Origin of the sequence: Kineococcus endophyticus (genome assembly GCF_040796495.1) — a bacterium.
Lineage (GTDB): Bacteria > Actinomycetota > Actinomycetes > Actinomycetales > Kineococcaceae > Kineococcus > Kineococcus endophyticus.
Genome location: NZ_JBFNQN010000020.1, coordinates 1 through 55901 on the forward strand (window position 1 = coordinate 1; position 55901 = coordinate 55901).

The window sequence follows — 55901 nt, forward strand, 5'->3', positions numbered from 1 at the left end:
GGCAGGTGGCGGACCGGATCCACATCCAGCGGTTGGGTCGGCGGGCGGCGGTGATCACCCCGTCGTCGCACTCGATGGGTGAGGGGGTGGCGATCATGACCGGCGCCGTCACCGTCCCCGCCGAGGAGCAGGCCGCGCGACCGGCCTGACCCGCGCACGGGGTGCGGCGTCCTCCGGGCGCCGCACCCCGGCGGTACCGTCCCGGCGTGCAGCGAGCCGAGGCCCCCGACACCCACGACGCCCGGGACCGGGCAGCGGCCCGGGTGTCGGCCTACCTCTACGGCGACGTCCTCGTCCTCGCCGCGCTCATCGCCCTCGTCCCGGCGGACCTCACACGGGCCAAGGGCATCACCTACGTGCTCGGGACGGCCGTCTCGACGTTCGTCGCCCACGTCCTGGCCGACGGGATCGGGCTGAGCATCCGCTCGGGTCGCGTCTCCCGCACCGTGCTGCTGCACGAGGTGCGCGACGCCGTCCCCGTGGCCTCCGCGGCCGTCGGCCCCGCGCTCCTCATGCTCCCCGCCCTCACCGGGGCGTGGCGGCCCGCGCTCGCCCTCCACCTGGCGGTCGCCGTCACCGTGCTGCGGCTGGCCGCGCTGGGGTTCGTCGTCGGGCGCGTCCGCGGGGAGCGACCCTCCTTCCGCACCTTCGTCGCCGGACTCGTCCTGGCGGCGGTCGGCGCCGGAGCAGCCCTGCTGAAGGTCCGGCTCACGCACTGAGGACGGCCGCGACCGCCCGGTCCCGGCCGGCGCGCTTGGCGGCGTAGAGGGCTTCGTCCGCACGGGCGTACGGGTCGGCGTGGGGGTCCCCGGACGTCGTCAGCGGTGCCGTGCCCGCGCTGAGGGACAGCGGGACGACCGTCCCGTCGGGCAGGTGCAGCGGCGACCGGCGCACGGCGTCGACGAACCGGTCCGCCAGTTCCGCCGCCGCGGCGGGCGTGGTGTCCACGAGCAGCACGGCGAGTTCGTCCCCGCCCATGCGGGCCACCACGTCCCCGGGGCGGCAGCACCGGCGCAGGACACCGGCCACGTGCACGAGGGCGGCGTCGCCGCCGAGGTGGCCGTGCGTGTCGTTGATCGCCTTGAAGCGGTCGAGGTCGAGCAGCACCAGCGACGCCCGGACCCCGGGCTCGGCCCGCAGCCGGGCCGTCGTGTCGTCCAGGACCCGGCGCGTGGCCAGCCCCGTCAGCGCGTCGACCCCGGCCTGCTCGGCGAGCTCCTCCACGAGGCGCTGCCGCGTGGACGCTGCGCGACCCAGGACGCCGGCGAGGACGGCCACCAGTCCGGACACCAGCGCGCAGTCGACGACGGCCTGCTCCAGCGGCAGCAGCGAGAAGACGACGACGGCCTCCCCGGCGACGGTCGCGGCCGTGACCAGGGCGATCCCGCCCCAGCGCAGGTGCGTCGCCGCCCAGACGACGGGGACGGTGAAGAACACCTGACCGGTGACACCGGCGTCCCCGCTGGGCAGGTCGAGCTTCACGATGAGCACGATCCCGAGCAGCGGGACGAACACCACCCAGGGCGCGACGACCCGCGGCGGCAGTCGCAGCAGGAGGGCGGCGACGCCCAGGACGAGGGCCGTGGACCCGACGGCCGCCACGTTCGTCCCGTCCGGTGACGTCAGCCACTGCACGACGAAGCTGGTGAGCATTGCCGAGACGATGGAGGCGCACGCCCACCGCTGGGCCGCGCGGGCGTCGCGCGGGCTCAGCGAACGGACCAGGGCGCCGGGCGCGGCGACCAGGCGGTGCAGGGACCTCACAGCTGTCCATCGGCTGCTCCGGGGTCCTCCCCCACGCTGTGGGACCGGGTACCCGCCGGGTGGAGCAACGCCGAGCCGGGCTGCAACGCTTCAGACGCGGCGAACCAGCACGTCGACGTCGCCGAGCGCCCGTCGCCACCGCGGCAGGTCACGCCGTCGCGGCCGGACGAGGTGGGGCGTGCGGGCGGCGAGCAGCAGCGGCAGGTCCCGCAGGCTGTCGCTGTAGGCGTGGTCGACGGGCAGCCCGACCCCGGCCCGCCGGAGCGCCTCGACCTTGGCCTCCCCACGGATCGCGCTCGCCCGTGGAGTCCCCCACCGCCGGTGCTCGTACGCGGTGGCGACCAGCTCGACGTCCCCCAGCCCGAGGGCGTGGAGCACGAGCCGGGCCAGGGGCTCGGCGCAGGCGGTGGCGACGACGACCCGGTCGCCGGCCTCGCGGTGGGCGGCGAGCCGGTCCAGCGCCTCGGGGACCGCGCCGAACCGCGCGTGCCGCAGCGCGTGCTCGCGCCACCGTCGCTGCAGCGCGGCGTCCGTGGTCCCGACGGTGGCGGTCGCGACGACGAGCAGTTCGGCACGGCGGTCCAGCAGCACCAGGGGCGCGAGGACGAGGGCACCCAGGAGCCGCACCGGTGAGCTCCGCCACCTCGAGAGCAGGAACGCGCCGAAGGCGTCACCGGGGACGAGGGTGCCGTCGAGGTCGAAGACGACAGTGCGCCGCCGCCCCGGGGGACGACGGCGCACGGACGGGCCCTGCGTCAGGCGCGCTTCTCCGTCAGCCAGCCGTACGGGGCGGCGATCGCCTCGGCGGCCTCCGGGCCCCAGGTGCCCGGCTCGTACGGGTGCAGCTCGGGCCGGTGGTCCAGCATCGGAGCGGCGACGCGCCACGCGTCGCGCAGCCCGGCCGACGTCGTGAAGAGGGCGCGGTCACCGATGAGCACGTCGCGCAGCAGCGCGGCGTACGGGGGCAGCGGTTCGGCGTTGGGCAGCTCGGCCAGGTCCAGGTAGAGCTTGCCCGGGACGAGGTCGTCGGAGACGCCGGGACGGCGGGCCGTGACCCCTGCGAAGAGGGAACCGTTGCCGGACAACGTGAAGGTGAGCGTCTCGGGCGCCGCGTCGTCGTCCTTCTGCGGCGAGTTCAGCGGCCGCTTGAAGACGAGGGTGACGTGCTGGTGGCTCTCGGCGAGCTTCTTGCCCGTCCGCAGGACGAACGGGACGCCCTGCCAGCGCTCGGTGTCGACCCACACGCGGGCCGCGACGAACGTGTCCGTCGTCGAGCCCTCACGGACGTCCTTGATCTCCCGGTAGCCCGTGCCCTGACCGAGGATGACCTCGGCCGGGTCCATCGGGCGGAACTTGGCCAGGACGGCCTCGCGGGCCTCGGCCAGCGCGTCCGACGTCCAGTCCGCCGGCGGGTCGAGGGCGACCTCCGCGGCGACCTGCAGCAGGTGCGTGACGAGCATGTCCAGCGTCGCGCCGGTCTCGTCGTAGAACGTCGCGCGGTCGTCGACGCCGAGCACCTCGGGGACGTCGATCTGCACCTGCGCGACGTGCTCGTTCGACCACAACTGCTCGATCATGCGGTTCGCGAACCGGATGACGTGGAGCTGCTGCGTCGCCTCCTTGCCGAGGAAGTGGTCGATGCGGAAGACCTGCTGCTCGTCGAAGACCGACAGGACCAGCTGGTCGAGCTCCTCGAAGGACTGCGGCGAGGTGCCGTAGGGCTTCTCGTAGACGACGCGGGTGCCCTCGGCGAGGCCGTGCGCGGCGATGGCCTTGGTGTACGACTCGAACGTCGAGGGCGGCAGGGCGAGGTAGTGGACGACCTGGGCGTCCTCACCGACCTCGTCCTTGGCCGCCGCGATCGCGTCGAGCAGCTCGCCCGGGTCGTCCGCGGTGAACCCGCCGCCGGCGAAGCGCAGCCCGGGCAGGAGCGACTCGATCACCTCGTCGGTGACGCCGTTCTTGCCGCGGGCGAACTCGACGAGACCGTCGCGGACGTGCTCGCGGTACTGCTCGTCGGGCGTGGCGCGGCGGCCGCTGCCGACGAGGACCCAGCGCTCGGGCAGCAGGTCGGCGGCGGCCAGGGCTGCGAAGCCCGGCATGACGAGCCGCTTCGCCAGGTCACCGCTGGCGCCGTAGACGACGAAGACGGTGGGGCCGGCGCTCGTGGTGGCGCCCAGCGCGTTGTTCATGCGTCTCCAACTCGAGACTCGTGGGGGGAGGTGCAGGGGTACCCCGTGTGGGACCCGCGCCTACGCTACCCGCGTGACGAAGACCACACCGTGGGCGCACCGCCTGGGGCTGGGGCTGGCCGCCGTCGGCCGCCCGGCCTACATCACCCTCGGACGAGGCGAGGACCTCGCCGCGGCCCGCTCCGTGGCGGAGATGCAGGCCCGCTGCCACGACCTGCTCGACGCCGCGTGGGACGCCGGTGTGCGCTACGTCGACGTCGCCCGTTCCTACGGCTACGCCGAGCGGTTCCTCGGCGCCTGGCTCGCCGCCCACCCCGGCCGCCGCGAGCAGCTGACCGTCGGGTCGAAGTGGGGTTACGAGTACGTGGGCGGGTGGACGCTGGACGCCGACGTCCACGAGCGCAAGGACCACTCGCTGGCCGTCTTCGAGCGGCAGTGGCCCGAGACGCTGGAGGCGCTCGGGGGCCCGCCGGACGTGTACCTCGTCCACTCGGTGACCCCCGACTCCGGCGCCCTCGACGACGAACCCCTCCTGCGGGCGCTCACCGACCTCGCGCGTACCGGTGTGCGCGTGGGCATCTCGACCAGCGGTCCGGCCCAGGGCGCCGTCCTCGAACGCGCCCTCGCGCTGTCGACGCCGTTCACGGCGGTGCAGTCGACGTGGAACCTCCTCGAGCGCTCCGTGGGTCCCGCCCTCGCCCAGGCCCACGACGACGGCTGGCTCGTCGTGGTGAAGGAGGGCGTCGCGAACGGACGGCTCACCGCCCACGGCGCGGACCCGGCGGTCACCGCCCTCGCCCGCGTCGACGGTCAGACGGTCGACGCCTTCGCCCTCGGCGCCGCCCTGGCCCAGCCCTTCGTCGACGTCGTCCTCAGCGGGGCCGTGAGCCGGGAGCAGCTGGCGCAGAACCTCGCGGCGCGACCGCCGGCCGCCGTGCCCGACGGCGCGGTCGAGGGGCCCGAGGCGTACTGGGCGACGCGCAGCGCGCTGCCGTGGGGGTGAGCGCGGACGTGGAGGAGACACCGGTGGACGACCCGACCCACGACACCTGTGTCGTGTTCATGCTCGGCTACCCGGGGATGGGCAAGCGGACCGTCGGCCGCCACCTGGCCGAGCTGCTGGACGGGGTCCTCGTCGACAACGCCCTCGTGAACCGCCCCGTCCTGGAACTCTTCCGCTGGGACGGGGTCTTCCCGCTGCCGCCGACGGTCTGGGACCACGTGGTGCCCATCCGGGACGCCGTCCTGCGCGCGATCGAGGAGGTCGCGCCGGCGTCGAACAGCTACGTGTTCACGAACGTCATCGAGGACGGCCCGGACGCCCTCGAGCAGTACGACGCCGTCCGCTCGCTGGCCCGGCGCCGCGGGTCCCTGTTCCTCGCCGTCGTGCTGACGTGCGACCTCGACGAGCAGGTCAGCCGGATCGACAACCCCGACCGGGTCGCGGCGCGCAAGGGTTCCGACCCCGAGGGGTACCGCGGGTACACGCTCACGACACGGCTGTTCCAGCCCCCGGCGGAGGAGGTCGTCACCATCGACACGACGACGACCCCGCCGGGGGAGAACGCGCAGCACCTGCTGGGCGTCCTGCGCGAGCGGGGGCTCCGGACCCCCTGACGCTCAGACCTCCACGGCGCCCGGCCGGCCGTCCTCGACCACGAACTCGCGGAACGTGGAGGTGGGCGCGTCGGGGGTCGACACGGTGGGGGTCATCCGCAGTTCCGTCCGCCACTGCCCCGGCGTCACGGTGCAGCGGACGTAGCCGCGGCGGTCGCCGTCGAAGAACCGCACCTGGGGGTTGTACGCGATCATCGGGCCGTAGTAGGGCCCGTACACCTCACGGTCACCGTTCGAGGAGATCGACGTGCCCACGAACTCGGTGGCGATGACGGGGGAGTCCCCGGGACGTTCGACCTGTCGGTGCACGTCGCTGACGAACGTCGAGTGCCAGTCGCCCGTGACGAAGACCGGGTTCGACACCCGGGAACTCTCCAGGGACCGGAACAGGCGTTCACGGGCGACGGGGTAGCCGTCCCAGGAGTCGTGCCACACCACGTCCCCGGTCGGCCCGTCGTGGTCGAGACCGGAGACCATCACGTTGCCGCCCAGCACGTTCCAGCGCGCCCGGGAGGCGTGGAGACGGCGGTCCAGCCAGCGTTCCTGCTCCCGACCGAGCATCGTGGCGGCCGGGTCCCGCACCTCCGGGCCCTCGCCCCACGTCCCGGCGGGGACGGTCCGGTACTGGCGGCCGTCGAGCACGCTCAACGACGCCAGGGTCCCGAACTCCAGGCCCCGGTACAGCCGCAACCCGCCGTCGGGGCGGGGGATGGACGCGCGCCGCAGGGGTTGGTGCTCGTAGTACGCCTGGTACGCGGCGGCGCGGACCGCGGCGAGGTCGGGCCGCCCCTCGGCCGCCGTCCCGGCGTAGTCGTTCGCGACCTCGTGGTCGTCCCACGTCACGACGAACGGGTGCCGGGCGTGGGCGGCCTGCAGCTGCGGGTCGCTCTTGTAGAGCGAGTAGCGGTAGCGCCACTGCTCCAGGGTCCGGGGCGCGGCTCGGGCGGGTTCGGGGACGGGTGCGTCGCGGTACCCGCCGCGGTCGTCGACGTCGCCCTCGTACACGTAGTCGCCCAGGTGCAGCACGAACCCCAGGTCCTGTCCGGCGATGTCCACGTAGGACGGGTAGTACCCGGACGCGAAGTCCTGGCAGGACACGAACGCGAAGCGCAGTTCCGCCGGGCACGAACGCGCTGCCGGCAGGGTCCTGGTCCGGCCGACGGCCGACACGGCCCGGCGGTACCGGAACTGGTAGTGGTACTCGCGGTCCGGCTCCAACCCGTCGACCTCGACGTGCACCGAGTGCGCGAGTTCCGGTGCGGCGAGAGCGCGGCCGCGGGCCACCTCGCAGCGCATGCCCTCGTCGGTGCAGACCCGCCACTCGACGCGGACCGCGTGCCGGCCCATGCCTCCGTCGGCCTCGAAGGGTTCCGGCGCCAGCCGGGTCCACAGGACGACACCGTCCGCCGTCGGGTCGCCGGAGGCGATGCCGAGGGTGAACGGGTCGTCGTCGCGGTGCCGACCGCTGCTCGCCTCCGCGGGGCTCACCCCCACGCCCGTGGCGGCGGCGAGCCCGGCGACGGCACCCGTCGCGGCGAGGAACGTGCGGCGGTCGGTGGGGGTGGCCATGCCCGGAGTGTGGTCCCGCTCGGCGCCGGCCAGGTGACCCGCGGGACAACTCCGGGCGAACGGTCAGGCCGTCAGGTGCTGCTGGTAGAACTCCCGCGGGTCCTTGGCCAGGGACGCCTTGACCATCTCGCTCCAGTCGTCGACGACGACCTCGAACGCGCCGGCGGCGACGCCGTCCAGCATGCGCGTGGCGACGTCGGCGGGCGCGGTCATGGGGCCCTCGTACCCCTTCATCATGTCGGTGTCGGCCGCGCCGAGGTGGACGGAGACGACGTGGGTGCCCTGGCCCGCCAGTTCGATGCGCAGGGCGTTGCTCATGTTCCAGTTCGCGGCCTTGGAGACGGCGTACGAGCCGGCACCGGGGAACGCGAACCACGACAGCGCGGAGGCGACGTTGACGACCGTCCCCCCGCCGTTGGCCGCGAGGACGGGCGCGAACGCGCGGACCATCGACAGCGTCCCCCAGAAGTTCACGTCCATCTCGGCGCGGACGGCGTCCAGGTCGCCGAGGAGCGTCCCGCCGGTGGAGATCCCGGCGTTGTTGACGAGCAGGTCGACGTCGGAGGCCAGCTCGGCGGCAGCGGCCACCGAGGCGGGGTCGGTGATGTCGAGCGCGACGGGCGTGACGCCCGGCAGGTCGATGCTCTCGGGGCGGCGGGCCGCGGCGTAGACGGTGGCGCCGCGGGCGAGCAGTTCGGCGGCGGTGGCCCGGCCGATGCCGCGGTTGGCGCCGGTGACGAGAGCGGTGGTGGTGGTCCAGGTGGTCATGGCGGGTACGCTAAGACCTGACGCCGACGTCAGGGTCAAGTCCTGCGTCGGACGAGTTCGAGAGGGGTGAGCGCGGTGCGCATCGGCGAGGTCGCGCAGCGGTCGGGGGTCAGCGTCCGGGCGCTGCGGTACTACGAGGAGCAGGGGCTGCTGCACGCCGAGCGCAGCCCCGGCGGGCAGCGCCACTACCCGGCTTCGGCCGTGGACCGGGTCCGGTTCATCCAGAACCTCTACGCCGCCGGGCTCGGCAGCAAGGCCGTCCTGCGGATCCTGCCGTGCATGGACCACGGCGTGCTGACCGACGAGATGCAGGACCGGCTGCTGGCGGAGCGGGCCCGCGTGCAGGCGCAGCTCGACGAGCTCACGGCCACGCGCGACAAGCTGGACGACGTGATCCGTGCCGGGCAGGCCTACCGCGCCGACCCTTCGGCGCCGACGCGCTGTGCGGTGGCCTCGTGAGCGGAGCGGGCCAGGACGAGGAGTTCGCCACGTTGCGCCGCGAGGCGACCCGCAAGGGCTGGACGCTGGAGGCGCCGACGAACCGTCACCCCGGCTACCTGTTGACGAGCGGCAAGCCCGGGGAGAAGGACGCGCGGATCGCGTTCGGGGCCGCCGGACCCGTCCTCACCCTCGACGAGGTCAGGACGTGGCTGGCGGACCTGCCCAGGTCGCGCTGAGGCTGGTGCGCGCCAGGCGCTCCAGCTCCTCGTCGGTGAGGTCCAGCGCGTCCCGCACGGCGCGGTAGTTGTCCGCGACGTAGCCGCCGAAGTAGCTCGGGTCGTCGGAGTTGACCGTGACGAGGACGCCCGCGTCGAGCAGTGTCCGCAGCGGGTGCGCCGTCAGGTCGGGGGTGACGTGCAGCCGCTGGTTCGACAGCGGGCAGACCGTGAGCGGAACCCGCTCGCGGGCCAGGAGGGCGACGAGGTCGGGGTCCTCGGCGGACCGCACCCCGTGGTCGATGCGTTCGACGCCGACGTCGAGCGCCTCGCGCACGTAGTCCGGGCCACCCTCCTCCCCGGCGTGGGCCGTGGCGTGGAAACCCCGGTCCCGGACCGTCGCGAAGTACCGCGCGAACTTCGACGGCGGGTTCCCGAGTTCGGTGGAGCCCAGCCCGAACCCCACGATCCGGTCAGCCCACGGCATGAGGGCGTCGACCATCGCGAGGGCGTCGTCCTCGGTGCGGTGCCGTTGCGCCGACGTGATGAGCGCGGCGTCGATGCCCGTCTCGGCCCGCGCCCGGTCGAACCCGTCGAAGATCCCCTCCAGCTGGTCCGCGAGCGGCACCCCGAGGGCGAGGAACGTCTGCACGCCGAAGAACACCTCGGCCCGGACCACCCCGTCGGCCGCCGCGCGCAGGAGGTAGCGGTGCGCGAGGTCCGCGAAGTCCTGCCGTTCCCGCAGCACGCGGCAGCCGACGAAGAACACGTCGAGGAACGACTGGAGGTCGGTGAACGCGTAGGCGGCGCGAACCTCCTCGACGCTCCGCCACGGCAGGGCGACGTCGTGGCGGCGTGCCAGCTCGAGCAGGTGGTCGGCCTCGAGGGTCCCCTCCAGGTGGACGTGGAGCTCGGCCTTGGGGAGGTCCTCGACCCTCGTCCGTCCTGTCATGCCACCAGTTCCGCGCTCTCGGTCAGGAAGCGCCGGTTCGACCAGATGTTCAGCTCCACGACCGCGTTCCACACCCGGTCCGACCGGCGCAGGACGGACAGGCCCACCCTGTTGACGGCCGCGGCGAGTGGGACCAGCCGGTCCTGCGGGGCGGGGTCGCCCAGCCCGAGCGCCCGGCCGAGGTCGGGACCCTGCAGGTGGCGCGCCACGGTGCGGGCCGCGATCCGGCCCGGGCCCAGGGGGACCCGGACGAGGTCGCGCAACCCGCCGGCGAGGGCCTCGATCCCGGCCTCGGTGAGGATCCGCGAGTCCTGCGACGGCGGGCCGGTGAGGGCGTCGACGCGACGCAGCAGGTCGGCGGCGGAACGGCGGTCGACGGCGCCCGCGACGAGCTGGGGTTCGACCCCCAGCAACCCGCCCAGGAACCGCCAGTAGGTGAGGAACTGCGCGTACTCGGCGTCGGTGACCTCGAACCCCAGCCGGTGGGCCGACCGCGGGGCGACCACCGTGAAGTCGAGCCAGGTCCGCACCGAGTCCATCTGGGAGATCGGCACGACGACGCCCCGGCCCTCCGCCCGCTGCACGGCGCGCCGGGCCACCGCGTGCCCCAGGCGGACCCACGACGTCATGACCCAGCCCTCGGCCCCGCGGACGAGCCCGTCCGGGAGGGAGGCCGCCGACAGCCAGCGCGCCGTCTCGGTGAGGCGGTGCTGGGTCCCGTGCACGAGGCGGCCGGTGCCGGTGAGGACGGCCGCGGGCCCCGGGGGACGGTAGGAGCTGATGAGCGCGCCGGCGCCGACGTCGAACACGTGCACCGCCAGCGGCGCGGTGAACGTCGCGCGGGCCCCGGCGGCGAGCAGGTCCGGGTCGCCCGCGTCGGCCAGCCGTTCCTGCTCGGCGACGAACGCCCGGACGGCCGGGTGCTGCGCGCTCGAGGAGCCCGCTCGCAACGCCCGCGCGAACTCGCCGCGGACGGCGGGGTCGTCGTGCACGGCGTCGGCCACCGCGTCGGCCAGGTCGTCGCCGCGCCGCTGGGCGGCCGTGAGCTGCTCCGGGGTGGGCAGTTCCGGGAACGTCACCGTCGTCCTCGCAGGTCGTCCATCTCCCGCCGGTCGCGCTTCGTCGGGCGTCCGGCGCCGCGGTCGCGGACGCCGAACGCACCGAAGAACTCGTCCCGGGGCGGCGGGGGTGGGGAGTGGTCGATGTAGGCCGCCTGGGCCAGGGGAGCACCCACGCGCTTGTCCAGCAACTGGACGACCTCGAAGACCTTGTCGTACCCCTCCGCCCGCACCGTGACCACGTCCCCGACGTGGACGCTCGTCGCGGGTTTCGCGCGCTCGTCGTTGACGCGGACGTGACCCGCCTTCACCGCCGCGGACGCGAGCGACCGGCTCTTGTAGAGCCGGACCGCCCACGTCCACGCGTCGATCCTCGTCACGCGTCCCCCCGCACTGCTACCTAGTTCCCCGACAGCACCCCGTCGACCAGTTCCTGCGCCTCGTGCTGGACGTGGCGCAGGTGGTCGGCGCCCTTGAAGGACTCCGCGTAGATCTTGTACACGTCCTCGGTGCCGGACGGGCGCGCGGCGAACCACGCCGACTCCGTCACGACCTTCAACCCGCCGATCTTCGCGCCGTTGCCCGGCGCCTCGGTGAGCTTGCTCACGATGGGTTCCCCGGCCAGTTCCGTCGCCGACACCTGGTCGGGCGACAGCTTCGACAGCGTGGCCTTCTGCTCCCGGGTCGCCGCGGCGTCGGAGCGGACGTACTGCGGACGGCCGAACCTCTCCACCAGGTCAGCGTAGTGCTGGCTCGGCGTGCGGCCGGTGACGGCGGTGATCTCCGAGGCCAGCAGCGCCAGCAGGATCCCGTCCTTGTCCGTGCTCCACACGGACCCGTCCTTGCGCAGGAACGAGGCGCCCGCGGACTCCTCGCCGCCGAACCCGACCGAGGCGTCGAGCAGGCCGGGGACGAACCACTTGAACCCGACCGGCACCTCCAGGAGCGTGCGCCCCAGCGACTCCGCGACGCGGTCGATCATCGAGCTGGAGACCAGCGTCTTGCCGATGGCGGCACCCTGCGGCCAGTCCTTGCGGGAGGAGAACAGGTACTGGATCGCCACGGCGAGGTAGTGGTTGGGGTTCATCAGGCCGGCGTCCGGGGTCACGATGCCGTGCCGGTCGGCGTCGGCGTCGTTGCCCGTCGCGATCTGGAACTCCGAGCGGCGGTCGATGACCGAGTGCATCGCCGACGGGGAGGAGCAGTCCATGCGGATCTTGCCGTCCCAGTCCAGCGTCATGAACCGCCACGTCGGGTCCACGAGCGGGTTGACGACCGTCAGGTCGAGGCGGTGCCGGTCGGCGACGGCCTGCCAGAACTCGACGCTCGCCCCGCCGAGGGGGTCGGCGCCGATGCGGATGCCCGCGTCGCGGATAGCGTCGATGTCCAGGACGTTCGGCAGGTCGTCGACGTAGGTGCCGAGGAAGTCGTAACCCTGCGCCGCGGCGCGGGCCTTGGCGAAGGGGACGCGGCGGACGCCGTCGAGCCCGGCCTCGAGGTAGGCGTTGGCCTTGGCCGCGATCCAGCCGGTCGCGTCGGTGTCGGCCGGGCCGCCGTTCGGCGGGTTGTACTTGAACCCGCCGTCGCGCGGGGGGTTGTGCGAGGGGGTGACGACGATGCCGTCGGCCAGGCCGGAACCCGTCGTGCGGATCGTCCGGCCGTCGCGGTTCGCGGCGAGGATCGCGTGCGAGACCGCCGGCGTGGGGGTCCAGGAGTCGCGGTCGTCCACCAGGACGGTGACGTCGTTGGCGCCCAGGACCTCCAGCGCGGACACCCACGCGGGTTCGGACAGGGCGTGGGTGTCGCGGCCGAGGAAGAGCGGGCCGTCGTAGCCCTGCTCGCGGCGGTAGTCGACGATCGCCTGCGTCGTGGCGAGGATGTGGTCCTCGTTGAACGCCGCGTCGAGGCTGGACCCGCGGTGGCCGGAGGTGCCGAACGCGACGCGCTGGCCGACGTCGGACGGGTCGGGCTTGGTCGCGTAGTAGGCCGTGACGACGTGCGCGACGTCGATGAGGTCCGAGGGCTGGGCGTGCTGTCCTGCGCGGGGGTTCGTCATGGCTTCCTCGTCACTCCTGGGCTCCGGCTGGTCAGGCTCGCATCGTGCGTGCCGATGATCCTGCACCGCCCGTGGCGACCCCGCCACCACCCCCTGCCGAGGTCGTGAGGGGGTCCAGCCGGGCCAGCCGCTCGGCGTCCACGGAACCCGGGGCGGCGGAGTACACGACGACCCGGACGTCGCTGCCGGGGACCTCGAGCACGTCGCCGTCGAGCGTCATCGGCCCGACCTCGGCGTGGTCGACGCGCTTGCGCATCCCGCGGTAGCGGGCCGGCCGCGCGGACGTCCACCGCTCGACGAACTCGGGGCTGCGCTGCCTCAGCGCCTGCACCAGGTCGATGAGCTCGGCGTCGTCGGGGTGCTCCAGCAGCGCCACCCGCAGGTCCCCGACGACGGCGTCGCGGAACACCTCGTCCTCGGCCGGGTCCACCCACACCCGCGGGTTGGGCTCGACCATCTCGTACCAGACGACGTTGCGTTCGCGGCCGCGCTTGAGCAGGGGATCGCCGAGCAGCGCCGTCCATGCGGCGTTCCAGCGCAGCACCCACCAGTCCGCGGAGTACACCGCCGCCGGCAGCGGCCCCAGCCGGGCGACGAGGCGCTCGGCCGCAGCGGGGACCTCGCGCCGGACGGCACCCGTCGGGGCGGCCAGACCGGCGGCCCGGTGCAGGAGCGCGGTGTCGTCGTCGGTCAGGCGCAGGGCCCGGGACAGCGCGGCGACCACGGGCGCCGACGGCCGCGCCGCGCGGCCCTGCTCGAGCTGGACGAGGTAGTCGACGGAGACCCCGGCCAGCAGCGCGAGCTCCTCGCGCCGCAACCCCGGCGTGCGCCGGGTCCTGCGGGCGAAGCCCGTCCCCTCGACGGCGCAGCCGCGCCGGAACTGGCGCAGCAGGCCGCCCAGGGCAGGGGCTGTCGTACCCGTCGTCACGGGCTCATCCTGCCCCGGGTGGTGCTGCCGGTCCCCCCGACCGACGTCGCCTTCCGCGGGGACGAGGGCCGCCGCAGGGTGGTACCCATGACCACGACACGCCCCGTCGCCCTCGTCACCGGCGGGAACAAGGGCATCGGCCGCGAGACCTGCCGACGCCTTGCCGCCCTCGGCCACACCGTCCTCCTCGGCGCTCGCGACCCCGGGCGCGGACGGGCCGCCGCCGACGAGCTCGGCGTCACCTGGATCCCGCTCGACGTCACCGACCAGGCGAGCGTCGACGCCGCGGCCGAGCAGGTCCGCCGCGAGCACGGCGGCCTCGACGTCCTCGTCAACAACGCGGGCGTCAACAGCGCCGTGACCCCCGTCGAGGAGCTGACGGCCGACGCCCTCGCCGCGCTGCTGGACGTGAACCTCCTCGGGGTCCTGCGCGTCACCAACGCGTTCGTCCCGCTGCTGCGCGACTCCGCCCACCCGCGCGTCGTCAACGTCTCCTCCACCGTGGGGTCCTTCGCCCGCACGCTGGAGATGGACCTCTTCGACTGGCGGATCACGCCGCCGGCGTACGCGGTGTCGAAGAGCGCGCTGACCATGCTGACGCTGAAGTTCGCCCACGCCCTGCCCGGCGTCCTCGTCAACGCGGCCGACCCCGGCTACACGCGCACCGACCTCAACGGCGGTGACGGCGCGCAGAGCGTCACCGAGGGAACCGACGCGGTCGTGCACCTCGCGACGCTGCCCGACGACGGGCCGACGGGGACGTTCGTCGACCGGCGGGGCGTCGTGCCCTGGTGAGGCGGGTCAGGCCAGGGCGTCGACCACGGGGGTGAGGAACTCCTCGTAGGCGCGGGCGTCGCGGCGCAGGGCGGTGCTGACGAGCACGTCATCCCCGGCCAGCACCCACCCGACGGGTTCGGCGAGGGGGAGGAGCCGCACGCCGAGCTGGAACGGGCGGACGGGGCGCCCCAGCCGTCGCTCGTACCCGTTCACCCAGCGGGTCAGGTCGACTGGATCGCCCTTTCGCCTGCTGTCGGCCTGCTCTCGCGTCCGGTCGTCGATCCAGCCCCAGAACTTCCGGTGGTGCCGTTCCGCCAGGACCCGCACGGTCGGCAGGTGCTCGAGACCGTTCCAGTCCGGTGGGGAGGGCGGAACCTGCGGCGGTTCGGTGAGCGCGCGGTGCCACCAGATGCCCCACTCGCGGACCGCGGCCGACGAAGGGGCGGCCGTCGTGGTGTCCGGCGCAGGGTCCAGGGCGCCCACCTCGGGCTCGCCGACGGCGGGCTCACTGACGACGAACGGCGTCAGCCCCTCTGCGTCACGCACGTAGAGGGCCAGCAGCAGCCCGCGGTCGAAGTCCTCGCGGACCTCCCAGCTCGCCGTCCCCCGCAGGTGCACCCCGGCATGGTCGCGGGGCCGCACCCGCCGCGACAAGGTCTTGCGTCGCGTCCCCGCGAGCGTCAGGCTGGCCTGACGACACCAGGGGAGGCGACGTGACCACCATCGACGAGCTCGAGCGCGAGCACACCCTGCTCACCGCGGCCCACCGCTACGACGACCTGCGGCTGCGGCACACGCTCCTGGGCTCCGGCCCGCCTGGTGAGGGTGACGTGCACCTGCCGAAGGACGAGGCGCTGGAGCTGCTCGCCCTCGGGGAGGTGCTGTCCCGCAAGGCGTCCTACGGCCGCCAGCTCGCGGTCCGCGCCGCCCGGGCCGCGGGGGCGTCCTGGGCGCAGATCGCCGCGGCGAGCGGCGTGACCAAGCAGAGCGCGTGGGAAGCGCACCAGGCGTGGATCCAGGCGCAGGCCGACGCCCACCGCGCCCACGACTGGGAGGGCTTCTCGGCGGACGAGGAACGGGACGCCCGCCGGCTCGCCGGGTCGCCCGACTGAGCCACCGCCGCGGTCCAGGCGCATGATCGCCCTGGGAACGCGCCGACCGAGGTGCGCCGGACGCAGGGAGACGACGTGAGCAGCACGCGGTGGACGGCGGGCGACGTGCCCGACCAGCACGGCCGGGTGGCGGTCGTCACCGGCGCGAACACCGGCCTCGGCTTCGAGACCGCGAAGGTGCTGGCGCAGCGGGGCGCGACGGTCGTGCTGGCCGTCCGGGACGTCGAGAAGGGTGCGGCGGCGGCGTCGCGGATGGGCGGGGACGTCTCGGTCCAGCGGCTGGACCTGTCCTCGCTCACCTCGGTCCGCGAGGCGGCCGAAGCCCTGCGCGGCAGGCACCCCCGCATCGACCTGCTGATCGACAACGCCGGGGTCATGTACACGCCACGGCAGACGACGCAGGACGGGTTCGAGCTGCAGTTCGGCACGAACCACCTGGGGCACTTCGCGTTCACCGGGCTGCTGCTCGACGCGCTGCTGCCCGTCGAGGGATCGCGCGTCGTGGTGGTCAGCAGCGTCGCGCACCGCATCCGCGCCGCCATCCACTTCGACGACCTGCAGTGGGAGCGGTCGTACTCCAAGGTGGCCGCCTACGGGCAGTCCAAGCTCGCCAACCTGCTCTTCACCTACGAGCTGCAGCGCCGGCTCGCCGCGCACCCGACGAGCACGGTGGCCGTCGCGGCCCACCCGGGGGTCTCGAACACCGAACTCGTCCGGCACACCCCGGCCCCCGTGCGCGCGCTCATGGACCGGGTCGGGAACGTCCTCACGCAGCCCGCGGCCATGGGGGCGCTGCCCACGCTGCGGGCCGCGACCGACCCCGCCGTCCTGGGTGGTCAGTACTTCGGACCCTCCGGTGCGGGGGAGGCGCGCGGCTACCCGCGTCAGGTGGCGTCCAGCGACCAGTCGCACGACCTCGCCGTCCAGCGCCGGCTGTGGGCGGTGTCCGAGGAGCTCACGGGGGTCGTCTTCCCCGTGTGAACCCCGCGCGAGTGAGCCCCGTGCGGTTCAGCGGGTGGCGTGCGCCCGGAAGTGCCCGAGGACGGCCGCGACGAGGGAGATCAGGGCCGCGACCCCGAGGCCGGCGCCGATGTGCCAGCGCAGTAGCGCCGCGCCCGCGGCCGCCCCGGCGAGGATCAGCACGACGGCGCCCAGGCGGCGACGCCACCCGTCGCCCGTGCCGCCGGCCATCCGGGAGTCGGCGGCCAGGCCCGTGAGCGTCGACGTGACGACGACCGTGGTGACGTCCTTGACCGCGAGGCGGCGCGCGGCGGCGGCCTGACCGCCCATCGCGATGCCGAGCACGGTCGTCACGGCCAGGGCCGCGGGCGGGGGCGTCGTGCCGGGTTCCACCGGCAGGCCCACCATGAGGGACGTGGCGACGCCGAGCCCCGCCAGCACGACCCCGACGACGACGAAGACCCACGTCGACGCCGTCGTCCAGCCCGTGGCGGCCTTGCGCAGCACCCGGCCCACGACGGCCGCGCCGGCGAGGAAGCCGAGGAGCGCGAGCACGGGCCCCACGATCGGCAGGTCCTCCGACCCGGTGAGGGCCATGCCGAGGATGACGACGTTCCCCGTCATGTTCGCGGTGAACACGCGGTCCAGGCCGAGGTAGCCGACCGCGTCGACGATGCCGGTCGAGAAGGTCAGCACGAGCATCAGCGCGAGGTGCCAGGACGCCCGGCGCGCGCCGCGGGCGACGGCGGCGGGGGACGGTGCGGCGGTCTTCTCGGGGGGCATCGCGTTCTCCTGCTCGGCGGATTCCGAACCCCGGTGCCTCTTGAAACACCGGGGAAACACAGGAAGAGTACGGTGCTCGGATTGTATACGTTCGGCTGCTGAGTCCGACCTGCGAGAGGTTCGCGATGACTGCTCGACCAGCACTGCTCCGTCTCCTGTCCCGTGCCCTGCCCCCGTTCGTGGTCGTGCCCGTCCTCGCGCTGGCGGCCTGCGTCCCCGTCCAGCCCGTCGGCGAGGCGCCCGAGCGCGAGGACGTCACCGGCGTCGCGGTCGGCGACCGTCCCGTCCGCGACGGCGGGGACCTCGTCATGGCCCTGTCGGCCGAACCCGACCGGCTCGACCCGACCACGTCGTCCTCGCTCTACACGCGCTACGTGATGAACGCGATCTGCGAGAAGCTCTACGACATCGACGCCGAGGGGAACCTCGTCCCGCAGCTCGCCGCGGCCCTGCCCACGACGTCGCCCGACGGCCTCACCGTGACGATCCCCGTCCGGTCCGGCGTCCGGTTCGCCGACGGGACCCCCCTCGACGCCGCGGCCGTCGTCACGACGCTGGAACGGAACCTCACCCTCGAGACGAGCTCGCGCAAGAGCGAACTCGGACCCGTCGACACCGTGGAGGCGGCCGACCCGTCGACCGTCGTGGTCCGCTACAAGGCCCCGTTCGCCCCGCTCACGGCCTCCCTCGCCGACCGGGCCGGGATGGTCATGTCCCCGACGGCGCTCGCCGAACGGGGCGAGGACTTCGGCGACCACCCGACGTGCGTGGGGCCCATGAAGTTCGTCGACCGCGTCCCGCAGACGTCGATCACGGTCGAACGTGACCCGAACTACTACGCGGCCGACCAGGTCCACCTCGACCGCATCACCTACCGGATCATGACGGACGCGAACATCCGGGCCGCGAACCTGCGCTCCGGCGACGTCCAGGTCGCCGACAGCCTGTCGCCGCAGGACGTCGACGCCCTCCAGCAGGAGGAGGGCATCGGCCTGCTGCAGACCGGATCCTTCGGGTACCAGGGCGTCACGTTCAACCTCGGCAACACGGCCGGCGTCGGGAAACCCCCGGGTCGCATCGACACCCCGCTGGCGACGGACCCCCGCATCCGCGAGGCGTTCTCGCTCGCCGTCGACCGGCAGGCCCTCGTGAACTCGGTCTTCAACGACTGGTACGAACCCGCGTGCTCGTTCGTCTCGCCCGCCAGCACCTACGCGACGGACGCGTCGAACGCCTGTCCGCCGCACGACCCCGCCAGGGCCAAGCAGCTGCTCACCGAGGCCGGGGTGGAACTGCCCTACCGGATCAGGGTCTCGGCGTCGAACACCGCGGACACCCTCCGCCTCTCGCAGGCGTTGCAGGCCAGCGTCCTGGAGGCCGGGTTCCAGCTCGAGATCGAACCGGTGGAGTACTCCACGCTCCTCGACCAGCAGTCCTCCGGCGACTTCGAGGCCGTCCAGCTCGGTTGGTCCGGCCGTGTCGACCCGCACGGGAACTCCTCGAGCTTCCTCACCACGGGAGCGGGGAACAACTACTCGGGCTACTCGAACCCCGAGGTGGACGCCCTGCTCAAGCGGGCCGCGCAGAGCACCGACCCCGCCACGCGCGCCGACCTCTACGGGCAGGTCGTGACGGTCGTCCAGCGGGACAACCCGATCGTCTACCTCTACCGCGTGCGCAGCATCACCGGGTACGTGAGTTCCGGTGAGGGCTCCGTGGCCGGGGTCGAGACCTTCGCCGACGGCGTCGTCCGCCTCGGACGCGCCGCCTTCCTCCAGGAGAGTGAGTGATGGGACGTTTCCTGCTGTCCCGGCTGTGGCAGAGCGTCGTGACGCTCGTGCTCGCCTCGATGGTCGTCTTCGCGGGCGTCCGCGCCCTGCCCGGTGACCCCGCCCTCGCCGTGGCCGGTGAGGAGGCGACGCCCGAGGCGCTCGCCGCCGTGCGGGCCGACCTCGGACTGGACCAGCCCGTCTGGGTGCAGTACTGGCGGTTCCTCACGAGCGCGCTGCGGGGCGACCTGGGGACGTCGGTCCGCACCGGGACCCCGGTGACCGACCTCATCGGCGCGACGTTGCCGGTGACGGTCTGGCTCTCCGTCTACGCGATGCTCTTCGCGGTCGTGTTCGGACTGGCGATGGGGGTCGTCGCGGCCGTCCGTCGCGGCACCTGGGCCGAGGCCGGCGTGAACGGCCTGTCCCTGCTCGGGTTGTCGGTGCCGAGCTTCTGGCTGGGGTTGCTCGCGATCCTCTACCTCGCCGTCGGGACCGGATGGTTCCCCGCGTCCGGGTACGTCTCCCCGGGGGAGGACCCGTTGCGCGCGCTGCACCACCTGACGCTGCCGGCCGTCATCCTGGGCGCAGGGATCGCCGCCGTCGTCATGCGCCAGACGCGCGCCTCGATGCTGCAGAACCTCTCGGCCGACTACGTGCGCACGGCCCGGGCCAAGGGTGCGTCCCGCTCCGCGGTCGTCCTGCGCTTCGCCCTGCGCAACTCCCTCGTCGTCGTGGTGACGCTCGTCGGGTTGCAGCTCGGCGGGCTGATCTCGGGGGCCGTCGTCACCGAACGCATCTTCGGCCTCCCGGGCTTCGGCAAGCTGACGCTGGACTCGGTGTTCAGCCGCGACTACCCCGTGATCGAGGGGGTCGTGCTCGTCGTGACCCTCGCGTACGTCGTCATCAACCTGGTGGTCGACCTCCTCTACACCGTCCTCGACCCGCGCATCCGCGTCGCCGGAGGTTCCCGATGAGCCAGACCGTCCAGGCCGCCGACCGGCTCGAGGTCGACCTCGGGTCCTCCCGCGGTGTCGTGCTGCGGCGCATGCTGCGCAACCCCTCCGGCGTCGTCGGCATGGTGCTCGCCGCACTCGTCGTGCTGGCCGCGCTGCTGGCGCCCGTGCTCGCGCCCTACCCGCCGACGCAGGTCCACTTCGAGACGCCCTTCCAGGTCCCGCGCACCGTGGGGTTCTGGCTCGGGACCGACGACCTCGGCCGCGACGTGATGTCGCGCATCCTCTTCGGCCTGCGCGCCTCGCTCCAGGTGGCGCTGCTGGCCGTCGTGCTGTCGGTCGTCGTCGGGACGCCGCTCGGCCTGGCCGCGGGCTACTGGCGCGGGCTGGACGCCGTCGTCTCGCGCGTCACCGACGTCGTGCTGGCGTTCCCGTTCCTCGTGCTGGCCGTCGGGCTCGCCGCGATCCGCGGTGCGAGCCTGGGCAACGCCGCGATCGCCCTGGGCATCGCCCACGTGCCGCAGGTGATCCGCGTGGTCCGCGCCGAGACCCTGCGGCTGCGCGGGGCGGAGTACGTCCTGGCGGCCAAGACGATGGACGCCTCCGGGGTCCGCATCCTCGCCACCCACGTGCTGCCGAACGCGGTGCCCTCGATCGTCGTGCAGGCCACGGTCATCGTGCCGGCCGTCGTCATCGGCGAGGCGCTGCTGTCCTTCCTCGGCCTCGGCATCCAGCCGCCCACCCCGAGCCTGGGCATCATGCTGTCCGACGCGCAGCAGTACATCTTCCGGGCGCCGACGGCGGCGCTGTTCCCGGGCCTGGCGATCGTGCTCGTGTGCCTGGCCTTCAACCTGTTCGGCGACGCCCTGCGCGACGCCCTCGACCCGAGCGGAGACCACCGGTGAGCTTCACGCCCCCGACCGACCACACCACCCGGCCCACCCTGCGCGGCACCTTCGGCATGACGGCCTCGACGCACTGGCTGGCCTCCGCCACGGGGCAGTCGGTCCTCGAGCGCGGCGGGAACGCGTTCGACGCCGCCGTCGCCGCGGCGTTCGTCCTGCACGTGGTCGAACCCCACCTCAACGGACCCGGCGGGGACATGACGGGCGTGTTCGCCACCGCGCAGGACCCGACCCCCGTCGTCCTCAACGGTCAGGGCCCCGCGCCCGCGGCCGCCACGATCGAGCACTACCGCGCCGAGGGCCTCGACACGGTCCCCGGGGCGGGCGGTCTCGCGGCGGCCGTCCCCGGTGCCGTCGACGCCTGGATGGTGCTGCTGCGCGACCACGGGACGTGGGAACTCGCCGACGTCCTGGACCCCGCCATCGGGTACGCCCGCGACGGCCACCCCGTCGTCGGCCGCGTCGGGACGACCATCGCCTCGGTGGCCGACCTGTTCCGCGAGCACTGGCCGAGTTCGGCGGCGCTGTGGATGCCGCAGGGCCGGATCCCCCAGCACGGGGACGTCATCACGAACCCGGCGTGGGCGCGGACGCTGCAGCGGCTGGTGGACGCGGGGAAGGACGCCGGGTCGCGCGTCGAGCGGATCGAGGCCTTCCGCCGCGAGTGGCGCGAAGGTTTCGTCGCCCGCGAGGCCGTCGAGTTCCTCCGCACCCCGCACCGGCACTCCTCCGGCACCGACCACGCCGGGGTCCTCGAGACCTCCGACTGGGCCGGGTTCTCCGCCAGGTTCGAGGAGCCGACCACGATCGAGTTCCGCGGGACGACGGTCGCCAAGACCGGCCCGTTCGGCCAGGGGCCCGTGCTGCTGCAGGCGCTGCGGATCCTCGACGGGTTCGAGGACGCCGACCTCGACCCCTCGACCGTCCGCGGTGCGCACACCGTCCTCGAGGCGCTGAAACTCGCTCTCGCCGATCGCGACGCCTGGTACGGCTCGGCCGCGGACCCGGACGTGGTGCGCGAACTCCTGTCCGAGGAGTACGCCGCGACCCGCCGTGCCCTCATCACCGACCGGGCCTCGCGCGAGTTCCGCCCGGGCAGCCCCGGTGGGCGGACACCCCACGTGCCCCCGCTGCGCACCGACGCCCCGTCCGCCGTCGGCGTCGGTGAACCCACCGTCGGCGAACCGACCGTCGAGAGCACCGGCACGACCCGCGGTGACACCTGCCACGTCGACGTCGTCGACCGCTGGGGGAACGTCGTGTCGGCCACGCCCTCCGGTGGGTGGCTGCAGTCGTCCCCGACCGTCCCGGAGCTCGGGTTCTGCCTCGGCTCCCGGTTGCAGATGACGTGGCTGGACGAGGACTCGCCCTCGGCGCTGCGGCCGGGGGAACGTCCCCGCACCACCCTGACGCCGACGCTGCTGCTGCGCGACGGGGTTCCCGTCGAGGCGCTCGGAACTCCCGGCGGCGACCAGCAGGACCAGTGGCAGCTGCTGTACCTGCTGCGGACGCTCGTCGGCGGGTACGAACCCCAGCAGGCGATCGACGCACCCGCCCTGCACACCACGTCCATGCCGGGGTCGTTCTGGCCGCGGACCTGGACACCCGGCGGAGCCGTCGTCGAGGGCCGGATCGGGGACGACGTCATCGCCGGGCTCGAGGAGCGGGGTCACGTCGTGACCCGGTCCGGGGACTGGTCGCTGGGCCGGTTGTCCTGCGCCGGACGGGACCCGAAGACGGGTGTGCTGCACGCGGCCGCGAACTCCCGCGGGGCCCAGGGCTACGCGGTGGGGAGGTGAACGGCGTGACGAACCTGCTGGAGGTCGAGGGCCTCGAGGTCGCCTACGGCGCCACCACGGTCCTGCACGGCGTCGACGTGACGGTCCGCCGCGGCCACCGCGTCGCCGTCGTCGGGGCGTCCGGGTCGGGCAAGTCGACGACGGCCGCCGCCGTCCTGGGGTTGCTCCAGGGCGCGGGCCGCGTCACGGGTGGCCGCGTCGTCGTGGCCGGCGACGACATCACGACGGCCCTGCGCGGCCGGGACGAGAACCGGTTGCGGCGCCTGCGCGGGCGGCAGATCGGGCTCGTCCCGCAGGACCCGATGTCGAACCTCAACCCCTCGGCGCGGGTCGGCCGCCAGGTCGCCGAGACCCTCGTGATGCACGGGCTGGCGAAGGGGTCGGCCGCGCGGGAGCGGGCCGTGGAACTGCTGGAGGAGGCCGGCATCCCCGACGCCGGCCGGCGAGCGAAGCAGTACCCGCACGAGTTCTCCGGCGGGATGCGCCAGCGCGTCCTCATCGCGATGGCGCTGGCCGCCGAACCGGAGCTCCTCATCGCGGACGAACCCACGTCGGCGCTCGACGTGACGGTCCAGCGGCAGATCCTCGACCACCTCGACCGGCTCACCGCCGCGCGCGGGGCGTCGCTGCTGCTCGTCACGCACGACCTGGCGCTGGCGGCCGACCGCTGCGACGACGTCGTGGTGATGTCCGACGGCCGGGTCGTGGAGACCGGTCCGGCGGCGCAGGTGCTGCGGGCACCGAGCGCGGAGTACTCCCGCGCCCTCGTCGCCGCCGCCCCCGCGACGGCCGGGCGCACCGCGCCGCGGGAGCTGCCGGAACGCACGCGCGAGGACGTGCTCGTGGTGAGGGACCTCGTGAAGGAGTACCGCATCCGGGGTCAGCGGGAGAAGCTCCGCGCCGTCGACGGGGTGTCCTTCAGCGTCCCGGCGGGGACGACGACCGCGGTCGTGGGGGAGTCCGGGTCGGGCAAGACGACGACCGCCCGGCTCGTCCTCGGGCTCGAGGACGCCACGAGCGGGGAGGTCGTCGTCGACGGCGGCCGGCGCGACGTGCAGCCGGTGTTCCAGGACCCGTTCGGGTCCCTGGACCCGACGAAGACCCTCGAACGCCTCATCGACGAACCCCTGCGCATCGCCCGCGTCGGTGACCCCCGCAGCCGTCGCGCACGCGTCGGGGAACTGCTCGACCAGGTGTCGCTGAGCCGCACCTTCGCGCAGCGTCGTCCGGCCGAACTGTCCGGCGGTCAGCGCCAGCGCGTGGCCATCGCACGTGCCCTGGCGCTGAACCCGAAGGTCGTCGTCCTCGACGAGGCGACGTCCGCGCTCGACGTCCTCGTGCAGCAGCAGGTGCTCCGCCTCCTGGAGCAGCTGCAGGAGGACCTCGGGCTGACGTACCTGTTCATCACCCACGACCTCGCCGTCGCGCGGCACCTGGCGCACCAGGTCCTCGTGATGCGGTCCGGCCGGGTCGTCGAACACGGCATGATCGGGGACGTGTTCGAGAACCCCCGCGAGGAGTACACCGCCCAGCTGCTGTCGGCGATCCCCGGCCGCCTGGCGGCCTGACGTGGGGGCTTCGGCCGAGCGCGTCGTCGAGGAGTTGCGGCGCGACGTCCTCGGCGGGTTCTTCCCGCCGGGGACGCGGCTCACCGAGACGGCCCTCGTCGACCGGTACGGCACCTCGCGGGTGCCCGTGCGGGAGGCGCTGCGGGCGCTGGCCGGGGAGGGTTTCGTCGAGCTGCGCCCCAACGCCGGCGCCCGCGTCGCGGAGGTCCCCGTCGACGACCTCGCCGACCTGTACGCCGTGCGCTGCGTCGTGGAGGAGATCACCGCGAGCCGCTGCGCCCGGCGGGTCGCGGCGGGGGAGCGCCTCGTGGTCGACGAACTGACGGAGATCGTCGAGGCGGGGTTCGCCGCCCTCGACTCCGGCGACCCCGTCCTCGGCGCGGAACTCAACTCCCGGTTCCACGGGACGGTGGCCCGCTTGTCGGGATCGCACAGCATGACCCTCGTCCTGCGCCGCGTCAGCGAGCAGATCCAGTGGGCCTACGCCACCACCGTCCCCCAGCAGGGTCACCGCGCCTGGACCGAGCACCGCCGGATCGTCGCCGCCATCGCCACCGGGGACGAGGGGAAGGCCGGGCGAGCGATGGTCAGGCACGTGGAGACGTCGCGGCGGGGGTTCGCGCGGGGGTAGGCGTCAGGGCGTGGAGTCGATGCCGGAGTTCTGCCGCCGGTAGGCGGCCGGAGGCAGGCCGTACTGCTCCCGGAACAGCCGGTTGACCGCCGGGGGGTTGTCCATGCCCCACCGCCGGGCGAGGGTCGCCACGGTGCACCCCGCCAGCGACGGGTCGAGCAGGTCGTGCCGCAGGTGTTCCAGGCGTCGTTCCCGGACGAACGCGGACACCGTGCTGCCGTTGCCGGCGAACACGCCCCGGACCTGCCGGACGGAGACGTGGTGCGCGGTCGCCACCGCCTCGGCGTCGAGCCCGACCGTCTGGATGCGCTCCTCCAGCCACTGGGTGTACCGCCCGAAGGAGTCGTTGGCGGGCCGTGGTCCGTGGGGGAGCGCCGCCTCGTCGACCACGGCCCGGACCAGGGAGTGGATGGCGTCGGCGCAGTGCAGGCGACCGCTGGGCCGCAACGTGTCCCGGGCCTGCGTCGACCCGCGCAGGAGCTCGGACAGGAGCGAGCCCGCGCTCCCCGAGGAGGTCATGTCCCCGGCCAGCAGCCCGTTGACCCGGTCGGTGTCGGTCCCGACCCGCAGGAAGCGGAGCCGGCACACCAGCCAGCGGTGCGGTCCGCCGGTGCTGATCCGGTACGGCACGTAGCCGTGGAAGAAGGTGAAGTGGCCCTCGGGCAGGAGCACAGACCGGCCCCGCTGCTCGAGGGCGACGGTGGTGCCGCCCAGGTTCATGCCCACGACCAGTCCCGCCCACGGGGCCCGGGACCGCAGGGCGGGCTGGACGCAGACGCCGCGGTCACCCTCGAAGAGCGCGAAGTCGAGGTCCCCGAAGTGCCAGGTGACCATCGTCAGCGTGGCGCCCGGGCCACCCCAGGCGAGTCGGATCTCGTCGGCCGGGGACCCGCCCGGTGCCAGCCCGAGGGAGGAGTCCTCCCCGAGGTAGCCGGCCAGCCGGGTGGGCGCGTCGATGGAGCTCACGTGGGGGTCACCCAGGCCGGGGACAGGCTGTCGTGCCGCCATCGGGGGGTCCTCCTCGTCGCTGGGGAAGGGGTGCGGAAGGGTGAGCCGGCCGGGTTCCCGGTGGGGACGATGGTGCCCGACGCGGTCCACCACCGGTGGTGCCGCTCGACCGGACCACCACCCACCGGCCGGCAGGACCGCCCGATCGGCCCCACCGCCGGCACGCTCACCTGGTGCGCCGCAGCCGCCCGAGTCCGGCGACGCCGACGGCGAGCAGGAGCGCGGCCCCGGAGAACACCTGGCTCACCCAGGCCGGCGAGCCGATGAGGGTCAGTCCGCTGGTGCTCACGGCGAGGAACAGCACGCCGATCACGGTGCCGAGGACGGAGGGGCGACCGACGTCGATGACGATGGTCGACAGCAGGACCGCGGTCAGCGCCGGGAACAGCATCGTCATGCCGTTGTCCGCGGTGGCCGCGCCCTGGCGGCCGAGCAGCAGCACGCCCGCCGCCGCGGCGACCAGGCCCGAGAGCACGAACGCGGAGAGCTGGGCCCGGCGCACGTCGACGCCGACCAACCGGGCGGCCGCGGCGTTGGACCCCACGGCGAACAGCCGTCGTCCGAACGCCGTCTGCGCCATGGTGAACCAGCAGACCGCGGCCAGCACCACCGAGACGACCACGATGCTCGGCAACCCGGACCACCTCCCGGACCCGAGGGCGGTGAGCGAGGGCGAGATGCCCTGGGTGATCTGCAGACCACCGGTGTAGGCGAAGATGCCGCCGCCGAGCAGGGTGGCCGTCCCGAGGGTGGCGATGAACGGGTTCATCTGCAGGTAGGCGACCAGCACGCCCTGCAGGCCGCCGATCACCACGCCGGCCAGCAGGGCGAGCCCCACGGCCACGGGCAGCGGGAGGTCGTGCGCGCTCATCGCGGCGGCGGCGACGACCGAGCAGGTGGCCGCGACGGCTCCGACGGAGAAGTCGAAGAACCCGGCCGCCATGGGGAAGAGCAGGGCCAGGGCGACGGTGAGGGTGACCGCCTGGTTGGCGGTGAGCGCCAGCCAGTTCGCCGGGCTGCGGAAGGCGAGCCCGGACGCCGGGGCGACCGAGAAGAACACGACGACGGCGAGCAGCACGAGGACCAGTCCGTAGCGCTCGACGAGGGAGCCCACCCGCAGGGGGCGGCGGACGGCGGGCGGCGGAGCGGCGGGGACGGCGCCCACGGGCGTGACGGTGGTGGTGGGTTCGCTGGTCATGGTCCTCAGGAGTCCTGTCGGTCGGGGGTCTGGGAGTGCGCGGCCTGGGCGATGACGTCCTCCTGCAGCTGCGCCCCCACCAGCTCGGTGCGCAGGCGGCCGCCGGCCACCACGAGCACCCGGTCGCACAGGGCGGCGAGCTCGGCGAAGTCGGAGGAGACGACGAGCGCGGCCCGTGCCCCGTCGACCACGTGCCCGCGGACCAGGGTGTGGATGTCGCGGCGGGCCATGGCGTCGACCCCCTGGCTGGGTTCGTCGAGCAGCAGCACGCTGGGGTCGGTCCACGTGGTGCGGGCCAGCACGGCCTTCTGCTGGTTCCCTCCCGACAGCGTGGCGAAGGGGACGTCGGCGTGCGCGGCCCGCACGGCGTAGCGCCCGGCGGCGGCCATGGCGGCCCTCTTCTCGGCGCGCCGGGCCACGCCCCAGGGCCGGAGGAAGCGGGGGTAGGCGATGGCGGAGACGTTCTCCCACAACGGGCGGTCCGCGAAGGCCGCCTCCCGGGCCCGGTCCTCGGGGACGTACGCGATGCCGTCGGCCAGCGCCGCGCGCGGGCTGCGGTGCTCGACCGGGCGACCGGCGAGCTCCAGCGTGCCGCCGGTGCGGGGGACCTGGCCCGAGAGCGCGCGCAGCAGCCGGCTGCGCCCCGACCCCAGCAGCCCGGCGACGCCCACCACCTCACCGGGGTGCAGGTCGAGGTCCACCGGCCCCACGCCCGGGAAGCTCAGGCCGCGGGCCCGCAGCACCGGTTCGCCGTCGCGGGCGGGTGCCGGGTGGCGCTGGTCCACCCCGGACGCCGGGGAGGTGCCGGTCATGAGGGCGACGATCGCGGTCTCGTCGAGGCCCTCGACCGGCCCGGAGTGGGCGACCGCGCCGTCCCGCAGAACGGTGAGGTCGTCCGCGACCGCCAGCACCTCGGGGATGCGGTGGCTGACGTAGACGACCGCGTGCCCCTCGCCCCGGCGTCGACGGAGCTCGGCGAGGAGACCGTCGACCTCGTTCCGGGGCAGGCTGGCGGTGGGCTCGTCGAGCACGAGCACCAGCGGTCCCCGCTCCGGTCCACCGCCCGTGCCCGTCTGCAGGGCGCGGGCGACGGCCAGCAGGGTGCGGTCGCCGGGGCGCAGTTCGCGCACCCGGGCCCGCGGGTCAAGGTCGAGGCCCGCGTCGGCGAGCTGCCGGGCGGTGCGGCGGTGCAGCGCGCGCCAGCCCACCGATCCCGCCCGGCCGGGGAAGCCGTGCACCAGCGCCATGTTCTCGGCGACCGTCAGGTCCTCGACGAGCCCGAGGTCCTGGTGCACGAAGCGCAGACCGGCCGCGTGGGCGGCCGCGGGGCTGAACCCGTCGGCGGGGTGCTCGACCCCGCCGACGGTGATCGTGCCGCCGGGGTCCGCCGTGTACACGCCCGCGACGACCTTCAGGGTGGTGGACTTGCCCGAACCGTTGCCCCCCAGGAGGGCGTGCACGCGGCCGGGGCGCACCTCCACGTCCACCCCGCGCAGCACGGGCACGCCGTCGAAGGTCTTGCTGACTCCGGCCAGGCGCAGCGCGACCACCGGGGGAGCGTCCACGACCACCTCAGAGTCCCCAGGCCGCGCGGTAGCCGGCGGGGGCGTCGACCGACCCGGCGTACCAGTCGCCCTGAGCGGGCAGGTTGTGGTCGGCGTCGACCAGCTGCTCACCCAGACCGGAGTCCACGACCGGCTGCCCGGCGAAGACCCGGTTCAGTCCGTCGATGCCGGCGTACGACAACCACACCGGCGACTGCCCGATGCACATGTCGATGCCTCCGCCGGTGTGCAGGTACCCGACCGAGTCACGGGTGCACTCACCGCCGGCCACGGCGAGGTCCTTGCCGGAGGTGGTCAGCGCCTGCTGGATGCCGGCCGGGAGCATGAAGTCCACGTCGACGGCCACCGCGTTCGCCTCGGGGTGCTGCAGCATCGCCGTCTCGAACTTCTGCCGGATGTTCGGCACGTCCGCCGGGGTGATGACGACGGTTCCCACGACCTCGCAGCCGCTGCACGCGGCGATCCTCTCGTTGAACGCGTCGGCCAGGTGCTCCCCGAACGCGACCCCGCGGAACTCCACGTGCACGACCTGGGCCGCCCCCTTCGTCTGCGCCACGACCCAGTCCGCCCGGAGCTGGCCGGCGGCCTCGTAGCTCTGCGCCGCGGTCGTCCCGCCCACGAAGGGCACCGTGACGTCGAACAGCGGCTGACCGCCGCCCTGGGTCGGGTCGTCGCAGTCGAACGAGGTCAGCGAGGCGACGAGCACACCGGCGGCCTTGGCCTCCTTGAGGGCCTGGGCCACCGGGGCGCAGTCGATGGACTCCAGGACGATGGCGTCGGCACCGGCCGCGACGGCCTGGCGCACGCACTTGGCCCACGCCCCGTCGGTGTTGTTCTGTCCGTCGCACACCTGCGTGCCCCAGCCCAGCGCCTTCGCCGCCTCGACGGTCTCGTCGGTGAGGTGGGCCAGCCCCGCGACCTGCTGGAAGGCCGACAGCACCCAGACCGTCTTGCCCTGGGCCGGTGCGGGCCCCTGTGCGGGGGGCCGGGTGCTGCTGCCGGCGTAGGCGGCGTCCACCGCGGCCACGGCCGCCGTGGTGTCGGCGGCGGCCTGGGCCGAACCACCCGAGCCGCCGGGGGTCGCGCCGCCCGGCGGCGAGGAGCAGCTCGTGAGCAGGACGCACCCGAGCAGCAGGGCGAGCAGGGCACGCAGGGACGTGAGAGAGCGCATCGTCGGGTTCTCCTGGGATCGAGCGAGGTGCGGGGTCTGAGGTCGGGGGTCAGGCGAAGGCGGGTGGGATGGACGTCGTCCACCCGACGGCGGGTTCGACGGCGGCGGCCAGCCGCACGAGGGTGGCCTCGTCGAAGGGGCCACCCACCAGCTGGGCGCCGACGGGAACTCCTCCGGCGGTGCGGTGCACGGGAAGGCTGATCGCGGGCAGGCCTGCGATGTTCACGAAGGAGGTGAACGAGATCATCTGGTTCTCCACCACCCGCGGGCCGCTGGGGTCGGCGTTGGCCTCCTCCAGCACGGTGCCGAGGGGCGGGGCGACGGTGGCCATGGTCGGGGTGAGCAGCACGTCCCAGTCCCGGCCCCACTGCGCGTTGACCGCGCGGGTCTCGATCTGCAGCAGGGCGTCGACGGCGGCGTACTCCCCGGCGTGCCGCTGCCGGCCCAGCGCCATGCGGTGCTGGAGGTACGGCTCGGCCACCGTCGGGTCGTCGTAGGGCAGCGCCAGCAGCGACGCGTTGACGATCACGTCGAGGTAGCCCCGGACAGCGGGTTCGGAGTACCCGCGCAGGGTCGCGGGCACGACGACGTGCCCGAGGCGCTCGAGTTCGGTGGCCAGCCGCTGGGCGGCGGCGACGCACTCGGGGTCCACCGGCAGCCCGGTGGGCGCGTCGGTGAGCAGGCCGATGCGCAGGGGCGCCTGGTCGCGGCCCACCTCCTCGGCGAAGGGCCGCACCGGCTGGGGAGCGGAGTACCACGCCAGTGGGTCCGTCGGGCTGAGCACGTCGAGGAAGGCCGCGGCGTCGAGCACCGAGCGGGTGATCATGCCGTCGGTCACCCCGTGGTTCCACGCACCGACGAGTTGCGGCACCCGCCCACGGGAGGGTTTGAGCCCCACCGTGCCGCAGCACGACGAGGGCATCCGGATGGAACCGCCGCCGTCGGAGGCCTGCGCGGCCGGGGCGAGGCCCGCGGCCACGGCGGCCGCGGCGCCACCGGAGGAACCTCCCGCCGTGCGCGAGAGGTCCCACGGGTTGGCCGTCCTGCCGTACCGGCGGTTGTCCGAGACCGACATGGGTCCCAGCTCGGGGCTGTTGGAACGGCCCATGAACAGGGCGCCGGCCCGTCGGAGCAGGCCGATGCAGAGGTCGTCCTCGGTCTGCACGCGGTCGCTGAAACCCAGCGAACCACGGGTGTTCGGCTGTCCTGCAGCGGTGGTGAGTTCCTTGACGGGGACCGGCACTCCGTGGAACGGGGGCAGGTCGCCGCCCTCGGCCACCTGCTTCTCGGCGATCCGCGCCTGCTCCAGGAACTGCGCGTCGTCGCGCCAGACGATCGCGTTGACGTCGCCGTCGAGCCGGTCGACGCGGTCCAGGTAGTACTCGGCCACCTCCACCGGACTGACCTGTCGGGAACGGATGGCAGCCGCCAGATCGGTGGCGGTCGTGATGGGTTGCAACGGTCCTCCCCGGGGTTCGTGGGAAGGAGTGTGCGTCCCTGAGCGGCTACCGAGTTGCTCGTGGAGGCGGATCTCTTGCCGCTGACGGCACGGATCGGGTCCGGCGCGACCGCGCTGGACGTGCGGCTAGAGCGTGCCCTGCTCCTGCGAGCACCACCACGTCGTCCGTCCGCCGACGGTCGCCCGCACCATCGGTGCGCCGCAGCGCGGGCAGTGCTCACCGGACGCCCGGTGCGGGATGACCTCCCCCGTGTGGACGCCGCCGTGCTTCACCGCGTGCCGGATCCCGGCCCGCAACTGCCGGCGCAGTTCGTCGAGCTCGGAGGTCCGCAGTTCCCCCGCCGGGCGACGCGGGTCGAGCTTCGCCCGCCACAGCACCTCGTCGGCCAGGAGGTTCCCGATGCCCGCGACGACGGACTGGTCGAGCAGCCGCGCCTTCAGCGGGGCCGTGCCCTTGCCGACGCGTTCGCGGAACTCCTCGCGCCCGACGTGCTCGGCGTCCGGGCCCAGGGCGGACAGGTCCGGGTCGAGGCGCACCCGGCCGAGCCGCCGCTTGTCGAGCAGGCGCAGGGTGCCGCCGTCGGCGAACGTCAGGGTGAAGCGGTACCACTCGTCCTTCGCCACGCGCGGCACCTTCGGGGTGCCCTCGTAGTCGCCGCCGACGACCCGCTCGCCCTCGGGGGACGTGATGACGATGCGCCCGCTCATGCCGAGGTGGATGCCGAGCGCCGGGCCGTCGCCGGAGGTGTCGCACCACATCGACTTGCCCTGCCGGTGCGCCGCGGTGAGCGATCGCCCGACGAGGGCCGTCCGCAGGTCGCCGGGCTGGTGGGGGCGGCACTCGTAGGTGTCGGTGTCGTCGACGTCCGCGATCTCGCGGTGCAGACCGCCCGCCTCGACGACCTGGCGGGCCGATTCGACCTCGGGGAGTTCAGGCACCCGCGGAACGTAACCGAGCCGTCGCGCTCGCGCTCCCCGACGGCGAGCGGACGGGCACCTAGAGTGCCGGGGTGCGGAAGCGGTGGGGTGCGGTGCTGGTGGCGACGGGCCTCGTGGCCGCCGGGTGCGGGAGCGACGAACCGGAGGCGCCCACGCCGCAGCCCGTGACGATCGCGGTCGCCGGTGACGTCCACTTCGACGGCACGAGCGAGAAGGCCCTGGAACCCGGTGGGCTGGACGCCATCACGCCGGTCCTGTCGCGGGCCGACCTGACCGTCGTCAACGTGGAGACGGCCATCACCGAGCGAGGGAGCGCGGCGGGCAAGCAGTACACGTTCCGGGCGCCCGCGGCGGCGCTGGGGGCGCTGAAGGACGCGGGCGTCGACGTCGCGGCGATGGCGAACAACCACAGCCTCGACTACGGCCGCACCGGGTTGACCGACACGCTCGCGGCCGGGAAGGACAAGGGCCTGCCGGTCATCGGGCTCGGGGAGGACGCCGACGGCGCGTTCGCCCCGCACCGGGTCACGCTGAAGGACAACCGGATCGCGGTGTTCGACGCGACCCAGGTCCTCGACTCCTCGCTCGCGAAGGCCTGGACGGCGACGGACGCGCAACCGGGGCTGGCGTCGGTGCAGAGCACGGCGGGAGCGGCGCGACTGGTGGCGGCGGTCGAGGCCGAGCGGTCCCGCAGCGACTCGGTCGTGGTGGTCCTGCACTGGGGCAGGGAGCAGCAGGACTGCCCGACCGACGCCCAGCAGGGACTCGCCCACGACCTCGTCGCGGCCGGCGCGGACGCCGTCGTCGGCTCGCACGCCCACGTGCAGCTCGGGCAGGGGTTCCTCGAGGCGGGGGGCCGCAAGGGGTTCGTCGACTACGGCCTGGGGAACTTCGTCTTCTACGCCAAGAAGGCGGCGGCCGTGGAGACCGGTGTCCTGGAACTCACGCTGCCCGGGACGGGCGGGGTGTCGGCGGCGCGGTGGGTCCCCGCGACGATCCGCTCCGGCGTGCCCGTCCCGCTGAGCGGGGACGACGCCGACGAGGCGGTGCAGCACAAGGAGTCCCTGCGGTCCTGCACCGACCTCGCGGCGTCGTGAGAGTGGCCTGGTCTCAGGCGCGCGTCTCCGGGAGGAACGGGTAGTCGGTGTACCCCTCCGGGCCCGTCCCGTAGGACGTGGACGCGTCGAGCGCGTTCTCGGGGTGACCACCCTGCCAGCGGGCGAGCAGGTCCGGGTTCGCCATGACGGCGCGGCCGACCGCCACGACGTCCGCGACACCGTCGGCGAGGTAGCCGGTGGCCTCCTCGCGGGTCGTCACCTGCGCGAACCCGGTGTTCACCATGAGCGGACCGCCGAAGCGCTTGCGCAGACCCTGGACGAACTCCCCGGCGGGCTCGGCGTGCAGGACGCTCAGGTAGGCCAGGCCGAGCGGCTGGAGCTGCTCGACGAGGTGCGTGTAGGTCGCCTCGACGTCGGCCGGGTCCTTCTCCCACGCGTCCTGGATGTTGTGCGCGGGGGAGATCCGGACGCCGACGCGGCCGGCCCCGATCTCGGCGGCCACGGCCTGCGCGACGCGCACGGTCAGCCGCGCACGGTTCTCGGGGGACCCGCCGTACTCGTCGGTGCGCTGGTTGGCGCCCGGCGCGAGGAACTCGTGCAGCAGGTAGCCGTTGGCGCTGTGGATCTCCACGCCGTCGATCCCGGCGTCCACGGCGCGGCGCGACGCGGCCACGAAGTCGGCGACGACGTCGTCGACCTCGGTGGCGGTCAGCGCGTGCGGGACGGGGTACGGCTTCTTGCCCAGCGGCGTGTGCGCCTCGCCGGAGACGGCGATCGCGCTGGGGGCGACGATGCGGTCGGTGCCGGTGATGTCGGTGTGCGAGACGCGGCCCCCGTGCATGACCTGGACGACGATGCGACCGCCGGCGGCGTGCACGCCCTCGGCGACCTTGCGCCACCCCTCCTGTTGCTCGTCGGTGACGAGCCCGGGCTGGCCGGGGTAGGAGCGGGACTCGTGGCTCGGGTAGGTGCCCTCGGAGACGATGAGACCCACGCTGGCGCGCTGGGAGTAGTGCTCCACGAGCAGCTCGTTGGGGATGCCCTCGGCGCCCGCGCGGGTGCGCGTCAGGGGGGCCATCACGAGGCGGTTGGGCAGGGTGAGGTCGCCCACGGCGACAGACGAGAACAGATCCATGTGCAGCTGCAACAACCGGACCACGGTCCGTCTTCCCGCCCCCGTAGAGTTCACCCTCGTGTCCGGGGTCCTCGTCGCCATCACCTGCGCGCTGTGCCTGGTGGGGAGCGTCTGGGCGGTGGTCACCGTCGCCCGTGACCGGCGCGTCGGCCGGGCCCTGCTGACCGCGCTCGCGGTGGTCGAGCTGTCCGTCCTCGTCACCGTCGTCGACGGCTTCGCGGCCCTGGCCACCGGCACGCGGCCGGTCGAGCTAGCGACGTCGATCGCCTACCTCGTCGTGGCGCCGTTCATCCTGCCGGCCGGCACCTTCTGGGCCCTGGCCGACCGCTCGCGGCCCAGCACGCTCGTGCTCGCGGTGGCCTGCTTCGCCGTCGTCGTCATCGCCTACCGCGCGTTCCTGCTCTTCGCGGTGACCCGGTGAGCGCCCCGGGCGCGGCGCGCCGGACGACCGGGCTGGGGCGCGTGCTCGTCGCGCTGTACGCCGTCTTCGCCATCGCGGCCGTCTCGCGCGCGAGCGTCCAGATCGCCACCGACTTCCACGAGGCGCCGCTGGCGTACGTGCTCTCGGCGTTCGCCGGGGTCGTCTACGTGCTGGCGACGGTCGGCCTGGGTCGGTCCGGTCCGCGCTGGCGGCGGGTGGCGTGGATCGCGTGCAGCGTCGAGCTCCTCGGCGTGCTGACCGTCGGGTCGCTCAGCCTCGCCGACGCCGAGGCCTTCCCCCGCGCGACGGTGTGGTCCGGGTACGGCGCGGGCTACGGGTTCATCCCGCTCGTGCTGCCGGTGCTGGGCCTCGTCTACCTGCGGCGGGAGTCGCGCGCCGCCCACCGAGCGGTCTGAGGGCGCCCGCTCACGACGCGGGCGTGCCCGTGTGCACCTCGGTGACACCGGGCAGCTCGCCGAGGCCGGCCGCCAGCGCGGTCGCCGACCCGCGACCCTGCACGGACAGGTCGACGCGCACGGCGTGGGCGCCCGGGACCACCGTCGTCTCCAGGGCCGTCACCGCCCACCCGGCGCGCGTGCAGTGCGCCATGACGTCGCGCAGCACCCCGCGTCCGTCGAGGTAGGTGCACGACACGGCCTGCTCGCTCGGGGCCCGCCGGGCCAGTCGCTGCGCGAGCGGGGTCAGGCCGTAGAGCACGAGGAAGTGGCCCAGCGTGCACAGCACGGCGAGCAGCGGCAGCCCGGCCGCGGCCGACATCCCCACCGCCGCCGTGAGCCAGATCGTCGCGGCCGTCGTCAGCCCACGTACGGCGTCGCGGCGGACGAAGATGACGCCCGCGCCGAGGAACCCGAGCCCCGAGGCGACCTGCGCCGCCACGCGCGACGGGTCGAGCTCGATGCGCCCGGTCGCCAGGACGTCGGTGAAGCCGTACTTGCTGACGAGCAGGAACAGCGCCGCACCGAGCCCGACGATCGTGTGGGTGCGCAGCCCGGCCGACTTCTGCCGCACCTCGCGCTCGAAGCCGATGAGCGCCGACAGCCCGAAGGCGAGGCCCAGCTCGCCGACCTGCAACCACCCCTGACCGGTGTCCTCGCCGAACCACATGGCCGCGACGATGCCAGGCGCGCGTTGGGGCGGCCAGAGGGGACCGGCCGGTCAGCGTGTGCGGCGGAAGAACTCCCGGGCGTCGTGCAGCCCCTTCGTGTTCTCCCGAGGGTCGTCGATCCCCGTCCGGTCGTCGGTGACGACCCGGCGTGCGAAGTAGTCCGCCTGCACCGCCCAGCGCAGCTCGTGGAGGACGTCGAGACCGCGCTCGACCTCGGCCCGCGTGAGGGCCCCGGTGGCGAGGTAGGCGTCGACGAGCGCCGGGGCGCGGTCGGGACCGCCGAGGTAGAACGCGGCGCTCGCGAGGTCGTAGAGGAGCGGGCCTGGTTCCGCGCTGGACCAGTCGATGAGACCGCAGACGTCCCCGAGAACGAGGAACGCGCCCGGTTCGGGGTCGCCGTGGAGCACGCCGCACGTGAGCGGTTCCCCGGTGGCGGCGAGGTCGGCGTACCGGACGAGGGCGGCGCGCACCGCCGGGCGCACCCAGGGTTCGACGTCGAGGTGCGCCGCGTCGGGGTCGACCCACGCCGGGAAACCGTGCTCGGGACCCGGGAGCACGAGGGCCCGGTGGGCCTGGCCGAGCGTGGCGCCCATGACCGCCTGCTCGTGGTCGTCGTCCCCCGACAGGGGAGAGCCCCCGACCCACCGCAGCAGCGCGAGCGTCCCGGTGCGCAGGTCGCCGTCGCGCGTGGGTTCGGGCGCACCAGCCGGGATCCCCGCCGCGTCCACGGCCTGCGCGGCGCTCAGCCCTCGGACGAACCCTGCCTCGCCTGCCGCGTCGACGGCCTTGGCGACCCAGCGGCCGCCAGGACCGGTCACCGTCCACGTCTCAGAGTTCATTCCGCCGGGCAGCGGTGCGACCTCGACGGGACCCACGGCCCAGCGCCGGGCCACGAGCCCGCGGACGTCGTCGACGGTCAGCACCCCGGCACGGTAGGCGCCGGGGTGCCCCGCCGACCACGGGGTTCCGGGGTCAGTGAGCGGTGGCGAGCTCTCCCGGGTGCAGGACGACCTTGGTCCAGCCGTCCTCGCGCCGGTCGAACGTCCCGTACGCCGAGGCCGCCTCGGTGAGGTCGAGCTCGTGGCTGACGATGAAGCTCGGCGTCGCCACGCCCGCCGTGATGAGGTTCCGCAGCTTCACGTTGTACGCCTTGACGTTGCACTGTCCGGTGCCCATCGACTGGCCCTTGAACCAGAACGTGCCGTAGTCGAAGGCGATCTTGCCCTGCTTCGACAGCTCGTCCTTCGCGCCGGGGTCCTGCGGCAGGTACACGCCGACGACGCCGATCCCGCCCGTGGCCTTGACGACCTGGACGAGCTGGTTGAGGACCATGGACGCGTCCTCGTTCCCGGAGGCGTCGTGCGCCTGGTAGCCGATGGCCTCGACGCCGCGGTCGACGCCTCGGCCGCCCGTCGCGTCCATGATCTGCTCCACGGGGTCACCGGCGGAGAAGTCGACCGGCGTGGCCCCGGCCTTGCGGACCAGGGCGAGGCGGTCCGGCTGGCGGTCGACGACGAACACCTCGGCGGCGCCGCGGATGCGGGCGGAGTGGGCGGCCATCAGGCCGACCGGTCCCGCACCCCACACGACGACGGAGTCACCGGGCTGGAACCCGGACAGCTCCACCCCGTGCCAGCCGGTGGGGAAGATGTCCGACAGCATCGTGTAGTCGAGTTCCTTCTCGGTGCCCTCGGGCAGCACGAGGGCGTTGAAGTCCGCCCACGGCACCCGCAGGAACTCCGCCTGACCCCCGGCGTAGTCCCCCATCGCCGCGAAGCCGAAGGCCGCGCCCGCCGTCCCGGCCTGGTTGGCCCGCAGGCAGAACCCGGTCTTGCCGGCGACGCAGTTCTCGCAGGAACCGCAGCCGATGTTGAAGGGGAGGCTGACGCGGTCGCCGACCTTCAGGCGGTCGACGCCGGCGCCGACGGCCTCGACGATCCCCATGTTCTCGTGACCGAGCACGCGCCCGGTCTCCATGTCGGTGCGGCCCTCGTACATGTGCAGGTCCGAACCGCAGATGTTCGTCGACGTGATGCGGACGACCGCGTCGGTCGGCTGCTCGATGCGGGCGTCGGGGACGTCCTGCACCGAGACGTCGAACGCGCCGTTGTAGACCAGTGCCTTCACGGGTTTCTCCTCAGGTGGGTGGTGGTCGCGACAACGGGGCGCCACCTCGGCCGTTCCGGGTGACGCCCCGCTGCTGGAGCTGTGGTGGTGGTGCTGGTGGTCAGGACGCCAGGAACTCGAGGAGGACGCGGTTGAACTCCTCGGCGTGGCTGACGTTGAAACCGTGGGGGGCACCGGCCACGACGTGCAGCCGGCTGCCCGGAACCGCGACGTGGGTGAGGGCGCCGGAACCCTCGAGCGGGACGACCGCGTCGGAGTCGCCGTGGATGACCAGGGTCGGCACCGTGACCTTCGGCAGGTCCCCGCGGAAGTCGGTCGTGCCGAAGGACTCCATCGCCTTCAGCGCCGCCGTGTGGTCGGCCTGCTTCGTCAACGCGATCGCATCCTGGCGCTGGGCCTCGGTGACCTTCAGGACGCCGTCGACGGAGAAGAAGTTCGTGACGAACCCGTCGTAGAAGGAGTCCTCGTCGGCCTTCAGGCCGGCCTCCATCTCGTCCGCGAGCTCCTTCGTCAACGGCCCCTGCGGGTTGTCGTCGGTCTTGGCCATGTAGGGCGGCACGGCCGCGGCGAAGACGACGCTGTGCAGGCGTCCGGTGCCGTGGTTGCTCACGTACCGCGCCACCTCGCCGCCGCCCATCGAGAAGCCGACGAGGGTGACGTCGCGCAGGTCGAGCTGCTCCAGGAGGGCGTGCAGGTCCTCGGCCAGGGTGTCGTAGTCGTAGCCGCTGCGGGTCTTGTCGCTGCGGCCGAAACCGCGCCGGTCGTAGGTGACGACGCGGTACCCCGCGGCGGCCAGGGCCGGGACCTGCTCCGACCACGACGCGCCGGACAGCGGCCAGCCGTGGATCAGCACGACGGGACGACCGCTCCCCCCGGTGTCGTCGACGTGCAGGTTCGTGTCCTTGAACAGTCCGTGGTGGGCCGTGACCTCGGTCATCCTGGTTCCTCCAGATGGGTGGGCGGTCAGTGCGGGTCTCCCCGTCGCCGGGGTCGACGCTACGAAGGCGGTGGCGGGTCCGCGCGCTGAAACCTGCGGTCGTGCACGGAACGCGGTCTGGTTGGCTGGCCCCGTGCGCGCCGTCTTCCCCGCTCTGCCGTCCGACCCGCCCGCCACCTGGGGGCCCGCCAGGACCGAGGACGGCGCGGCGATCGCCGAGCTGCGCGCCGTCGTCCTGCGGCCGAGCCTGGAACGTCTGGACAGGTACGACGACGTCCGGGTCCGGCAGAGGTTCCTGTCCTCCTGGTCGCCCGAGCGCACCCGCGTCCTCGCCGGCCCGGACGGCACGGTGGGGTCCCTCGCCCTGCGTCCGGCGGACGACGGGGTGTGGCTCGAGCACTTCTACCTCGACCCCTCGCTGCAGGGCCGGGGTCTGGGCACGCGCGTCCTGCGGGCCGTCACGGGGCAGGCGGACCGCACGGGGACCCTCCTGCGCCTCGACGTCCTGCGGGGCAGCGACGCCCGCCGCCTGTACGAGCGGCACGGTTTCGTCCTCGACCACGAGGACCCCGTCGACGTGTTCCTCCGCCGCGACCCCGGACCCGGAATCTCCTCGACGGGGCGGCCGGCCGTGGGTACCGTCGAGGGGTGCTGACGATCCCGCGCACCGGGTGGCAGCCGCTGTAGCAGCGGCTGCGACGACCACCTGTCCCCAGCCGCCCACGGCGGCTCCGGGCAGTGCGACGTCCCGGGGCCGGGCGGTGGGCGGCGTCCACCACCTCCAGGAGCACCCCGTGTCCCACCCCTCCACCTCCCTCGAGAACGCCCTGCGCCGCAGCGCGGAACTGCACGCGCAGGTGCACGCCGATCCCGGCCGGTTCCGCGTCGTGACCGGCGACCGCCCGACCGGCCCCCTCCACCTCGGCCACCTGCTGGGAACCCTGGCCAACCGCGTCGCGCTGCAGCGCAGCGGGGTCGAGGTGTTCGTGGTCATCGCCGACCTGCAGGTCAGCACCGACCGCGACGATCCCGGTGACGTCCGCGGGAACGTCCGCGAGGTCCTGCTCGACAACCTGGCTGCCGGGCTGGAACAGGCGACGAGGACGGAGGCCGGCGGCGCTCCCGTGTTCGTGCACAGCGCCGTCCCGGCCCTCAACGAACTCCTGCTGCCGTTCCTGGCGCTCGTCACGGTCGCGGAACTGCAGCGCAACCCCACGGTGCGGGCCGAGGCGGCCGCCGCCCGGGAACGCGGGGCTCGCCGGGGCGTCAGCGGTCTGCTGCTCACCTACCCCGTCCACCAGGCCGCCGACGTCCTGTCCTGCGGTGCGAACCTCGTCCCCGTGGGGCAGGACCAGCTGCCGCACCTGGAGGTGGCGCGGACGGTCGCCCGGCGGTTCAACGACCGGTACGGGGCAGGAGGACCCCTGCTGACCGAACCGGAGGCGCTGCTGTCGGCGGCGCCCCTGCTCCTGGGGACCGACGGCCGGAAGATGAGCAAGAGCGGCGGCAACGCGATCGCCTTGCGCGCCGGGGAGGACGAGACGGCCCGGCTGGTCCGGTCGGCGACGACGGACGGGGAGCGACGCATCACCTACGAGCCGGCCCGCCGCCCCGAGGTCGCGAACCTCCTGCTGACGGGTGCGCTGTGCTCGGGCACCACACCGGAGGCCCTGGCCGAGGAGGTCGGCGACGGCGGTGCGGCGCGTCTCAAGGCCGTCGTCACCGACGCCGTCAACGAGCACCTGCGTCCCCTGCGCCGGCGGCGCCGGGAGCTCGCGGGCGAGGAGGACCACCTGCGGGCCGTGCTCGCCGCGGGCGCCCGGCGGGCGAACGCCGAGGCGGGGCGGACGCTGGCGCGGGTCCTGGCCGCCACCGGGGCGTGAGGAGCGCCCGGACGGCCTCCTCCGTGCGCGCGGGGGTCGTCCCGTGGCACGGTGCCGCCGTGACCCGCCGCCAGCTCCAGCAGTTCCTCGCCGTGCTCGAGCACGGCAGCCTGGCGCGGGCGGCCGCGGCCACCGGGACGGCGCCCGCGAGCCTCGCCCAGTCCCTCACGGCCCTCGAACGCGACGTGGGGGCCGAGCTCGTGCACCGGCTCCCGCACGGGACCGTGCCGACGGGAGCGGGGGTCGCCTTCGCGCCGCACGCGCGGGCCACGCTGCGGGCCCTGTCGGCCGACGTCGTCGCGGACCCCGCAGGCAGCGAGCGGCTCCGCGGCGACCTCGACCTCGTCGCGGACCCGGTCCTGGCCGTCGACCCGGGGGCCGCGTTGCTGGGCAGGTTCCGCCGGGCCCACCCCGACGTCCGCGTGCGCTTCGACGTGCCCGACGACGCCGAGGAGGTGCCGCGCCACCTCGCCGACGGGCGCGCCGAGGTGGCCCTGACGTACCTGCCGCTCGACCAGCCCCTCGACGGCCCGCACCGGCGTCGTACCGAGGTCCTGTCCCTGGGGTCGCAGGAGCTCCACCTCGTGCTGCCGCCGGGGGCGGAGGACCTGCCCGACCCGCTCGCCCTCGACCGGCTCGGCCCGTGCGACGTGGTCGACGTCCCCGGCAGCCGGTGGCGGGAGGTCGTGCGCGCCCGGGTGTCCGGAGGGGGCCCGAGTGGTGGGGGCTGGCGGGTCGCGGTCCGCACGGTGCACCGCGAGGCCGTCGTCCCGCTCGTCCTGGCCGGCGCGGGGGTCGCGTTCACGGCGGGGGCGGCGTGCCGCTGGGCGGCGCAGCAGGGGGCCGTGGTGCGCCGGCTGGACCCGCCGCTGCGCCTGGAGGTGGGCCTCGTCCACCACGGGCCGGCCTCCCCCGTCGTCGCGGCCCTGCTGCGGACGGCGCGGCCGTGACGTCGCCCTTCGAGACCGAGCGCGACGCGCGGTTCTTCCTCGCCGTCGTCGACGAGGGCGGGATCACCGCGGCCGCGGCGACGTTGTTCGTGGCGCAACCCTCGCTCTCACAGGCGGTCCGCGTCCTGGAGCGGCGCACCGGGCGGGACCTGTTCGAGCGGACGCCGCGGGGGACGGTCCCGACGGCGGCCGGGCGGGCGCTGGTGCCCGTGGCCCGGGCCGTGCTGGACCGGGCCGGTGCTGGGCGCGCGGCCGTCGCCGACGTCGTGGCCGTGCGGGCCGGGACCCTGCGCCTCGTGGCCCACGCCTCGGTCGCCGCGGACCCGCTGGCCGCGGCGGTGGGCGAGTTCCGGCGGCGCCACCCGGGGGTCGACGTCGTGGTGGAGGACGCGCGCGACGACGACGCCCTGGTGCGCCGGCTCGCGGCCGGGGACGCCGACCTCGCGCTCGTGCACCTGCCGCTGCCCGAGCACCCTGCGCTGGTCGTGCGCGAACTCGGCCGGCAGCAGGTGCACGCCGCGTTCCCGCCCGGCACCGACCTGCCACCGGGACCGGTCACCCTCGACGACCTGCGCCCGCACCCCCTCGTCGCCCTCCTGCACGGGGGATCGGCCCGGCGGGCCGTCCGCGACGCCCTGGAGGTCGCCGGTCAGGTCGCCCCCGGCGGCACGTGGCACGCCCGCGTCAGCACCCCGCGCGTCGGCGCCGCCATCCCGCTCGTCCTCGCCGGTGCCGGGGTCGCGCTCGTCGGCGACTGGTACGCCCACCGCATCGCCGACCTCGGCGGGGTCGTCCGCCCCCTGGACCCGCCCGTCCACAGCCCCTACGGGACGGTGCGGCGGCGGGAGGGGACCGGGCCCGTCGCGGCGGCCTTCGCGGACCTGCTGGCGGTCCGCTGCCGTTGAGCGGCAGCGGGTCTCAGCGTCCGGTCCAGACGGGCGCGCGGCGCTGCGCGAACGCGCGTGCGCCCTCGGCGGCGTCGGCGGACGTGAGCACCTCGCGGACCAGGGCGTCCTGCCGGCGGAACCCCTCGGACTCCTCGACGTCCAGCGCCTCGTGCAGGACGCGGGTCACCGCCCGCACCGCCAGCGGAGCACCGGCCGCGATGCGGCGGGCGAGGTCGAGCGCGGCGACGAGGGCCTCGCCGGGTGGGGTGAGCCGGGTGAGGAGGCCGTACCGCTCGGCGCGGTCGGCGGGCAGGGGTTCGCCCGTGAGCAGGAGTTCGGCCGCGACCGCGCGCGGCAGGGCCTTCGGCAGGCGCAGCATCCCGCCCTCGGGCGCGACGATGCCGCGGGTCACCTCCGGCAGCCCGAACCGGGCGTCGGCGGCGGCCACGACGAGGTCGCAGGCCAGGGCGAGTTCCGTGCCCCCGCCCAGGGCCCACCCCTCCACGGCGGCGACGAGGGGTTTGGTGCGGCGGGCGCGGCTGACGCCGGCGAAACCCCGGTCGCCCACGACGGGGCTCTCACCGCGCGAGAACGCCTTGAGGTCCATGCCCGCGCAGAACGTCCCGCCCGCTCCCGTGAGGACACCCACCCGCAGGTCGGGATCGTCCTCCAGGCGGTCGAGGGCGTCGGCCAGCGCCCGTGCGGTGGCGGCGTCGACGGAGTTCTTCGCCCGCGGCCGGTCGATGGTGGCGACGAGCACGCCGCCGGTGACCTCGACGCGGACGGGAACCTCGGTGGTCTGCTCGGTGGTCTGCTCGGGGGTGCTCACCGCAGGGCCGCCAGCCGCTCGGAGTCCCAGCCCAGTTCGGCCATGACCTCCTCGGTGTCCGCGCCGAGGGCGGGGGAGTGCCGCCGCACCCCGCTGGGCGACTCCGAGAACCGCACCGGGTCGCCGATGACGCGGTAGGCGCCCTCCTGCGGGTGTTCCTGGACGTCGAGGAGACCGCCCTGCGACCAGTAGTCGTGCTCGCCGGCGTGGTCGAGGTCCATGACGGGGGCGAACGGGATGCTGTGCTCGGCGCAGATCTGCGACCACTCCTGCGTCGTGTGCGTCCGGGAGTACCGGCCGACCGCCTCGTACAGGTCCCCGAGGTGGTCCTGCAGCGTCACCGCGTCCCAGCCCTCGACCTCCTCCGGGTGGCCGACGACGTCGAAGTACGCGACGACGTTCGCCCAGCTGTACGGGAGGATGCACGCGTGGCCGTCCTTCGTCGGCAGCGCCGCGTGCCCGGGTTCCAGCGACCGCGGGAAACCCACCGGGCCGGCCTGCGGTTCGTAGGCGCGGCCGCCGATGTGCTCGACCATCGTGAACGCGAACATGGTGTCCGCCATCGGCACCTCCACGCGCTGACCGCGGCCGGTGCGCTCGCGGCCCAGCAGCGCCGCCAGCACCGCGTACACGATCGTCAGGCCGCAGATCTTGTCGGCCATCGCGGTCGGGACGTAGTACGGGGTCCCGGTGACGCGCCGCATGAGGTCCACCATCCCCGACGCGGCCTGCACGACCTCGTCGTAGGCGGCCAGGTCCGCCGCGGCGGAGTCGGAGCGGAAACCCTGCGCGTTGCAGTAGACCAGGCGCGGGTTGGCCTCGGCGAGGTCCTCGTACGACAGGCCGAGCTTGGCCAGCGCCCGCGGCCGCATGTTCGTGACGAGGACGTCGGCGCTCGCGATGACGTCGAGGGCGGCCTGCTTGCCGGCCGGGGACTTCAGGTCCAGCCGGACGCTGCGCTTGTTGCGGTTGAGGTTCAGCGCCAGGGCGCCGGTGCTCTCCTCGTCGCGGCGCTGCAGCAACCGCATGACGTCCCCGGTGGGCGACTCGATCTTCACGACGTCGGCGCCGAGGTCGCCCAGCAGCTGGCACGCGTACGGGGCCATGATGACGGTGGACAGGTCGACGACGCGCAGACCCTCGAGGTTCGGGGTGCCGGCGGGGTTCGCGGTGCTCTGGGTGGTCACGGTGGTGCTCCTCGATCTGGTGGGGTTCCTCAGACGAACGCGCTGATGCCGGTGGCCGCGCGGCCGGTGATGAGGGAGTTCATGTCGCGGGTGCCCTCGTAGGAGTAGAGGGCCTCGGCGTCGGCGAAGAACCGCGCGACGCCGTGCTCGAGCAGGATGCCGTTGCCGCCCAGCACCTCGCGGGCCAGTGCGACGGTCTCACGCATGCGCGAGGTGCAGAACATCTTGGCGAGGGCGGCCTGGGCGTCGGTCAGCCGGCCGGCCTCGGTGAGCTGGGCCATCCGGACGCACATCGCCTGCGCGGCGGTGATGTTCCCCAGCATCGTCGACAGCTTGTCCTGCACGAGCTGGAACGAGGCGATCGGCTTGCCGAACTGCTCGCGCTGCACGGCGTAGCCGCGGGCCGCGCGGTAGGCGCCCACGGCGCACCCGGTCGCGCTCCAGGCGACCCCGCCGCGGGTGACCTTGAGCACCTGGGCGGTGTCGCGGAACGAGTTCGCCCCCTGCAGGCGGTTCCCCTCCTCCACCCGCACGCCGTCGAGGACGAGGTGGGCGTTCTGGACGCCGCGCAGCGAGATCTTGCCCTCGAGCACGGAGGCGCTGAAACCGGCCTGCCCCTTCTCGACGACGAAACCCTTGACCGAGTCGTCGGCCACGTCACGGGCCCAGACGACGACCAGGTCGGCGAAGGTGCCGTTCCCGATCCACTTCTTCTCCCCGTCCAGGACCCAGCCCTCGCCGTCGCGGCGGGCGGTGGTGGTCAGGCCGCCGGCGGTCCCGGACCCCACGAGGGGTTCGGTGAGGCCGAAGGCGCCGACCTTCTCCCAGCGGGTCATGGCCGGCAGCCAGCGCCGCCGCTGCTCCTGCGACCCGCACACGCGGATCGAGCCCATCGACAGTCCGGAGTGGACGCCGAAGAACGTCGCGAACGAGGGGTCGACGGCCGACATCTCCATCCCGACGATGCCGTTGAGCAGAGCGCTGCGGGCGGCGGTGCCGGTCTCGTCCTCCGGCAGCCCGGTGATGCCGAGCTCGGCGATGCGGGGCGCGAGGTGCACGGGGCTCTCGCCCTTCTCCCACAGCTCGTCGGCGTGGGGGGCGACCTCCTCGGCGAGGAACGTGCGGATGCGCTGCAGGACGGCGTTCTCCGCGTCGTCGAGGAGGTCCTCGACGTGGAAGAAGTCGCCGGCCACGGCGCCGGGGTCCAGGCTCTTGTGGGAACTCACGGTGGGTCTCTCCAGGGTTTCGGTGGTCTCAGTGCTCGGTCACTGCTCAGCCAGGGCGGCCAGCACGGCCGCCTGCCGGGTGTCGCGTTCGCGGGCCAGGTCGGCGACGTCGCGCCCGTCGGTGGCCTGCTCGCTCTGCGCGACGAGGTCGGAGGTCGTCGCCTCGTCGAGGACGGGGCGGCCCAGGTGCTCCCAGCCGTCGGCCATGCCGGGCCCGAGGTGGGTGAGGAAGTGGGCCATCCCGCCGGGGCCGCCGCCGAGGTGGAAGGAGCGGAACGGACCGGCCGCGGCCCAGCGCGGCCCGATCGAGGACGTCACGACGTCGTCGAGACCGGCGACGTCCACGACGCCCTCGCGCACCAGGTGCACGGCTTCGCGGAACAGGGCGGACTGCAACCTGTTCGCGACGAACCCCGGAACCTCCCGGCGCAGCACGACGGGGTGCTTCCCGAGGGCGGTGTAGAACTCCACGACGCGGTCCACGGTTGCGGGGGAGGTGTCGCGGCCGGGGACGACCTCCACCAGCGGCACGAGGTGCGGCGGGTTGAAGGGGTGCCCCACGACGAGACGTCCGGGGTCGCTCATGCGGGTCGAGACCTCCGTCGCCGTCAGGGCGGACGTGGAGGTCAGCAGCAGGGCGTCGGCGGGAGCGGCCGCCTCGACGTCGGCCCACAGCTGCTGCTTGAGGTCGAGGCGTTCGGGTCCGTTCTCCTGCACCGCGTCCGCGCCGCGCACGGCGGTGGTGAGGTCGTCGGCGACGGTGAGGTCGTCGGTGTCCGGGTCCAGGGTCAGGCCCAGGTCGGCCAGGCCCGGGACGAGGCGGGCCAGGTCGGCGCGCAGCGTCCGCCCGGTGTCCGGGCGCGGGTCGTGGACGGTGACGCGGTGGCCCCGGGCCAGCAGCAGGGCGGTCCAGGACGTGCCGATGAGGCCGGTGCCGAGCACGGTGGTGCGGGGTCGGTGGGTGGGTCGGCTGGTGGGGTTTCCCACGGTTCTCCTCCGGTGGTTCTCAGGCGAGGTAGTCGTGCACGAGCTCGGCCGGTCCCAGCGAGAGGTCGGTCAGGACGTGCGAGGCGGACAGGACCCGGCGCACGGGCAGGTCGGCCAGCGGGGCGAGGGCGTGCTCGAAGAGCTGCAGCCGGGCCGGGCCGGTCCAGGCGCCCTTCACCGTCAGGTCGGTGGTGCGGGTGCGGACGAGTTCGCAGATGCGGGGGCGGCCGTCGTACCCGGGCAGCACCTTGAGCATGTAGGTGGGGACGCCGATCTCGCGCTCGGCCGCGGCGCGGTCCAGGGGCGCGTGCTTGTAGCCCATCGTCGCCGTGGCCACCGGCAGGCTGCCGTGGTCGAGGGTCCCCACGAGGGTGTCGGAGTCGACGTGCAGCCGGGGCGAACCCCAGACCTTGGGGTAGGCCCCCATCTCCCGGCCGCTGGCGATCGCCGGGTGGTTGTCGACGTGCATGGTGTGCAGGTACTCGCCGGGTTCGCCGTCGAACTCGACCCGCAGGGCCTGCCCGGCCTCGGTGTAGTCCCCCAGACCGGTGACGTCCGGCATGCGCATGACCTCGAACCGCACGAGCGGGTCGGTGACCTGCAGCGGTTCGGGGACGACCGCGCGCACGGCGTCGAGGTCGGAGCGGTACGTGATGGTGAAGTACTCGCGGTCGGTGAAGCGGTACGGCGGAGCCGGGAACGCGGGCGCTCCCAGCGGCGTGGTCGTCGTCCCGGCGACGTCCTGCAGACGCACGGGGTCCTCCTCGAGGTGCGGTGCGCGACCCCCGGGCGGGGGCCGACCACTCCAGGCAACTCCCGCGCCGGACAGAGGTCAAAGACCGTTTCCCGGCACCCTCGCGAGGTTCTCCCTATGGCAGGAGGTGGAGCGCAGCGCCGCGTCGGCGTGCGCGACGATGGCCGGGACATGTCGACCACGCCCGCGCCCGCCGTCCAACGCCGCACCGCCGTGCTCCTGCTCGCCGGGCTGCTGCTCGTGGCGTGCGCGATGCGCTCGCCCATCACCGGGGTCGGGCCGGTGCTGCCGTTCGTCTCCGACGACCTGGGCCTGTCCGCCGCCGCGGCCGGGGCGCTGACCTCGTTGCCGCTGGTCGCGTTCGCGGCGAGCTCGCTCGTCGTCCCGAAGGTCGCCGCGCGCCTCGGCGCCCGCGCCACCCTGGTCCTGGCGATGTTCCTGCTGACGGCCGGGTCGGCCCTGCGCTGGGTGCCCGGGACGGTCCCGCTGTTCACCGGGACGGCGCTGCTGGGCATCGCCATCGCGGTGGCGAACGTCCTCATGCCGGCCCTCATCCGCGCCGAGTTCCCCGGGCGGATCGCGCTGCTGACCAGCGGCTACGTCGTCCTCATGCAGGTCGTCGGCAGCATCGCGTCCGGGGTGTCCGTGCCCGTGGCCGAGACCGTGGCGGGTGGCTGGCGGACCGCGCTCGTCGTGTGGGCCGCGCCCGCGCTGCTCGCGGCCCTGCTGTGGCTCCCGCTGGTCCGCGCCCGTCGGAGCGCCGGGCCCGCCGGGCCGCACGCGCGGACGCCGTGGCGCTCCCCGCTGGCGTGGGCGGTGACGGCCTTCATGGGGACGCAGTCGATGCTCTTCTACGTCCTGCTCTCCTGGCTCGCGACGATCGCCCGCGACCGCTCCGGGCTGGACGCGACGGTGTCCGGGGTCCTGCTGTCGGAGCTGCAGGTCCTCGGCGTCGTGGGTTCGCTCCTCGTCCCCGTGCTGACGGCGGGGTCCGTGCAGCGGACGCGGTGGGTGGCCGTCGCGGCGACGCTCTGCTCCCTCGCCGGGATCGTGCTGCTGCTGGTCGCGCCGGGGCTGGCCGTGGTGGCCGTCGGGCTCATCGGGCTCGGCGGCGGGGCGACGGTCGTCCTGGCCCTGGCCGCGATCTCGGCCCGGGCCGCGGACGCTCCCACGGCGGCGGCCCTGTCGGGGATGGCCCAGGCCGTCGGGTACCTCGCGGCGGCCGTGGGGCCCGTCGTGTTCGGGGCCCTGCACTCGCTGACGGGGGACTGGGTGGTGCCGCTGACGGCGCTCGCGCTCGTCGCGGTCTTGCAGCTCGTCCCGGCGTGGGCGGCGCACCGGGACGCGGTGGTCTGACGCCGGTCGGTGCTCGGCGGACTCGTCAGGCTCACGGCTCCCGTCGTACCGGACCAGCTCAGTTCCGCAGGACGTCCTCGGGGTGCACCCCGAACTCGTCCCGGAAGGACGCGACGAAGCGGTCCACCCGGGCGAACCCCCAGCGGTGGGCCACCTGCGCGACGGTCGCCCCGCCGGAGGGGTCGGTCTGCTGCAGGTCCTGGCGCGCAGCCGTCAGCCGCACCCACTGCAGATGGGTTCTAGGGGTGCAGCCCAGGTGGCGACGGAACCCGGCGTCCAGCGACCGACCGTCCACTCCGGCTGCCGTGGCGATGTCGGTCACCGTGATGGGCAGTGAGGCGTGGTCCTCGATGAACTGCATCGCTCGCCGCACCACCGCGGCACCGACCAGTCCCGGTCCGGCCCGGTGGGCCAGGGTGGTCGTGGTGTTCGGGAAGGCCCTCAGCGCCGCCCAGGCCACTGTCTGCACCAGGTGCGTCGACAGCAACGGCTCGTCGGCGAGCGGGTGCGGTCCGCTCAGCGCCTCGTGCACCAGGGCCGCCGTGCGCAGCCAGGCGTCCTCGAGCGGCCGGGACGTCGGGGTCATGCCGGTGAAGCGCAGCCGCTGGGTGAGCGGGCCGAACCGTTCCTCCGCGACCCGCTCGACCACCGACAACGGCAGGCGGACCATCCGGGCGTCGATGGCGTCGTCCCAGCGACCCGTGATCGCCACGTCGTCGGGGTAGCGGACCGCCCGCCCGGGCTGCGTGGTGACCACGTCGTGCCCCACGTCGTACCGGGTGCGCCCGAGGGCGGGGGTGAAGGCCATGAACTCGTCCACCGGTTCCAGTCCCGCGCTCATCGCCGTGCTGAACCGCAACCGGTCCGCCACCAGGTCCCCCACCTGCGCCGTGCGGAAGGCGCAGGAGAAGGGCCCCGATCCTCCCGCCAACGCGAAGGGGCGGTCGGGGCTCTAGACGTCCTTGAGCACCGCCTCGGCGGCGTCCCGTCGATCGGTGGACCACTCGACGACTTCGATCGGCACCACCGCATCGTCCCGCTCCACCCCGCGCACCGCAGGTCGTCCCCGCGGCCACCCTCCGGCAACTCGCTGCGAGCGGTCCGGACGGGTCAGTGCTGCACGGACTCGTCCGTCAGCTCGAACCAGACGGTCTTGCCGAGCGGCCCCACCGCGAGGTCGGTGCCCCACCGCGTCGACAGCATCTCGACCATCGCCATCCCGCGACCGCTCTCGGCGTCGGCGCGCTGGGCCCCGATGAGCGGCATCCCGCCCCCGTCGTCGGAGACCTCCACGCGCAGCGAGGCGCCGTTGACGCGCCGGACGGCCAGCTGCACCATGCCGTCGCCGTGCACGACGGCGTTCGTGACGACCTCGCTGGCCAGCAGCAGCGCGGCCTCGACCGTGTCCTCGAGGAGCTCCGAGGAGGCCACCCAGGGCGCGCACCACTCGCTGATGAGCCAGCGGGCGACGCCCACGGAGCGCGGGCTGGGCGGGAGGACCACGTGGAACAACGGTCCTCGACCTCCCCCGACTGCGAGCCCGCCGCCGCGGCCCGTCCACGGCGTGCACCATCACGCGTGTGAGCACAGTCATCAACGCGTGACTCACAGTCAATCACCCGGGTCGCCGCTTGTCCGCACGCAGGCGGATTCCGGTACCGGCACCTCCAGCCCCACCGGTCACACCGGGAGGGGCACCCCGACCACCTCGAGCGCGGTCACGACGGCCAGGACGGCGCACACGACGCCGCCGATCCGGCTCACGGTCGCCACGCTCAGCCGGCGCACGATGGTGCTCCCGAGCGCCGCCGCCAGGCCGGCCACCACGAGCAACGCGGCCCACGACCCGACGAAGACCGAGACCGGGTCGTCGTAGCGCGCGGCCAGGCCCGCCGTGAAGAGCTGCGACAGGTCGCCCCACTCGGCGAGGAAGATCACGCCGAAGCACGTGAGGACCCCGCGCCACCCCGACCGGCCGGCCCCGACCTTGGCCTCGTACTCGCTCCGGGCCTCCTGCCCGGCCTGCTTCGCCTTCGCCGCGCCCCGGAACAGCGTCACCGCACCCACGGCGAAGAGGACGGCGGCCACGGCGGCGACGGGACGCTCGGGCAGCTGGGCCAGCAGCCGCCCGGCGACGACGGCGATGAGGCACTGCACGGCGAACGCCAGCCCGACCCCCACCCAGGCCGTGAGCGGCCTGAAGCGGGTGGCCAGGACGAGCGTCGCGACGAACGTCTTGTCGGGCAGTTCCAGCAGCAGGATCGGCAGGAAGCTGGCGGCGAGGACGGCGAGGTCCACGGTGGGTGCGGCTCCTTCACGACGGGAACGGGACGGGGGCGCGTCGGTGGGCCGCGGGCCATGCCAGCACACGGGGGGTGGGCCGCGACAGCTCCAGGACTCGCGTTCGGCGGGCCGAACAACTGGTTCGCCTGCACCGGGTGCACCAGACTGGCGGCGTGCCGGAGCTCCCCGAGGTCGAAGCGCTCGCCGCCTTCCTGCGCGAGCGCATGACAGGACGCGTCGTGGCGAAGGTCGAGGTCGGCGCGATCAACGTCCTCAAGACCTACGACCCGCCGCCGACCGCGCTGCAGGGTCTGCTCGTCACGGGGGTGGACCGGCACGGCAAGTGGCTCGACGTCGACGTCGACGGGCTGCACCTGGCGATCCACCTGTCCCGGGCGGGGTGGTTGCGCTGGTCGGACGCCCTGCCGAAGACGCCGCTGCGGCCGAGCGGGAAGAACCCCGTCGCGCTGCGGGTGCGCTTGGCGCCCGAGGACGACGAGGACCCGGACAGCCCGCCCGGGTTCGACCTCACCGAGGCCGGCACCCAGAAGCGCCTCGCCGTGCACGTCGTCAAGGACGTCGCGCAGGTCCCCGGGATCGCCTCGCTCGGCCCGGACCCGCTCGACGACTCCTTCGACCTCGACGCGTTCCGCGCGTTGCTCAGCGGTTCGCGCCAGCAGGTCAAGGGGCTGCTGCGCGAGCAGTCGGTGCTGGCGGGCGTCGGGAACGCCTACTCCGACGAGGTGCTGCACGTCGCGAAGCTGTCGCCGTACGCGTCGGCCGGCAAGTTGCCCGCCGCGGACGTCGAACGGCTCTACGAGGCGTTGCGGACGACCCTGAGGGACGCCGTCGCGGCCGCCAGCGGCAAACCCGCCAAGGAGCTCAAGGACGCCAAGCGTGCGGGGATGCGCGTGCACGGGCGCACCGGTCAGCCGTGCCCCGTCTGCGGTGACGTCGTGCGCGAGGTCTCGTTCGCGGACCGTTCGATGCAGTACTGCGCCACGTGCCAGACGGGCGGGAAACCCCTCGCGGACCGCCGGTTGTCGCGCCTGCTGAAGTGAACTCACCCGGAACCTGCTGTGCACCCCCTTGGCGGGGAGGTGCCGGGAGGAGTTCACTGCGCCCGTGAACGAGATCAGCGCCGACCTCCGTCCCTCCCGCCGCACCGTCCTGTCCGCGACCGCCGTCCTCGGCGGCCTCGCCTCGGTGCCCCTCACCGCCGGACCGTCCTCGGCCGCCGCGACGCACCGGCCGGGCCACGGCTGGCCCTCGCCCTTCGTCGTGGGACACCGCGGCGCGTCGGCCTACCGGCCCGAGCACACCGTCGCCTCGTGGGAACTCGCAGCCCGCCTCGGCGCGGACGTCGTCGAACCCGACCTGGTGCCCACGAAGGACGGGGTCCTCGTCTGCCGGCACGAGCCGGAGATCTCCGGGACGACGGACGTCGCCGACCACCCCGAGTTCGCCGACCGCCGCACGACGAAGACCATCGACGGCGTCGAGTACACGGGGTGGTTCACCCCCGACTTCACGTTGGCGGAACTGCGCACGCTGCGGGCGGTCGAACGTCTCCCGGAACTGCGCCAGCACAACACCGTCTACGACGGGCTCTGGTGCGTCCCGACGTTCGAGGAGGCGCTCGACACCCGGCAGCGGCTGTCGCGCGAGCTCGGCCGGACGATCGGGATCATCCCGGAGATCAAGCACAGCACGTACTTCCGCTCCCTGGGGTTCGACCTCGAGGCCGAGGTCGTGCGGATCCTGCGCGAGCACCGGCTGAACTCCGCCGGCGCCCCCGTCGACGTGCAGTCCTTCGAGCTGACGAACCTCGTGCAGCTGCGGACCCGGTACGGGCTGCGGACCCCGACGGTGTTCCTCACGTCGGAGACGGGCGCCCCGGCGGACCTCGTCGCGGCGGGCGACCCGCGGCAGTACGCTGACCTGCTCGTCCCGTCGGCGCTGCGCGACCTGGCGCGGTACGTCGACCAGATCGGCCCGTCGCTCGTGCAGGTGACCTCCGACCTCGTCGACGACGCCCACGCGGCCGGGCTGCAGGTCGTGCCCTACACGCTGCGACCGGAGAACGAGTTCCTGCCCGCGCAGTTCCGGACGGGGGAGGACCCGGCCGACTGGGGACGCGTCCTGGACTACGCCGCCCAGCTGCTCGCGACGGGGATCGACGGGTTCTTCACCGACGCCCCGGACCTCGGCGTCCTCGCGCGGGACCAGCTGCGCGGCTGAGCGTCCTCCCCCGGGAGGACGAGGCGGTTCCACCCCGGGCACGATGTGCCGCCCCGTGCCCGCGGCCGATCCTGGACGGGTCGAGGTCGGGAACGGTGCGGAGGGGTGCGGAGATGGACGTGCAGGTGCTGGTGGGAGTGCTGGTGGGGATCGTCGGCGTCGCCGGCGCACTGCTCGTCGTCGTGGCGGCCGCGGCCGGCCGGTTCGCGCGGGAGGGGAGGGGCGAGGAGCAGTTGCTCGTCGCCCCGCGCGGCGCCCGGTTCGGGGACGCGACGGACCTGGTGCTCACGGCGGCCCGGGCGCAGGAGGTCCGGACGCGTGAGGACCGGGCCGTCACGGTCGTCCGGCTGGACGAGCACCGGCGGCGGCGCGGGGCCGCCACCGGCCACGCCGCCTGACACCCCCGTGGGGGACGGGGACGGGGCCTGACCCCGCGGCGGGAGGTTCCTCCCGCCGCGGGGCTGCCCGCACCCCCGGTTACTGCACCAGGGCGGTGGCGGCGTCCGCGGTCGCCTGCGGGACCGAGGGCAGGCCGCCGAAGATCCACCCGGTGCCCGAGGTGGTGTAGTTCGCCTTCTTGGCGCTCAGGTACGCCGAGGTGCTGGTGCCGAGGGAACCGTTGAAGTCGGTGAACAGCAGGGGAACCCCCTGGCTGCCCGCCACCGGTGCCGCGGCGAGGGCGTCGGCGGCCGTCGCGTCGGTCCCGCCCACGAGAGCCACGCTCTGGCTGTCGAAGTTCTCGTTGGCGATGGCGTCGTCGGCGATCTTCGACGCCGTCTCCTGGCGGTTGGTGCCCGCGATGCGTTCGGTGCCGCCGGCCTGGCTGTAGACGGCGTCCGAGACGGACGTGGAACTGCCCAGGACGACCCGGTTGGTCGTGCCCAGCTCCGTCAGCGCGTCCTTGGTGGCCGTCGGCAGCGACCCGGCCTCGGTGAGCAGGATCGGGTAGTTCCGGGCCCACGCGACCGGACCGGCCGCGAGCGCGTCGGCCGTGCTCGTGCCGCTGGCGATGAACACCTGCTCCGGGGCGTCCCCGGAGTCGTCGGCCTCGGCGACGAGCGCCGCGGTCGCGTAGCGGTCGGCGCCGGCGAGGCGGTGGACGGTCTTGCCGTCCGCCTTCCAGGCGTCCTCCTGCGCCTGGGAGACGCGGTTCGTGCCGCCGACGATCCAGACGTCCTTGGCGCCCAGGCGGTCGATCTCGGCCGACGTGACCGCCGGGACGGCGTTCGTGTCGGTGTAGAGGATGGGCGCCGACTTCAGGCCGGCCAGGTAGGAGGCCGTGAGGCCGTCGACCGTGGCGTACCCGTTGACGACGACGACGTCGGTGGCCGACCCGTCGACGGGTTCGAGCAGCTTGGACGCGGCGACGGCGGTGGCGAACCGGTCGGTGCCCGAGATGCGGTCGTCGAACGCGAAACCGGTGGCGGCCTGCGCGGGCAGTGCGGTGACGGCGGAGCCGAGACCGACGAGCAGGGCCACACCGGCAGCGGTGGCGAGGGTCTTCTTCATCGTGTTCTCCTGGGATCCGCGGGTCAGCTGGTGGCGATCTCGCCGTTGAGGCCGGCGGGGTAGAACCCGCCCTTGGTGACCCCGGTGCCCGGCGTCAGGTACACGATGTTCAGGACCTCCTGCGGTGACCGGCTGAACGCGATCCCGTTGGCGTCGGTCGGGACGAGGTTGGCCCGGCCGCCGGAACCCACGGTGATGCCCTGGTCCTTGTCGGCGCCTGCGCCGTCGAGGGAGTCGCGGGCGTCGGAGATGAGGTTCGTGGGGGTGTCCAACCCGTTCTCGTACAGCAGGGTGCGCACGATCCCGGAGTGGTAGGCCTCGACGGCGAGGATGCCGGCCGCGGCCTCGAGGTAGGCGGGGGTGGAGATGAGCGGGGCCGCACCCTTGTAGGCGGTGACCCCGACGTCCTCGAAGAGGAACGCGCCGAGGAGGAAGAACGCCTCGGAGGAGAACGGGTCGAACGTCTCACCCTGCTTGATGACACCGGCGGCGACGGCCGCTCCGGTGAAGGACTCCTGCAGGTTGATGGCCGGGCGGGAGACCGCGGCCGAGCCGAGGGCGGAGCGCAGGAACTTCACGTGCGCGATCTCGTCGTTGGCGATCTCCTCGGCGTAGTAGCGCATCGCCTTGGACTTGAAGGGGACGCGGTGCCCGCCGGTGACCCCGCCCTGGGTGCCGGTCCCGGTGGCGAGGGCGTCGGCGAGGCCGTGGCCGTAGGCGGCGTAGCAGTAGAACTCGGCTTCGAGGTACTCGAGGTTCAGGGCGAAGTTGAGGACGCTGCCCTCGCTGGGGGTCGCCGCCGAGGCGGACTCGGCCGTGGAGGCCCCCACGAGCCCGGCGCCGAC

The 55901-nt window shown here is 74.0% G+C and carries 58 protein-coding genes and 1 pseudogene (1 of these 59 running past the window's edge); 26 read left to right on the plus strand and 33 right to left on the minus strand.

All coding sequences use genetic code 11. The features are described 5' to 3' along the window. A pseudogene (locus tag AB1207_RS22840) lies at window positions 1-149 on the plus strand (sugar ABC transporter ATP-binding protein); the annotation flags it as partial. Between the two features lie 57 nt (window positions 150-206). Further along, window positions 207-719: a hypothetical protein gene (locus AB1207_RS22845; RefSeq protein ID WP_367640992.1), complete on the plus strand. Its 513-nt coding sequence runs from the start codon at window positions 207-209 to the stop codon at window positions 717-719. Here AB1207_RS22845 and AB1207_RS22850 read toward each other — a convergent pair. From AB1207_RS22850 to AB1207_RS22860, 3 genes are all read right to left on the minus strand, one after another. Beyond that, window positions 709-1764 (minus strand): GGDEF domain-containing protein, encoded by a 1056-nt coding sequence (locus tag AB1207_RS22850; protein WP_367640993.1) that lies wholly within the window; start codon window positions 1762-1764, stop codon window positions 709-711. The two genes, AB1207_RS22845 and AB1207_RS22850, sit on opposite strands and share 11 nt — an antisense overlap. A gap of 90 nt (window positions 1765-1854) precedes the next feature. Continuing rightward, window positions 1855-2505, minus strand: coding sequence for a haloacid dehalogenase-like hydrolase (locus AB1207_RS22855; RefSeq protein WP_367640994.1), 651 nt, complete (start codon window positions 2503-2505; stop codon window positions 1855-1857). Between the two features lie 14 nt (window positions 2506-2519). Further along, complete coding sequence (locus AB1207_RS22860; RefSeq protein ID WP_367640996.1) at window positions 2520-3956, minus strand: glucose-6-phosphate dehydrogenase; 1437 nt, start codon at window positions 3954-3956, stop codon at window positions 2520-2522. A 73-nt stretch (window positions 3957-4029) separates the two neighbouring features. Here AB1207_RS22860 and AB1207_RS22865 point away from each other — a divergent pair, with 73 nt between their 5' ends. Next, a complete protein-coding gene (locus AB1207_RS22865) occupies window positions 4030-4959 on the plus strand; it encodes an aldo/keto reductase (RefSeq protein WP_367640998.1) in 930 nt (309 codons plus the stop codon). A gap of 23 nt (window positions 4960-4982) precedes the next feature. Next, window positions 4983-5573, plus strand: coding sequence for a P-loop nucleotide/nucleoside kinase family protein (locus tag AB1207_RS22870; protein WP_367641000.1), 591 nt, complete (start codon window positions 4983-4985; stop codon window positions 5571-5573). Window positions 5574-5576: 3 nt separating this feature from the next. Here AB1207_RS22870 and AB1207_RS22875 read toward each other — a convergent pair whose 3' ends face one another. Both AB1207_RS22875 and AB1207_RS22880 read right to left on the minus strand, forming a co-directional pair. Then, a complete protein-coding gene (locus tag AB1207_RS22875) occupies window positions 5577-7142 on the minus strand; it encodes an alkaline phosphatase D family protein (protein ID WP_367641001.1) in 1566 nt (521 codons plus the stop codon). Between the two features lie 63 nt (window positions 7143-7205). After that, window positions 7206-7910 (minus strand): SDR family oxidoreductase, encoded by a 705-nt coding sequence (locus tag AB1207_RS22880; RefSeq protein WP_367641002.1) that lies wholly within the window; start codon window positions 7908-7910, stop codon window positions 7206-7208. A 75-nt stretch (window positions 7911-7985) separates the two neighbouring features. On the opposite strand from AB1207_RS22880, the gene AB1207_RS22885 reads away from it, so the two are divergent. After that, on the plus strand, window positions 7986-8369 hold the full coding sequence (locus AB1207_RS22885; RefSeq protein ID WP_367641081.1) for a MerR family transcriptional regulator: 384 nt from the start codon (window positions 7986-7988) through the stop codon (window positions 8367-8369). Beyond that, on the plus strand, window positions 8366-8587 hold the full coding sequence (locus AB1207_RS22890) for a hypothetical protein (protein ID WP_367641003.1): 222 nt from the start codon (window positions 8366-8368) through the stop codon (window positions 8585-8587). The genes AB1207_RS22885 and AB1207_RS22890 overlap by 4 nt, the downstream gene beginning before the upstream one ends. Here the strand turns inward: AB1207_RS22890 and AB1207_RS22895 are convergent. From AB1207_RS22895 to AB1207_RS22915, 5 genes are read right to left on the minus strand one after another with little or no spacing between them, the layout of a single operon-like run. Then, on the minus strand, window positions 8550-9518 hold the full coding sequence (locus tag AB1207_RS22895) for an adenosine deaminase (protein WP_367641004.1): 969 nt from the start codon (window positions 9516-9518) through the stop codon (window positions 8550-8552). The two genes, AB1207_RS22890 and AB1207_RS22895, sit on opposite strands and share 38 nt — an antisense overlap. Further along, window positions 9515-10597, minus strand: coding sequence for an oxygenase MpaB family protein (locus AB1207_RS22900; RefSeq protein ID WP_367641005.1), 1083 nt, complete (start codon window positions 10595-10597; stop codon window positions 9515-9517). The genes AB1207_RS22895 and AB1207_RS22900 overlap by 4 nt, the downstream gene beginning before the upstream one ends. Continuing rightward, the gene (locus AB1207_RS22905) at window positions 10594-10956 is read right to left on the minus strand and encodes an RNA-binding S4 domain-containing protein (protein WP_367641007.1); all 363 of its coding nucleotides are present in this window, start codon (window positions 10954-10956) and stop codon (window positions 10594-10596) included. Before AB1207_RS22905 ends, AB1207_RS22900 begins: the two co-directional genes overlap by 4 nt. A 20-nt stretch (window positions 10957-10976) precedes the next feature. Then, window positions 10977-12632, minus strand: coding sequence for a phosphoglucomutase (alpha-D-glucose-1,6-bisphosphate-dependent) (gene pgm / locus AB1207_RS22910; RefSeq protein ID WP_367641008.1), 1656 nt, complete (start codon window positions 12630-12632; stop codon window positions 10977-10979). Window positions 12633-12663: 31 nt separating this feature from the next. Then, window positions 12664-13560 carry a helix-turn-helix domain-containing protein gene (locus tag AB1207_RS22915; protein ID WP_367641010.1) on the minus strand — a complete coding sequence of 299 codons (897 nt, stop codon included), beginning with the start codon at window positions 13558-13560 and terminating at the stop codon, window positions 12664-12666. 87 nt (window positions 13561-13647) lie between these two features. Between AB1207_RS22915 and AB1207_RS22920 the strand changes: the two genes are divergently transcribed. Next, entirely contained in the window at window positions 13648-14355 is a 708-nt protein-coding gene (locus AB1207_RS22920) for an SDR family NAD(P)-dependent oxidoreductase (RefSeq protein ID WP_367641012.1), read from the plus strand. A 6-nt stretch (window positions 14356-14361) separates the two neighbouring features. On the opposite strand, the gene AB1207_RS22925 is transcribed toward AB1207_RS22920, so the two are convergent. Beyond that, window positions 14362-14955 carry a hypothetical protein gene (locus AB1207_RS22925; RefSeq protein WP_367641014.1) on the minus strand — a complete coding sequence of 198 codons (594 nt, stop codon included), beginning with the start codon at window positions 14953-14955 and terminating at the stop codon, window positions 14362-14364. A 95-nt stretch (window positions 14956-15050) separates the two neighbouring features. Here AB1207_RS22925 and AB1207_RS22930 point away from each other — a divergent pair, with 95 nt between their 5' ends. After that, window positions 15051-15449 (plus strand): hypothetical protein, encoded by a 399-nt coding sequence (locus AB1207_RS22930; RefSeq protein WP_367641015.1) that lies wholly within the window; start codon window positions 15051-15053, stop codon window positions 15447-15449. 75 nt (window positions 15450-15524) lie between these two features. After that, complete coding sequence (locus tag AB1207_RS22935) at window positions 15525-16430, plus strand: SDR family NAD(P)-dependent oxidoreductase (RefSeq protein WP_367641016.1); 906 nt, start codon at window positions 15525-15527, stop codon at window positions 16428-16430. A 27-nt stretch (window positions 16431-16457) separates the two neighbouring features. Here the strand turns inward: AB1207_RS22935 and AB1207_RS22940 are convergent, their stop codons facing one another. Further along, the gene (locus AB1207_RS22940; RefSeq protein WP_367641017.1) at window positions 16458-17192 is read right to left on the minus strand and encodes a YoaK family protein; all 735 of its coding nucleotides are present in this window, start codon (window positions 17190-17192) and stop codon (window positions 16458-16460) included. Window positions 17193-17317: 125 nt separating this feature from the next. Here AB1207_RS22940 and AB1207_RS22945 point away from each other — a divergent pair, with 125 nt between their 5' ends. From AB1207_RS22945 to AB1207_RS22970, 6 genes are read left to right on the plus strand one after another with little or no spacing between them, the layout of a single operon-like run. After that, entirely contained in the window at window positions 17318-18982 is a 1665-nt protein-coding gene (locus AB1207_RS22945) for an ABC transporter substrate-binding protein (protein WP_367641018.1), read from the plus strand. Next, entirely contained in the window at window positions 18982-19938 is a 957-nt protein-coding gene (locus AB1207_RS22950; protein WP_367641082.1) for an ABC transporter permease, read from the plus strand. The genes AB1207_RS22945 and AB1207_RS22950 overlap by 1 nt, the downstream gene beginning before the upstream one ends. Then, window positions 19935-20822: an ABC transporter permease gene (locus AB1207_RS22955; protein ID WP_367641019.1), complete on the plus strand. Its 888-nt coding sequence runs from the start codon at window positions 19935-19937 to the stop codon at window positions 20820-20822. Before AB1207_RS22950 ends, AB1207_RS22955 begins: the two co-directional genes overlap by 4 nt. 56 nt (window positions 20823-20878) lie before the next feature. After that, the gene (locus tag AB1207_RS22960) at window positions 20879-22621 is read left to right on the plus strand and encodes a gamma-glutamyltransferase family protein (protein WP_367641084.1); all 1743 of its coding nucleotides are present in this window, start codon (window positions 20879-20881) and stop codon (window positions 22619-22621) included. A gap of 5 nt (window positions 22622-22626) precedes the next feature. Further along, complete coding sequence (locus AB1207_RS22965; protein WP_367641021.1) at window positions 22627-24189, plus strand: dipeptide ABC transporter ATP-binding protein; 1563 nt, start codon at window positions 22627-22629, stop codon at window positions 24187-24189. Between the two features lies 1 nt (window position 24190). Continuing rightward, window positions 24191-24820 (plus strand): GntR family transcriptional regulator, encoded by a 630-nt coding sequence (locus AB1207_RS22970; RefSeq protein WP_367641022.1) that lies wholly within the window; start codon window positions 24191-24193, stop codon window positions 24818-24820. A 3-nt stretch (window positions 24821-24823) separates the two neighbouring features. On the opposite strand, the gene AB1207_RS22975 is transcribed toward AB1207_RS22970, so the two are convergent. From AB1207_RS22975 to AB1207_RS23000, 6 genes are all read right to left on the minus strand, one after another. Then, window positions 24824-25786 carry an AraC family transcriptional regulator gene (locus AB1207_RS22975; protein ID WP_367641023.1) on the minus strand — a complete coding sequence of 321 codons (963 nt, stop codon included), beginning with the start codon at window positions 25784-25786 and terminating at the stop codon, window positions 24824-24826. 208 nt (window positions 25787-25994) lie between these two features. Then, the gene (locus tag AB1207_RS22980) at window positions 25995-27026 is read right to left on the minus strand and encodes an ABC transporter permease (protein ID WP_367641024.1); all 1032 of its coding nucleotides are present in this window, start codon (window positions 27024-27026) and stop codon (window positions 25995-25997) included. Between the two features lie 5 nt (window positions 27027-27031). Next, the gene (locus tag AB1207_RS22985) at window positions 27032-28591 is read right to left on the minus strand and encodes a sugar ABC transporter ATP-binding protein (protein WP_367641026.1); all 1560 of its coding nucleotides are present in this window, start codon (window positions 28589-28591) and stop codon (window positions 27032-27034) included. A gap of 7 nt (window positions 28592-28598) precedes the next feature. Further along, window positions 28599-29762, minus strand: a complete 1164-nt coding sequence (locus tag AB1207_RS22990; RefSeq protein WP_367641027.1) for a sugar ABC transporter substrate-binding protein — start codon at window positions 29760-29762, stop codon at window positions 28599-28601. 49 nt (window positions 29763-29811) lie between these two features. Then, window positions 29812-31158, minus strand: a complete 1347-nt coding sequence (locus AB1207_RS22995; protein WP_367641029.1) for an amidase — start codon at window positions 31156-31158, stop codon at window positions 29812-29814. Between the two features lie 189 nt (window positions 31159-31347). After that, the gene (locus AB1207_RS23000) at window positions 31348-32160 is read right to left on the minus strand and encodes an Fpg/Nei family DNA glycosylase (RefSeq protein WP_367641030.1); all 813 of its coding nucleotides are present in this window, start codon (window positions 32158-32160) and stop codon (window positions 31348-31350) included. Window positions 32161-32231: 71 nt separating this feature from the next. On the opposite strand from AB1207_RS23000, the gene AB1207_RS23005 reads away from it, so the two are divergent. Next, window positions 32232-33257: a CapA family protein gene (locus tag AB1207_RS23005; RefSeq protein ID WP_367641031.1), complete on the plus strand. Its 1026-nt coding sequence runs from the start codon at window positions 32232-32234 to the stop codon at window positions 33255-33257. A gap of 13 nt (window positions 33258-33270) precedes the next feature. Here AB1207_RS23005 and AB1207_RS23010 read toward each other — a convergent pair whose 3' ends face one another. Continuing rightward, entirely contained in the window at window positions 33271-34353 is a 1083-nt protein-coding gene (locus tag AB1207_RS23010) for an alkene reductase (protein ID WP_367641033.1), read from the minus strand. Window positions 34354-34411: 58 nt separating this feature from the next. Here AB1207_RS23010 and AB1207_RS23015 point away from each other — a divergent pair, with 58 nt between their 5' ends. Further along, window positions 34412-34774, plus strand: a complete 363-nt coding sequence (locus AB1207_RS23015) for a hypothetical protein (RefSeq protein WP_367641034.1) — start codon at window positions 34412-34414, stop codon at window positions 34772-34774. Then, window positions 34771-35190, plus strand: a complete 420-nt coding sequence (locus tag AB1207_RS23020) for a hypothetical protein (protein WP_367641035.1) — start codon at window positions 34771-34773, stop codon at window positions 35188-35190. Before AB1207_RS23015 ends, AB1207_RS23020 begins: the two co-directional genes overlap by 4 nt. Before the next feature lie 10 nt (window positions 35191-35200). On the opposite strand, the gene AB1207_RS23025 is transcribed toward AB1207_RS23020, so the two are convergent. From AB1207_RS23025 to AB1207_RS23040, 4 genes are all read right to left on the minus strand, one after another. Beyond that, window positions 35201-35899 (minus strand): MgtC/SapB family protein, encoded by a 699-nt coding sequence (locus AB1207_RS23025; protein ID WP_367641037.1) that lies wholly within the window; start codon window positions 35897-35899, stop codon window positions 35201-35203. Window positions 35900-35950: 51 nt separating this feature from the next. Beyond that, window positions 35951-36823: a phosphotransferase enzyme family protein gene (locus tag AB1207_RS23030; protein WP_367641038.1), complete on the minus strand. Its 873-nt coding sequence runs from the start codon at window positions 36821-36823 to the stop codon at window positions 35951-35953. 49 nt (window positions 36824-36872) lie between these two features. Beyond that, on the minus strand, window positions 36873-38027 hold the full coding sequence (locus tag AB1207_RS23035) for a glutathione-independent formaldehyde dehydrogenase (protein WP_367641039.1): 1155 nt from the start codon (window positions 38025-38027) through the stop codon (window positions 36873-36875). A gap of 100 nt (window positions 38028-38127) precedes the next feature. Continuing rightward, a complete protein-coding gene (locus tag AB1207_RS23040) occupies window positions 38128-38964 on the minus strand; it encodes an alpha/beta fold hydrolase (RefSeq protein WP_367641040.1) in 837 nt (278 codons plus the stop codon). Between the two features lie 133 nt (window positions 38965-39097). Between AB1207_RS23040 and AB1207_RS23045 the strand changes: the two genes are divergently transcribed. The 4 genes from AB1207_RS23045 to AB1207_RS23060 all read left to right on the plus strand — a co-directional run bounded on the left by AB1207_RS23045 (window position 39098) and on the right by AB1207_RS23060 (window position 42702). Continuing rightward, on the plus strand, window positions 39098-39619 hold the full coding sequence (locus AB1207_RS23045; protein WP_437179008.1) for a GNAT family N-acetyltransferase: 522 nt from the start codon (window positions 39098-39100) through the stop codon (window positions 39617-39619). 139 nt (window positions 39620-39758) lie between these two features. Next, complete coding sequence (gene trpS / locus AB1207_RS23050; RefSeq protein ID WP_367641041.1) at window positions 39759-40847, plus strand: tryptophan--tRNA ligase; 1089 nt, start codon at window positions 39759-39761, stop codon at window positions 40845-40847. Between the two features lie 59 nt (window positions 40848-40906). Then, a complete protein-coding gene (locus tag AB1207_RS23055) occupies window positions 40907-41797 on the plus strand; it encodes a LysR family transcriptional regulator (RefSeq protein WP_367641042.1) in 891 nt (296 codons plus the stop codon). Further along, window positions 41794-42702, plus strand: coding sequence for a LysR family transcriptional regulator (locus tag AB1207_RS23060; protein WP_367641043.1), 909 nt, complete (start codon window positions 41794-41796; stop codon window positions 42700-42702). The genes AB1207_RS23055 and AB1207_RS23060 overlap by 4 nt, the downstream gene beginning before the upstream one ends. A gap of 13 nt (window positions 42703-42715) precedes the next feature. Here AB1207_RS23060 and AB1207_RS23065 read toward each other — a convergent pair whose 3' ends face one another. The 5 genes from AB1207_RS23065 to AB1207_RS23085 are packed head-to-tail and all read right to left on the minus strand — an operon-like array spanning window position 42716 to window position 47667. Next, window positions 42716-43513 (minus strand): crotonase/enoyl-CoA hydratase family protein, encoded by a 798-nt coding sequence (locus AB1207_RS23065; RefSeq protein WP_367641045.1) that lies wholly within the window; start codon window positions 43511-43513, stop codon window positions 42716-42718. Next, window positions 43510-44700 carry a CaiB/BaiF CoA transferase family protein gene (locus tag AB1207_RS23070; protein ID WP_367641046.1) on the minus strand — a complete coding sequence of 397 codons (1191 nt, stop codon included), beginning with the start codon at window positions 44698-44700 and terminating at the stop codon, window positions 43510-43512. Before AB1207_RS23070 ends, AB1207_RS23065 begins: the two co-directional genes overlap by 4 nt. Before the next feature lie 29 nt (window positions 44701-44729). Continuing rightward, window positions 44730-45926 carry an acyl-CoA dehydrogenase family protein gene (locus AB1207_RS23075; RefSeq protein ID WP_367641047.1) on the minus strand — a complete coding sequence of 399 codons (1197 nt, stop codon included), beginning with the start codon at window positions 45924-45926 and terminating at the stop codon, window positions 44730-44732. Between the two features lie 39 nt (window positions 45927-45965). Next, the gene (locus AB1207_RS23080; protein ID WP_367641048.1) at window positions 45966-46913 is read right to left on the minus strand and encodes a 3-hydroxyacyl-CoA dehydrogenase NAD-binding domain-containing protein; all 948 of its coding nucleotides are present in this window, start codon (window positions 46911-46913) and stop codon (window positions 45966-45968) included. A gap of 19 nt (window positions 46914-46932) precedes the next feature. Then, window positions 46933-47667: an acetoacetate decarboxylase gene (locus AB1207_RS23085; RefSeq protein ID WP_367641049.1), complete on the minus strand. Its 735-nt coding sequence runs from the start codon at window positions 47665-47667 to the stop codon at window positions 46933-46935. 171 nt (window positions 47668-47838) lie between these two features. On the opposite strand from AB1207_RS23085, the gene AB1207_RS23090 reads away from it, so the two are divergent. Continuing rightward, window positions 47839-49023, plus strand: a complete 1185-nt coding sequence (locus tag AB1207_RS23090; RefSeq protein WP_367641051.1) for an MFS transporter — start codon at window positions 47839-47841, stop codon at window positions 49021-49023. Between the two features lie 58 nt (window positions 49024-49081). Here the strand turns inward: AB1207_RS23090 and AB1207_RS23095 are convergent, their stop codons facing one another. The 3 genes from AB1207_RS23095 to AB1207_RS23105 form a co-directional block, all read right to left on the minus strand. Then, entirely contained in the window at window positions 49082-49954 is an 873-nt protein-coding gene (locus AB1207_RS23095; protein WP_496204303.1) for a helix-turn-helix transcriptional regulator, read from the minus strand. A 179-nt stretch (window positions 49955-50133) separates the two neighbouring features. Further along, entirely contained in the window at window positions 50134-50526 is a 393-nt protein-coding gene (locus tag AB1207_RS23100) for an ATP-binding protein (protein WP_367641053.1), read from the minus strand. Between the two features lie 177 nt (window positions 50527-50703). Further along, window positions 50704-51321, minus strand: a complete 618-nt coding sequence (locus AB1207_RS23105) for a TMEM165/GDT1 family protein (RefSeq protein WP_367641055.1) — start codon at window positions 51319-51321, stop codon at window positions 50704-50706. Window positions 51322-51479: 158 nt separating this feature from the next. Between AB1207_RS23105 and AB1207_RS23110 the strand changes: the two genes are divergently transcribed. From AB1207_RS23110 to AB1207_RS23120, 3 genes are all read left to right on the plus strand, one after another. Next, the gene (locus AB1207_RS23110) at window positions 51480-52367 is read left to right on the plus strand and encodes an Fpg/Nei family DNA glycosylase (RefSeq protein ID WP_367641057.1); all 888 of its coding nucleotides are present in this window, start codon (window positions 51480-51482) and stop codon (window positions 52365-52367) included. Window positions 52368-52440: 73 nt separating this feature from the next. After that, window positions 52441-53547: a glycerophosphodiester phosphodiesterase family protein gene (locus tag AB1207_RS23115; protein WP_437179009.1), complete on the plus strand. Its 1107-nt coding sequence runs from the start codon at window positions 52441-52443 to the stop codon at window positions 53545-53547. A 113-nt stretch (window positions 53548-53660) separates the two neighbouring features. Beyond that, window positions 53661-53945, plus strand: coding sequence for a hypothetical protein (locus AB1207_RS23120; RefSeq protein ID WP_367641060.1), 285 nt, complete (start codon window positions 53661-53663; stop codon window positions 53943-53945). Window positions 53946-54024: 79 nt separating this feature from the next. Here AB1207_RS23120 and AB1207_RS23125 read toward each other — a convergent pair whose 3' ends face one another. Both AB1207_RS23125 and AB1207_RS23130 read right to left on the minus strand, forming a co-directional pair. Then, complete coding sequence (locus AB1207_RS23125; RefSeq protein WP_367641062.1) at window positions 54025-55056, minus strand: cell wall-binding repeat-containing protein; 1032 nt, start codon at window positions 55054-55056, stop codon at window positions 54025-54027. A gap of 23 nt (window positions 55057-55079) precedes the next feature. Continuing rightward, window positions 55080-55901, minus strand: the 3' portion of a protein-coding gene (locus AB1207_RS23130) for a ferritin-like domain-containing protein (protein ID WP_367641064.1). Its footprint extends 105 nt past the window's final position; the window shows 822 of its 927 coding nt (coding positions 106-927); its start codon lies off the right edge, out of view; its stop codon occupies window positions 55080-55082.

Excerpts from the sequence above, each read along its gene's own strand:
- AB1207_RS22860 (WP_367640996.1), bottom strand. The coding sequence starts at position 3,956 with ATGAACAACGCGCTGGGCGCCACCACGAGCGCCGGCCCCACCGTCTTC.
- AB1207_RS22875 (WP_367641001.1), bottom strand. The coding sequence starts at position 7,142 with ATGGCCACCCCCACCGACCGCCGCACGTTCCTCGCCGCGACGGGTGCC.
- AB1207_RS22880 (WP_367641002.1), bottom strand. The coding sequence starts at position 7,910 with ATGACCACCTGGACCACCACCACCGCTCTCGTCACCGGCGCCAACCGC.
- AB1207_RS22895 (WP_367641004.1), bottom strand. The coding sequence starts at position 9,518 with ATGACAGGACGGACGAGGGTCGAGGACCTCCCCAAGGCCGAGCTCCAC.
- pgm (WP_367641008.1), bottom strand. The coding sequence starts at position 12,632 with ATGACGAACCCCCGCGCAGGACAGCACGCCCAGCCCTCGGACCTCATC.
- AB1207_RS22920 (WP_367641012.1), top strand. The coding sequence starts at position 13,648 with ATGACCACGACACGCCCCGTCGCCCTCGTCACCGGCGGGAACAAGGGC.
- AB1207_RS22940 (WP_367641017.1), bottom strand. The coding sequence starts at position 17,192 with ATGCCCCCCGAGAAGACCGCCGCACCGTCCCCCGCCGCCGTCGCCCGC.
- AB1207_RS22945 (WP_367641018.1), top strand. The coding sequence starts at position 17,318 with ATGACTGCTCGACCAGCACTGCTCCGTCTCCTGTCCCGTGCCCTGCCC.
- AB1207_RS22950 (WP_367641082.1), top strand. The coding sequence starts at position 18,982 with ATGGGACGTTTCCTGCTGTCCCGGCTGTGGCAGAGCGTCGTGACGCTC.
- AB1207_RS22955 (WP_367641019.1), top strand. The coding sequence starts at position 19,935 with ATGAGCCAGACCGTCCAGGCCGCCGACCGGCTCGAGGTCGACCTCGGG.
- AB1207_RS22960 (WP_367641084.1), top strand. The coding sequence starts at position 20,879 with ATGACGGCCTCGACGCACTGGCTGGCCTCCGCCACGGGGCAGTCGGTC.
- AB1207_RS22980 (WP_367641024.1), bottom strand. The coding sequence starts at position 27,026 with ATGACCAGCGAACCCACCACCACCGTCACGCCCGTGGGCGCCGTCCCC.
- AB1207_RS22990 (WP_367641027.1), bottom strand. The coding sequence starts at position 29,762 with ATGCGCTCTCTCACGTCCCTGCGTGCCCTGCTCGCCCTGCTGCTCGGG.
- AB1207_RS23010 (WP_367641033.1), bottom strand. The coding sequence starts at position 34,353 with ATGGATCTGTTCTCGTCTGTCGCCGTGGGCGACCTCACCCTGCCCAAC.
- AB1207_RS23025 (WP_367641037.1), bottom strand. The coding sequence starts at position 35,899 with ATGTGGTTCGGCGAGGACACCGGTCAGGGGTGGTTGCAGGTCGGCGAG.
- AB1207_RS23040 (WP_367641040.1), bottom strand. The coding sequence starts at position 38,964 with ATGACCGAGGTCACGGCCCACCACGGACTGTTCAAGGACACGAACCTG.
- AB1207_RS23090 (WP_367641051.1), top strand. The coding sequence starts at position 47,839 with ATGTCGACCACGCCCGCGCCCGCCGTCCAACGCCGCACCGCCGTGCTC.
- AB1207_RS23120 (WP_367641060.1), top strand. The coding sequence starts at position 53,661 with ATGGACGTGCAGGTGCTGGTGGGAGTGCTGGTGGGGATCGTCGGCGTC.
- AB1207_RS23125 (WP_367641062.1), bottom strand. The coding sequence starts at position 55,056 with ATGAAGAAGACCCTCGCCACCGCTGCCGGTGTGGCCCTGCTCGTCGGT.